Source organism: Raineyella antarctica (assembly GCF_900092135.1).
GTDB lineage: Bacteria > Actinomycetota > Actinomycetes > Propionibacteriales > Propionibacteriaceae > Raineyella > Raineyella antarctica.
The window spans coordinates 224,062-280,338 of record NZ_FMYF01000003.1; the positions used below are offsets into that span (position 1 = coordinate 224,062).

The window sequence follows — 56,277 nt, forward strand, 5'->3', positions numbered from 1 at the left end:
GAGAAGATCATCGCGTTGGTGCCGCCGCTGCCCATGCCGTACACGAAGAAGCCGACCAGGGCCCAGATCTTGATCTGGCCGGTGGGCGCGAGTGCCAGGATGGCGTACGCCACCATGGTGATCAGGGCGACCAGCAGGTAGCCGTTGCGCTTGCCCATCTTGCGGGTGATCGCGGGGGCGAAGCCGGCGACCAGTACGGTGCCGAGCGTCGAGGCGATCATCATGAAGATGAAGAAGCTGGCACCGCCCACGACGTAGCGGGCGTAGTACATCTGGACGGCCATCAGGGTGAACATGCCGGTCAGGGTGAAGATGGCTGCGAGGCAGAGGACCAGCAGCGGGGAGTTCTTGCCGACCATCTTGAAGGTGGTCGCCAGCGTCGGCCGCTCCGCGCTCGGCGGGATGACCTCCTTGGTGCCGCGGAAGCACAGGTAGTACAGCGTGATCGCGACCAGCGCCAGGACGATCGTGGTGATGGTGAACTTCAGCCGGATGCCGTCGGCGGTGGTGTCCTTGAACTGGGGGGACAGCACGATGGCGAGGATGACGCCGGTGAGCGACGAGGCGATCGCCCGGGCGCCGGAGAGGCGGGACCGGTCGATCGGGTCCTGGGTCATCGCCGCGGACAGCGAGCCGTAGGGGATGTTCACGAACGAGTAGGCGAGCTGGAAGAACGCGTCGAACAGGAAGACCCACACGACGGCGGCGGTGCCGCTGAGGCCTGCCGGGACGCTGAACAGGCCGACCAGGGCGATGGCGAGCGGGAGGCTGCCGAACATCACCCACGGGCGCAGGCGCCCGAAGCGGGTCTGCTTGCGGCCGACGGTGTTGCCGGCGACCAGGTCGGACACGCCGGCCCAGATCTTGGTGATGCCGTAGATGGTGCCGGCCACGCCGGCGGAGATGCCGGCGATCTCGGTGAGGTAGGCCATCAGGAACAGTGACGTCATCATGAACGCCACGTTGTTGGCCACGTCGCCGAGGGCGTACGAGATCACGCGCCCGCCCGACATCTGCTCGGACTGGACACTTGCTTTCTGTGGTGCGGGTGCACTCATTCGAGGTTCCTTTCCTGCCGCAGGGGTCACCGTCGGCCCCCCGTCCGGGACCCCCTGTGCGCGGTGCGCCGCCGGCGCGAATCGCACGCCTGACCAGGTGACTCCTCCATCTTCGGGCCGCCTCCGGCAACGGCCGCCCGCCTTGCCGCAAGTTTCCACAGGGGCAGGCCTTCGGGGGCGTTCGAGCCGACAAACTACGACAACAGGCGTGTCGGACTACCCCTCCGGGTGCTTTCCTACCCAGTCCTCGTAGCCGGCCACCGCCGTCGGGAGGGTGGGGAAGATGAAGTCCTCGCCCACCACCTCGAGGAACCCCGTCGACGCCAGGTCGTCGCGCATGTCCTGCTTGACCCGGGCGAGGGCCAGCTGCACCCCACGCTTCTGGAGCTCGTCCGCCAGGGTCTGCAGCACGTCCACCGCCGTGATGTCGACCTCGACGTTGGCCTCGGCATTGACCAACAGCCACCTGGCCGGCGGGGAGGAGACGTCGACGGCCTCGAGCGCCCGGCGGATGAAGTTGTCGGCGTTGGCGAAGAACAGCGGCGCGTCGTAGCGGTACACGACCAGCCCCGGGACCTGCACCGCGTCGGGATAGTCGTCCACGTCGTGCATGCCGGCCAGGCCGGGCACCCGGCCGAGGATCCCGTCGTGCGGTCGGGCCAGTCGGCGCAGCAGCTCCAGGATCGACAGGGCGATCGCAATGCCGATCCCCTGCAGGACACCGAAGGTGAGCACCCCGGCGGTGGTCAGCACCGCCAGCGCCAGCTCACTGCGGCGGAAACGCGCGATCCGCCGCCACTCCCGCACCTCGACCAGGCCCACGGCCGCGAAGACGACGACGGCGCCCAGCGCGGCGCGCGGGAACTGGGCCAGTGCCGGGCCGAAAGCGAAGACCGTCAGCAGGATGAAGCCCACCGCGACCAGGGAGTGCAGCTGGGTGCGGGTGCCCATCGTGTCGCCCAGTGCCGTACGGCTGCCGCTGCAGCTGACCGGGAAACCGCCGCTCAGCCCGGTGGTGAGGTTCGCCGCGCCCAGGGCCAGGAACTCCTGGTTGCTGTCGATCGGCTCGCCCCGGCGAGAGGCGAAGGAGCGGCCGGTGAGGACCACGTCGGAGTAGCCGACCACGGTGACCCCGAGGGCCGCTGCGAGCAGCGGCCCGAGCGGGATCCCGGTGAGGTCGGGCAGGCCGAGGTCGGGGAGTCCGCGCGGGATCTGCCCGACCAGTCGTACGCCACGGTCACCCAGGCCGAGGATCCAGGACGCCAGTGCGGCGAGCAGGACGAAGACCAGGGCCCCCGGCAACCGGGGGGCGAGCCGGCGCAGGACGAACAGCATCACCAGGCCGATCCCGCTGATCAGCAGGGTCGGAAGGTGCGCCTGGGACAGCTGCCGGAAGGTGGCGGCAACCTCGCCGTAGGGCGTCGCGGCCGACACGTCGAGCCCGGTGAGGGCCCCGAGTTGGCTGGTGACCATCAGCACCCCGATGCCCGTCATGTAGCCGACGAGGACCGGGCGGGACAGCAGGTCGGCCAGGAACCCGAGCCGGGCGACCCAGCCGACCAGGCAGATCAGCGCCGTCCCGAGCGCCAACGCGGCGGCCACGTCCCGGGACCGCCCGGGACCCAGCGCGCCGACCAGCCCGGCGACGCCGGCCGCGGTCATCAGTGCGGTGGTCGACTCCGGACCGACCGACAGCTGCCGGGAGGAGCCGAGCACCACGTACACGAGCAGGGGCCCGACCGTCGCCCACAGTCCCACCACCGGCGGCATGCCGGCCACGACCGCGTACGCCATCACCTGGGGCACCAGGTAGGCGGCGACCGTCACACCGCCGAGGACGTCACCGCGCAGCCAGCCCCGCTGGTAGTGCCGCAGGACCTGCACCCCCGGGAACAGGCCCCGGAGGAGTCCGCGGGACCCCCGCGGACCCGTCGACGTCGCCGGCTGGACCATGGGTCTGCTACTCCTCGGACTCCGCCTCCTCCAGCAGGCCCTCCCGGGCCGCCTCCGCCACGATCCGGCGGACGTTCTCGATGTCGCCGCAGTCCTGGTCGAGCAGCTTGCTGCGCCGGGTGAGCCAGGCCTGGCCCAGCTCGGCGCGCTCCTTCGCGGAGACGTCGGCGCGGGCGCCGTTGAGGATCGTCTGCTCCTCCTCGCCCAGGTGGTGGTTGATCGCCTCGGCCAGCTTCTCGACGGCGGAGTCGAACTTCTGGGTGTCGGTGCCCTTGGCCTCCAGCAGTGCGAGCAGGGCCTCGTTGCCGGCCGCGTGCTCGACGTGGCCGTGGTGCTCCTCGTGGCCGGTGATCGCGTCCTCGCGGCGCAGCCTCGGGTAGACCTCGGCCTCCTCCGCCTCGCCGTGGGCGATCAGCAGGTTGGCCAGGGTGGCGCGGGCGGTCGCACGGTCGGCCGTCGCGTCGCGCAGCTCGCGGAGCAGGGTCTCGAACATCCGGTGGTCGTCGATGATCAGGTCGACGACGTCGCCGGACACGGGGCGAGGGATCTCGAAGAGCGTCATGCCGGCCAGTATGCCCGGGACGGACCGTCAGTGACCGAGGATCGCGACCACGAAGTCGTCCTGCGCCGGGTCGAAGGGATGCAGCTCCCAGGTCGAGTGCAGCGAGTGCACCGCCAGCCCGGCCGCCTCGATGTCGGCCCGGAAGGTGTCGTACGGGTAGCCGCGCTGCAGCCCGAAGCCGATGATGGCGCGGCCGCGCGGGGCGAGCAGCCGGGAGAAGTTGGCCAGCGCGTCGCGCTGGGTCCCCTCGGCCATGAAGGTCACCACGTTGCCGGCGCAGACGATCACGTCGAACGGCTCGACGTCGGCGAACGCCGCCACGTCCGGGTCACTGACGTCACCGACGGCCCAGCGGGCGTTCGGCAGTTCGGCGTACGTACGGGCCGCCTCCTCGACCAGCACCGGGTCGACGTCGACGCCCAGCACGTCGTGACCGCGGCGGGCGAGTTCGCCGGCCACCCGGCCCGGTCCGCAGCCGGCGTCCAGGATCCGTGCACCCCGGGGCGCCATCGCGTCGACCGTCCGAACCTCGCCGAACAGGTCGTGGCCGGCCGCGGCCATCTGCTTGAACCGCTCGATGTACCACTGGGAGTGGCCGGGTCGGGTCTCGGTGATCAACTGCCACTGGCTCTTGGGACGCATGGACCCATTGTGCGCGGTCGGTCGTGGGCGGTCGGACGCAGGGCAGAAGCGCGCCGCCGCCCCTCGACCCCTCGCACGTTCGGCCCTAGAGTTATCAGGATCTCAGTGCTCGACCTGGATCTGAACGTTCGGTCTGAATAGCTATTCGGGAGGAAACGTCATGAGCAGTCACACCTATCGCGTCGTCGAGATGGTGGGCACCTCGCCCGACGGTGTCGACGCGGCCATCGCCAACGCGGTCGCCGCCGCGACCGCCCAGCTCGGCGAGGTCGGCTGGTACGAGGTGGTCCAGATCCGCGGCCACGTGGAGAACGGGACGGTCGCCCACCACCAGGTGACCCTCAAGATCGGGGCCCGCCTCCCGGAGTGAGGTCGGGCGTCGGGGAGTCGTGGCGGCGGGGAGGTCTGGCGGCCGGGCTCTCCTCTGCGGCGTCACTAGGTGCGCCGAATCTGTTCCACCAGCGATAGATTCGGCGCACCTAGCCGTCCCGCGGGCTTCCGCGGCCATCCCGTGTGGTTCCGCTGGCCGTCCCGTGTGGTTCAGCTGGCCGTGGTGTCCGAATGCCGGACCAACATAAGCAAAGTTGCCCTGAGCGATAACCGAGACTAATCTTTTGGGCGGCTGACAGGTCTTTCGCCAGGAGGATGGACAGATGAGCGTGAGCTTCGCCCCGCGTACGCGACGAATGCCCGGGCGCTGAGCGCGCCCCCACGCCCGCAGGCTGCCCCATGCCCGCACGCCCGGACTGCCCGCACGCCCGGACTGCCCGCAAGCCCGGACTGCCCCCGCACCCGCAGGTCAGCCCCCGCGCCCAGCGCACACCCACGAGCTGGCATCCTTCTGACCGTACACACCACAAAGGACACACCATGAACCTTCGCTTGCGCACCTTCGCCGCGGTCGTCGCCGCCCTGACCCTGTCCACCGTGGGGCTGGCCGGCTGCGGCAGCCAGCAGGAGACGCTGACCATCTCCGCCGACGCGACGCCGCACGCCGAGATCCTCAAGTACGTCCAGGACTCCGGGCAGCTGAAGAACACCAAGATCGAGATCAAGCCGATCTCCGGGCAGGTCGACCCGAACCAGCTGCTCGAGGCCGGCGACGTCGACGCGAACTTCTTCCAGCACAAGCCGTACCTCGACGACTGGCAGCGCGAGCACCAGACGAGTGACCTGGTCCCGGTGGCCTCCACGCACATCGAGCCGATGGCCCTGTACTCCAAGAAGGCCAAGGCCACCGCCGACATCCCGGCCGGTTCGACCATCGCCGTGCCGAAGGACCCGACCAACTACGCCCGCGCGCTCTACGTGCTGCAGGGTGCCGGGCTGCTGACGATGAAGGAGCAGGACTCCTCCAAGGCGAACCTGTCGACCATCACCGCCGCCGACATCGCCGCCAACCCGAAGAACCTGAAGTTCGTCGAGCTGGATCGCCCGCAGCTGCCGCGCACCCTCGACGACCCGCAGGTGACCGCCTCGGTGATCAACTCCAACTACGCGATCGAGGCCGGGCTCACCCCGACCAAGGACGGCCTGTGGATGGAGTCGGCCCAGAACAACCCGTACGCCAACATCCTGGTGACCACCACCAAGAAGCAGGCTGACCCGGGCATCAAGGAGCTGGCCGCTGCCCTGGAGTCCAAGCAGACCGCCGACTGGATCACCCAGAAGTACGGCGAGTCGATCGTCGCGGTCCACGCCCAGTGATCGAGTTCGACCACCTCGCCAAGACGTACACCTCGCAGAAGCACGGTGACGTCCAGGCGCTGACCGACGTGACGCTGAGCGTGCCCGACGGTGCCATCCAGGGCATCGTCGGGCCCTCGGGCGCCGGCAAGTCCACCCTGCTGCGCTGCCTCAACCTGCTCGAGCAGCCGACCGGCGGCCGGATCGTCCTGAACGGGGACGACCTGACCACCCTGTCGAGCGCGGACCTGCGGGCGGCGCGGCGCCGGATCGGCACGGTCTTCCAGCACTTCGAGCTGCTGCACTCGCGTACGGTCGCCGACAACATCGGCCTGCCGCTCGAGCTCGCCGGCACCGAGCGCAAGGAGCGCGAGGCCCGGATCGCCGAACTGGTCGAGCTGGTTGGCCTGCAGGGCCGGGAGCACTCCTTCCCCTCGCAGCTGTCCGGGGGCCAGCAGCAGCGCGTGGGCATCGCCCGGGCGCTCGCGGCCCGGCCCGACGTCCTGCTGTGCGACGAGCCGACCAGCGCGCTGGACCCGGCCACCACCTCGCAGATCCTGGACCTGCTGGTCCACGTCAACCGTTCGGTCGGGGTGACGATCGTGCTGATCACCCACGAGCTGGGCGTGGTGCGCCGGATCTGTACGCATGCCGCCTTGCTGGACCGGGGCCGGATCGTCGAGTCCGGCTCGGTGGTCGACCTGGTCACCGATGCCGGTTCGGCCCTGGGCCAGCTGATCGCACCGATCCCGGCCGCCCTCGCGGGCCGGCCCGGCGTCGCCCTGATCACCGCCCTGGACGAGGCCGCGGACCAGCCCTGGCTGAGCGAGCTGGCCCGGACCTTCGGACTGGACATCTCCGTCGTCGCCGGCGGGGTCGAGCAGATCGGCGAGCGCCACGTCGGCAAGCTGGCCGTCGACTTCGGCGCCGACGTCGACCGGGCCCGGATCGAGGCCTACTTCGCCGACCACCCGCAGGTACACCTGGCCTGGCTCGACCGGTTGCACGCGCCGGCCACCGACATCGAGGAGGAGCTGGCATGACCGAGAAGGTCACCTGGATCCAGGCGCTGCCCGAGCTCTGGACGGCCCTGCTGGAGACCGTCTACATGGTCGCCGTCTCCTTCGTCATCACCTTCCTCCTCGGGGTCGCCCTCGGGGTACTGCTGCACGTCACCGACCGCCGTGGGCTGCGACCGGCCCCCGCCGTGAACCAGGCCCTGGGCACCGTGGTCAACGTCGTCCGGTCGATGCCCTTCATCGTGCTGCTGATCCTCTTGCTGGGCCTGACCCGGCTCATCGTGGGCACCGCGATCGGCCCGACCGCCGCGATCGTGCCGCTGAGCATCGCCGGCATCCCGTTCTTCGCCCGGGTGGTGGAGAACGCCCTGAACGAGGTCCCGCGCGGCCGCGTCGAGGCGGCGACCGCGATGGGCGCCACGGACATGCAGGTGATCCGCAAGGTGCTGCTGCCCGAGGCCGCCAGCGGCATCATCGCGGGTTCCACGCTCACCCTGGTGATGCTGGTCGGCTCCTCCGCGATGGCCGGCGTGATCGGTGGCGGTGGCCTGGGCGACCTCGCCCTGGTGTACGGCTACCAGCGGTTCAACAACCAGGTGCTGCTGGCCTGCGTGATCGTGCTGATCGTCCTGGTCCAGGGGATCCAGATGTCCGGCGACGGCTGGGTGCGGGCGCGGGCACACAAGCGCTGAGGCGTACGCCGCTTCCGTCGGGGTAGTGAGCCCAATCCGCTGGCAGCAGGGTCCGAACGGTCGATACTGGAGACAGCGGAGCCTGATCTCCAGGAGGGCCGGACCATGAGCACCTTCCCACACCATTCCCTCCCGTCCCACCGCGCCGGGCCGGGGGTCGCCAGCATCGTCCTGGGTTTCCTCGCCCTCGCCGGAGTGGCCTGGAGCGCCCTGGTGACGCTCAACGAGGGCGTCGACCTGCCGGCCTGGGAACGCGTCCTGGGCGTCGCGCTCATCCCCATCGCGTTGGCCTTCGGCCTGTCCGTGGGCATCTACGCGGTCCGACGTCGCGAGCACGGTCGGGGGGCGGGAGAGATCGGGCTGGTGCTGGCAGCCCTCGCCATCGTCGCCCTGGTCCTGGTGGTCACGGTCATCGGCTACTGAGGGGTGCCGCGCACAGTAGGGGCGGCTAGGCTCGGGACCACCGACCCTGAGGAGACCCCATGGCCGAGAACCCCGCCCCGCTCGCCCTGGTGACCGGTGCCACCGGCTACATCGGTGGCCGGCTCGTCCCCGAGTTGCTCAAGGCCGGCATCCGGGTCCGTGCGATGGCCCGCCACCCCGAGAACCTGCGCGGCCGCAGCTGGGCCGACCGGGTCGACATCGTCCAGGCCGACGCCGGCTCCCCCGAGGACCTGCGCCGGGCGATGGAAGGCGTCGACGTCGCCTACTACCTGATCCACGCCCTCGGCACCGGGCGGCGCTTCGAGAGCACCGACCGGCGTACGGCGCTGGTCTTCGGCGCAGCGGCCCGGGAGTCCGGGGTGAAGCGGATCGTCTACCTCGGCGGGCTGCACCCCGACATCGAGGAACTCTCCCCGCACCTGGAGTCCCGCCGCGAAGTCGGGGACATCCTGCTGGCCTCCGGCGTCCCGACCACGGTGCTGCAGGCCGCGGTGATCCTGGGCTCCGGCAGCGCCTCGTTCGAGATGATGCGCCACCTCACCGAGCGCCTGCCGATCATGGTCACGCCCAAGTGGGTGACCAACCGGATCCAGCCGATCGCGATCCGCGACGTCCTGCGCTACCTGGTCGGATCGGCGTCGATGCCGCCGGATGTGAACCGTACGTTCGACATCGGCGGCCCGCAGGTCCTGACCTACGGCGAGATGATGCAGGGCTACGCCCGCGTGGCCGGGCTGGGGCGCCGGGTGATCATCCCGCTGCCGGTGCTCACCCCGTGGCTGGCCAGTCACTGGGTCGGCGTCGTCACCCCGGTCCCGGCCAAGCTGGCCAAGCCGCTGGTCGGCTCACTGATCCACGAGGTGGTCTGCCGCGAGGACGACATCAAGCAGTACGTGCCCGACCCGCCCGAGGGCCTGGTCGACTTCGAGGGGGCGGTCCGCCTCGCCCTGCGCCGGATCGCGGACAGCGACGTGACCACCACCTTCTCCTCCGCGCTCGGACCGACCGCCCCGAGCGACCCGCTGCCCGAGGACCCGGACTGGGCCGGCGGCCGGCTGCGGGTCGACGAGCGGTCCTCGATCGTCGCCGCGACCCCCGAGGTGCTGTGGACGGTGATCGAGGGCATCGGCGGCGACAACGGCTGGTACTCCTGGCGCCTCGGCTGGGTCGCCCGCGGCGTGATGGACCGGGTGTTCGGCGGACCCGGACTGCGCCGGGGGCGGCGCCACGGATCGGACCTGCTGGTCGGCGACGAGCTGGACTGGTGGCGGGTCGAGGCCATCGAGGAGGGCCACCTGCTGCGGCTGCGCGCCGAGATGCGACTGCCCGGCCTGGCCTGGCTCGAGCTCATCGCCGAGCAGGATGAGCAGGGGCGTACGGTCTTCCGGCAACGCGCCCTCTACCTGCCCAAGGGCCTGCCGGGTCTGGCCTACTGGTGGGCGGTCACACCTTTCCACGGGATCGTGTTCGGCGGTATGCAGCGCAACATCGCCGCCGCGGCCGTGGAGGCCCAGCGGTCGTTCGATGCCGGTCAGGGGCCGACCTGAGAGCGAGATGACTGCACTCACAGGCCGAACGCCCCACCGCGGGCGCAGCAACGGAGGACACTGAAAGCAGGAATCTCTTGCCGGAGGGCCGACCGATGTCCCAGCTCGCACACCCCACCCACGCGTCACGGAGCCACCGGCCCGGGACCATCAGCATCGCCATGGGCGTCCTGGCGCTGATCGGGTCCGCCTGGTCGATCTACCTGACCCTCGGCAGCGCCGGGCCCGAGCTGTCCAACGTCGTCCGGGGCATCGGGATGGCCCTGCTACCGATCGGACTTGTCGTCGGCGTCCCGACCGGCGTGATGGCCTTCCGCCGCGGGGGTGCCGACCGCGCAGTGGGACTCGCCGGTCTGGCGCTGGCCGCGCTGGCCCTCGGCGCATTCGTGGTGCTGCTCGCCACGACCGACTACTGACAGCGACGGGGTCGGCGCCGGTCAGAGACGGGCGTGCGAGTTCCGGGTGTGTCCCTCGATCAGCCGGGCGGCGGCTTGCGCATCACCTGAGGTGATCGCGTCGTAGATGCCGTGGTGCTCCGCACGCAGCTGCGCATCACCTCGCCCCAGGCCTCCAGATTCCTGCGTCATGACCCTCCCCATCTCGCTGGACCCATGGCACCAGCCCGTGCGCCTGGTCCGGGACTGCTCCGGCCCGCGCGCCGCCTGTACTGATTCCCAACGGCTCCCCTCGATCCACGCGTTCTCGTCACGGGAGTGCGTGGATCGAGGGGAGCGAGTGGGAATCAGTACAGGACATCCTCGGCACCTCAGCTCCCCTCTCGCGGCTCGCCGGATGTCACTCGCCGGCGCTCAGGTCGGGCACTCCCGCAGAACCGCCAGGAAAGGAATAGTGGGTGGACCGACCCACAGGGAAGGCTTTCGTTACCAGCCTGCACCCATCCATCCAACCCTGGCTAAGCAGTTAGACCAAACGGTTACCTTTCCGTTACTTTTCTGGCGATCCAAAAGGCCACCTCTTCTGTCACACTCAGGTTGGGGGGGAATCCTGTATCACTCCGTCCGTCTCGGGCCCTCGGGCCTGCGGCGGACGTTTGAGTAGCGCCCGCTCCAGTGCTCGGTGACCGGGGGCCAAAAGCTCGGCCGGCATCCATGACCGGCACTCTGGCTCGCCCGGGCGAGACCAGCGAGTCGGCCTGTATCGCTTTCGCCCCGCAAGCACCGCATCCGGGCCTCAGCCGGAGCGCAAGCCGGGCACCCGCCGAAGAATTCGGAGGCTGCAATGCTCAAGAGAGCGCGGATGGCCGTCCTGGCCATCGTTGTCACCATTCCCATGATCCTCGGCCTGACGACCGCCTATGCGGCACCTTCCGGTGGCGCGTCGTCGACCAAGACCACCATCGACGCCTACAAGAAGAAGGCCGAGAACGTCAAGAAGAAGGCCGAGGAACGGATCACCCAGCAGGACCGCGACAAGGCCATCGCCAAGGCCCTTCAGCGGGGCGAGCTCAACCCGCTGATGACCGCCGCGACCGGGACAGCGGCGGCTCTGGCGCCCGGTGCGGCGCCGCACTACTTCAGCCATCCCAACTACGCCAACAGCCCGCTGCCGACCCTGGCGCCGGGCACCGGCGCGTATGTGGGCAACCGCCTGCAGGACCGTGCCTTCGCGACGGACTACCCCGTGGGCGTGGGTCAGCTGGCACCGGTCTTCGTCGTGGTGGACACTCCATTGACCGGAGGCTTCCTAACGGAGTTCAAGGCCCGGAACCAGGCCACCAACGGCGGCAGCCCATTCCCCTCAGCGGGGAACGTGTTCCACGCGTATGTGCTCCGCCCGACCGGCACGGCGGGCCAGTACACCGTGGTCTTCGACTCCGGGCTGCTCACCGTCCCCGCGCCGACCACGGCCAGCACCAGCGAAGACACGTCGTATGGCGTGACCAACCTGACTGTCCAGGACGGTGACCGTCTGGCGTTCTACGGCCAGGGCATCCCTGTGGACACCGGCGCCGGCAACGACATCCTCCACTACCCGGCCCCGACCGCCCCGCTGCAGGACACCACCATTACGATGGGGTCCACCGACTACCCGGTCTACCCGGAGGCGCGCACGTACTCCTTCGGCGCCACGGTCGCCCCCGCGACCCTCACCGGTGGCATCAGGAAGTTCGTCGACACGCTCCCCCCCCCTGCCGACCGCCCAGCCGGACACCGCCACCTATCCCGGCTCGGACTACTACGAGATCGCACTGGTCGAGTACGAGCAGAAGCTGCACAGCGATTTGCCGCCCACCAAGCTGCGCGGGTATGTACAGCTCGCTACCAGCGTCGTCCCAGGGGACGGCGTCCCGCTGACCGGCCCTGGGGGTAAGGCCATCAATCTGCCGGACGGTGCCCAAGCCGTCGGCGTGACCGCTCCGAGCTATCTCGGCCCGGCAATCGGGGCGACCAAGGACAAGCCTGTCCGAATCCTGTTCCGGAACCTCCTGCCCACCGGCGCGGCGGGCAACCTGTTCATCCCGACCGATACCACCGTTATGGGTTCGGGCAAGACCGCCGACGGGCACACGATGACCGAGGCGGACCCGCAGAATCCTATGTGCAGCGACCCTGCGAAGGCGGACATGGTGGCCGCTGGTCACTGCTACGCGGAGAACCGGGCGACCCTGCACCTGCACGGTGGCGTCACGCCGTGGATCTCGGACGGGACCCCGCACCAGTGGATCACCCCGGCCGGTGAGACCACGGCCTATCCCAAGGGCGTCAGTGTCCAGAACGTGCCGGACATGCCCGATCCCGGCCCCGGTGCCCAGACGTTCTTCTACACCAACGCCCAGAGCGCGCGGCTGATGTTCTACCACGACCACGCCTGGGGCATCACCCGCCTCAACGTGTACGCCGGTGAGGCCGCGCCCTACATCATCACCGACAACACCGAGAAGGCGCTCGTCACCGCCGGGACCATCCCGGACGCCGCCTCGACCCTCAACCTTGTGGTCCAGGACAAGACGTTCGTGCCCTCGCCCGAGCAACTCGCTCAGCAGGACGAGACCTGGAACAGCGCCCGATGGGGCGACCTGGGCGACCTGTGGATGCCGCACGTGTACTCGCCCGCCCAGAACCCTGGGGACGCCTCCGGCGTCAATGCCTTCGGCCGCTGGGCGTACGGACCGTGGTTCCACCCGCCGACCAACAGCATCGACAACCCGCCGATGGACAATCCCTACTACGACTCCAACTGCAACCCGGACCTCGGCTGGTGTGAACCCAAGCAGATGCCGGGCACACCCTACCTCTCCATGGGCATGGAGTCCTTCATGGACACCCCCGTCGTCAACGGCACCGCCTACCCCACAGTGGAGCTGGACCCGAAGTCCTACCGGCTTCGGATCCTCAACGCGGCCAATGACCGGTTCTTCAACCTGTCCCTCTACAAGGCCGTGGATGCCAACGGCACCGTCTGCGACAAGGCGAACCCGACTCCGGTGGCTGAGTCGACCGGCGTCAACTGCACCGAGGTGAAGCTCGACCCTGCCGATCCTGGCCTTCAACCCTGATGGGGAGCCCATCGACGTGGTCAACCACTACGTCAACTTCGGTTGGGAGTACGTGCTCCACTGCCACATCCTCAGTCACGAGGAGATGGACATGATGCGCACCCAGGTGGTGGGCGTGAATCCGGTGGCTCCGACCTACGGGGGCGCCGTACGGTCCGGTACAGGGAAGAGTCAGATCTACACGGTCAGCTGGACCGACAAGTCCAAGAACGAGACCGCATTCGCCATCGAGCGTCGGGTCGCCGGAAGCACCGATCCGTGGACGCAGATCGCCATGGTCCAGACCGAAGTGCTGAACAAGGTCGGCTACACGAAGGGAACCGGTGCGGCCACCGGACCGGCGTCATACGTCGACCCGATCGGCAACACGAAGACGCTGTACGAGTACCAGGTGTACGCGGTCAACGTGGTCGGCGATGTGTGGGACTACTCCGACCCGGCGCTCAACAACATCCCGGCCGGCGGTGGCTTCCCGACGCTTACCCTGGACAGCCGCGGAACCGGTACCCAAACGGCCGAGCCCGTCGCTGCCCCGACCAACCTTACGGGCACCATCGCCGTCAAGAACAAGAAGACATCGACCGTAAAGCTCACCTGGACGGACAACGCCACCAATGAGACAGGGTTCCTCATCCAGCGCACCGACCTGAGGGACAACTCCGTGGTCAACGCCACGGTAGGCCCCAACACCACCACCTTCACCCAGGACGTGACCTCCGGCGTCGCCTACAGCTACCGCGTCCACGCCTTCAGTGCCACTGCCCAGTCAGACTGGTCGAACGCGCTGCGGCTGCCCTGACCTCCTCGTGAGGCCGTGACCCCCAGATGACACGGAGTGCCCGGAGCCCACAGGCTCCGGGCACTCCGTCGTTCCGGTCGGCTGGAGCGTCTTCCCCACGGGACGGCGATCACGACCCCGATCAGGTCACGGTACCCACCAGCCGCGCTCGCCCCAGCCGCCGTACGTCTCGCGGCGCTGCGCCCGGCGTGACCGCGACCCCAGGTAGCTGCCGACCACCGCCGCGCCGAGCTCGTCCAGCTCGGGCGCTACCACCCGGCCGTCCACCCGCCGCGCGATCGAGTCCACGAACCGTGCCAGCCCCGGGTCGTCCCCGAGCCGGAAGAACGTGACCTGCGCACCGAGCCGGCCGGAGGCGTCCAGCTCCTCGACCGTCGCGGCGATGGTCAGCGGGTGCGGCGGGTAGTCGAAGAACACCTCCGCATCGGGCAGCAGGTGGGCGGTCGGCTCCCCGTCGGTGACCACCAGCAGCACCGGCTGCGCATCGGGGTGCTGGCGGAAGAACTTGTTGGCGAGCAGCAGCCCGTGGTGCAGGTTGGTGCCCTTGGCCCAGTTCGAGTCGAGCCCGACCAGCTCCTCCATGTCCATCACCTGCGCGTGCCTGCCGAAGCCGACCAGCTGCAGGGCGTCCCCGCGGAAGCGGGTGCTGATCAGCTGGTGCAGGGCAAGCGCCGTCCGCTTCATCGGCACCCAGCGGCCCTCCATCATCATCGAGAAGCTGGTGTCGACCAGCAGCGCGACCGCCGCCCGGCTGTGCGCCTCGGTCTCGGTCACCTCCACGTCCTCCAGCTCCAGCCGCACCCCGCTCGCCGCCGACCCGCCCCCGGCAACGGTCCGCAGCACCGCATTGGTGACCGTACGGGTGACCGCCCAGGGCTCGGTGTCCCCGAACTCCCAGTCCAGGGAGGCCCCGGTCGGCTCGCCCAGCTGGCCGGCGCGGCGTACGTCACGCTGTCCGGCGCGGGCCGACAGCCGGGTCGCCACGTCGCGGAGCAGCTGCCTGCCGAGCTGGCGCATCGCCTTCGGGCTGAGCCGCAGGTCGCCGTCGGGGGTCCGGCGCAGGAACCCGGAGTCGCGCAGCGCGCGATCCAGCTCGGCCAGCGCCCGGGCATCGACGGCGGCCTCGGCACCGAGCTGGCGGGCCAGCGCATCGAGGTCGATGTCGTCCAGATTGGCGCCGTTGTGCGCCTGCGCCAGCTGGTCGGACAGCTCGTCGAGGTCGGCGAGGTCCTGCATGACGCCGGTCCCCTCCCCCAGGCCGAGGCCCTCCTGGCCCTCGAATCCCTCCGACCCGTCCCAGTCCTCCCCCGGCCGCAGGGACCGCAGGTTGTCGTCCATCCGGCCCAGTTGCTGCATGAGCTCGGCCGAGCCGAAGGCCTGCTGGGACAGCTCCATCAGTTCCTGGCGCTGTTCGGGGGTCATCGAGTTGAGCATCCGCTGCGCCGCCGCGCTGCGCCGGGCCAGCGAGTCGAGCAACTCGTCGATGTCCTGGGGGTTCTCGGGGAAGTACTGCCCGTGCTGGTCCATGAACTCCTGGAAGTCCTCGGGGGTGTCCTCCCCCAGCCGGTGCTTCTCCAGCAGGTCGTTGAGGTCACGGAGCATCTCCCCGACCCGCTGGCGGTCCTCGTCGGTCGCGCCCTCCAGGGCCTGCTTCATCCCCTCGAAGCGCTGGTCCAGCAGGTCGCGGCCGAGCAGGTCCTTGATCTGGTCGTACGCCTCGCGCGCCTCGCTGCTCTGCCAGTCGTACGAGGCCAGCTCCTGCACCGCCGCCGGCGTGGAGGGCGGCAGCTCGTCCAGGCGCATCTCCCGGAAGGCCCGGTCGGAGTCGTCCATCATCGCGTCGCGGGCCAGCTGCTTGCGCTCCTCGAGCACCGCCCGGTCGAGCAGCTCGCGGACCTGCTGCAGGGTGCCGTCGAGGCTGTGCTCCCGGACGAGCTCGCGGCGCTTGCGGGCGATCCGCCCGGCCAGCTCGTCCAGGCCGGTGCGGTCCCGGCCGCCGTGGCGCAGGAACTCCCGCATCGCCCGCTGCGGGGACGCGCCGCCCATGACGTCCTCGCCGATGGCCTCCAGGGCCTCGGCCAGGTCGACCGGCGGGGCGAGCGGGTCCCCGCCGGTGTAGCGGGTGTAGCGGCTCATCCGTACACTGCCTCCCCGCCGCCGGACTCCTTGCCGATCCGGCGGGCCAGGAACAGGCCCTCCAAGGCGAGTTCGATGGCGCTGGCCGCCTCACCCGGCGAGTGCGCCCCGAGGCGGCCGGTGATCTGGTCGTACAGCTCGGACTCCCCCAGCGACGGCAGGCCGGACAGGAACTCCTCGGCGGTCACCTGCGCACCGGTCGAGACCGTGTGGCCCTTCTCCATCGCGGAGACCAGCAGGCCCATGTCGATGCCGCGGAAGTGCTCCCGGACGGTCGCGGCCAGCGCGGTCCGCAGCAGGTGGGTGAGGATCTCGACCTCGCGGCCCTCCTCGCCGGACTCGAACTCGATCTTGCCGCGCAGCACGTCGACCACGGTGTCCAGGTCGATCACCCGGGCGACCGCCTCCGGCTCCCCTCGCCGCGTTGCCCGGTGCAGGGCGGAGGCTGCGACGGTCTCGACGCCGGCGATCGCGAAGCGGGCGCTCACCCCCGATCGCTGGTCGACCGCGCCGGACTCGCGCAGCGCCCGGGTGAAGCGGGCCATCACCTCCAGCACGTGGTCGGGCACCTCGGCGACCAGCCGCGCCTCCTGGCGCACCACGGCCATCTCGGACTCCAGGCTGGTCGGGTAGTGGGTCCGGATCTCGGCGCCGAAGCGGTCCTTCAGCGGGGTGATGATCCGGCCGCGGTTGGTGTAGTCCTCCGGGTTGGCGGATGCGACGACGAGCACGTCCAGCGGCAGGCGGAGCACGTAGCCGCGGATCTGGATGTCGCGCTCCTCCATCACGTTGAGCATCGCGACCTGGATCCGCTCGGCCAGGTCGGGCAGCTCGTTGATCGCGACGATGCCGCGGTGGCTGCGCGGGATGAGGCCGAAGTGGATCGTCTCCGGGTCGCCGAGGTGGCGGCCCTCGGCGACCTTCATCGGGTCGACGTCACCGATCAGGTCGGCGACCGAGGTGTCGGGGGTGGCGAGCTTCTCCGCGTACCGCTCGCTGCGGTGGCGCCACTCGATCGGCAGGTCGTCACCCTGCTCGGCGACCGCCCGGCGCGACTGCGGGGTGATCGGGTCGTACGGGTGCTCGCCGAGCTCGGCGCCGGTGATCACCGGGGTCCACTCGTCCAGCAGGCCGACGAGCGTACGCAGCAGCCGGGTCTTGCCCTGCCCGCGCTCGCCGAGCAGCACGATGTCGTGGCCGGCGATCAGCGCGCGCTCCAGCTGCGGGATGACCGTGTCCTGGAAGCCGTGCAGGCCGGCCCACGGATTCTCCCCGGCGCGCAGCATGGCCAGCAGGTTGTCCCGTACCTCCTCGCGGAGCGTACGGAGCCGGTGGCCGGAGGCGCGGAGCTGGCCGAGGGTACGAGGGGTGGGAACGTCCGATGAGGTGCTCGTCACACCACACACGCTAACCCCGGCGTACAACAGAGAAAAGGGCCCGGCCGAGGGACGGTGCCCGGAAGCCGGCCTAGGTCCTCCGCCCCTACTTCCGACCGGCGAGCGCGGGCCGGCTCACCCTTCACATCCCACGGTAGGCGTCACCCTCGAACACGCGGAAGACCGCGGCGATGTCCTCGGCACCGTTGCCCGCGTCCTCGGCCGCGGCGTACAGCCCACGCACCGCGTCGAGGACACCGAAGGTCCCGTCCCCGCCGGTCGCGTCCGCGGCCAGGTCGAGGTCCTTGCGCAGCCCGCGGAGCTGGAAGTTGGCCGGCTGGTAGTCGTCGGCCAGCATCAGGGCACCCTTGGCGTGGGCATAGACCGAGTCGGACTGGCCGCCGGAGATCGCCTCCAGGAAGAGCTTCTCGTCCAGGCCCAGGGCCCGCATCATGGCGAACGCCTGGCCGGTGCCGGCGGTGAGCAGGCCGATCCAGGTGTTGCAGACCAGCTTCAGCCGGGTGCCGTCGCCGAGGGCGGGGCCGGCGTGGACGCGCTTCTGGCTGACCAGGGCGAGCAGCGGCTCGACCTTGGCCAGCAGGTCGGCGTTGCCGGCGGTGAGCAGCACGAGCTTGCCCGTCTCGGCCGGGCCCTTGGTGCCCAGCATCATCGCCTCGACCAGGTCCAGGCCGTGCGAGGCGGCGACGGAGGCGACCTCTTCCGTACCGTCGGTGCCGATGGTCGACATCTGCACCCAGACCGCCCCCGGGGCGGCGTCGGCGGCCTCGGTGAGCACCTCGACGACCGCAGCGGCGTCGAACAGGGTCAGCAGCACGGTGTCCGCGCCGGCGACCGCCTCGGCGGGCGTCGCCGCGACGGTTGCGCCGAGCTCGGCGAGCGGCTCGGCGCGGGAGGCGGTCCGGTTCCAGACCGTGACGTCCACCCCCTGGCCGAGGAGGCGCTCGGTCAGTGCCCTGCCCATGATCCCGGTGCCGAGAATGACGACCTTGCCGTATGCGCTCATGCTGTCCTCCGTGGTTGTCGGTTGGGCACCACGTTACGACCCCGGCGAACGACCGTGCGGCGGACCCGGGAAGGGCCCGCCGCACGGGTTCTGCATCAGTACGGGTGCTGCGTCAGCACAGGCGCTGCATGATCCGCGTCCTGGGACGCGGAGTCGTACGATCAGGCGGCGCCGCCGGGACGGCCTGCGTGGCGGTGGCCACGGCCGCCGCGGGGTGCCTCGGATCCGGCGCTGCGCGGGGCGGCACCGGAGCGGACGGCTGCGACGGTGCGGGCCGAGGCGCCACCGCGGGCACCACCGGAACGCGAGCCGACGGCGGCGCGGGGGGCGCCCTCAGCCAGGGGACGGCGGCCACGGCCACCGGTCTGGGCGCCGCGGGCACCGCCCTGGCGTGAACGCGACGGCTGCTGCGGCTGGGAGACGGTCGGCTGCGCGAGGGCACGCGCTGCGTCCGGACTCAGCACGACGCGCTCACCGGGGGCGAGCGTGTTCAGCACCTCGCGCTCGGCGGCCTCGTGCACGGCGGGCTTGATGCCGGCCTTGCGCATCATCTGGCGGACCTCGTTGCGCTGCTCGGAGGTCACCAGGGTGACCACCGTGCCGGAGTTGCCGGCGCGGGCCGTACGACCCGAGCGGTGCAGGTAGGCCTTGTGCTCGATCGGCGGGTCGGCGTGCACGACCAGGGCGACGTCGTCGACGTGGATGCCGCGCGCGGCGATGTCGGTCGCGACCATCGTCTCGACCGTTCCGGACTCGAACGCGGCCAGGTTACGGGTACGGGCGTTCTGCGACAGGTTGCCGTGCAGGTCCACGGCCGGGATACCCCGGTCGATCAACTGCTTGGCCAGCTTCTTCGCGCCATGCTTCGTGCGGGTGAACATGATCGTACGACCCGGCGCGGAGGCGAGGTCGGCGAGCACCGTGTTGCGGGTGACGTTGTCGACGCGGAGCACGTAGTGGTCCATGGTCGAGATCGGCGACTGCGGGGAGTCGGCTTCATGGGTGACCGGGTCATGGAGGTAACGCTTGACCAGCACGTCGATGCCGTTGTCGAGGGTCGCGGAGAAGAGCAGCCGCTGGCCCTTGGCCGGCGTACGGTCCAGGATCTTGCGGACCATCGGCAGGAAGCCCATGTCGGCCATGTGGTCGGCCTCGTCGAGCACGGTGATCTCCACCTCGTCGAGGGAGATCGCGCCCTGGCCCATCAGGTCGAGCAGGCGGCCGGGGCAGGCGACGAGCACGTCGACGCCCTGGGCGAGGGCCTTGACCTGCGGGCCCTGGCCGACGCCACCGAAGATCGTCCGGCTCTTCAGGCCGGAAGCGGCCTCCAGCGGCTTGAGCGCCTCTTCGATCTGGGTCGCGAGCTCGCGGGTCGGTGCGAGGACCAGCGCGCGGGGGCGCTTCGGCCGAGCGGCACGCGGGGCCGCGGTCAGGCGCGCCACCAGCGGCAGCAGGAAGGCGTACGTCTTGCCGGAGCCGGTACGGCCACGGCCGAGCACGTCACGACCGGCGAGGGAATCCGGCAGCGTGGCCGCCTGGATGGGGGTGGGGTCGGTGATGTCGCGGCCGGCGAGGACGTCGGACAGGGAAGCGGGCACACCGAGGCGCACGAAAGCTGAAGTCAAGAATGGTTCCTTAGAAGGTGTCTTGCCGGGGTATGCATGACCCGCAGGGACAGACACGGCGCAGACTCGGGAGGGTTCCCGGCGCCAGGCGGCCCGGGGCAAGACACGGCGGGCCGACACCCCCACATTACGTGGCGCCGGGCCGGCGAACCAAAACCGCGTTCCTCTGGCGACCCGCCACGCCCGCCGAGATTAAGTACGGTTATAGTGTAGAAAACCGTTCGGAGGAGCCACCCATGTCCCAGTCCACCGCCTGCCAGTGCGGCCACGAGCACGACACCACCATCCCGTCGATCAACGTGCTCGACATCCCGCACGCCGTCCGTCACGGTGCCGTGATCGGCGCCATCACCCAGCTGTCCGAGGGCGGTGCCCTCGACGTGGTCGCCCCGCACAACCCGCTGCCGATGATGGCCCAGCTGGAGGACGTGGCCCCCGGCCAGTTCGCCCACAGCTACGTGACCGAGGGCCCCGAGCAGTGGACGGTGCGCTTCACCCGCAACTGAGACCAGCGGCGAACCGGCGACGGGCCATGCCTCCACTGTGGGGGCATGACCCGTCTGCTAGGAGCTGGTCGCGTCGCGGACCTCGCCGACCAGTTCCTCCAGCACGTCCTCGAACGCCACCACCGCCGCCTGCCCGGCGCGGGCGCCGGTGCCCTCGACCAGCGCCAGGTGCACGTTGTGCTGCTGCATGGTGCGCATCACCTGCTGCAGCTTCGCGTCGGCCGGGACGGTGATCAGGTCGTAGAGCAGCTCGCGCGGGACCGGTTCGCGGCGGCGCTCGGGCGGGATCGCCAGCAGGTCCTTCACGTGCAGGTAGCCGACCAGCGTCCCGTCGGCTGCGCGGCCGGGGAACCGGGAGAAGCCCGTCTCCGCGCACAACTGCTCGACCTCGGCGACGGTCGCGCCGGCGGACACCGTCTCCAACTGGTCGGCGGGGATGGCCACGTCGGCGGTGGTGAGGTGCTCGAAGCCCAGCGCACCGGTCAGCAGCTCGACCTGGTCGTCGTCCAGCAGCCCCTCCCGCCCCGACTCGGCCACGAACCCGGCCACCTCGCCGGAGGTGAACGCGGAGGAGACTTCGTCGCGCGGCTCGGCCCGGAAGACGTGGCGGACGACGAAGTTGGCCGAGTGGTTCATCAGCCAGATGAACGGGCGCAGCACCACCACGAAGACGTGCAGCACCGGACCCAGCAGCAGCGCGGCGGCGGCCGGACGGGCGATCGCCATGTTCTTGGGGACCATCTCGCCCAGCACCATGTGCAGCAGCGTGACGAACAGCAGCGCGATCACCAGGGCGACCGGGTGCACCAGCGCCTCGGGCAGCCCGAAGGCCTGGAACGGGACCTCCAGCAGCCCGGCGAGGGCCGGCTCGCCGACCGCGCCGATCACCAGCGAGCAGGCGGTGATGCCCAGCTGGGTGGCAGCCAGCGACGTCGAGACGTCCTCTATCCCCTTCAGTGCGAACCGGGCGGAGGCGGACCCGGCCGCCGCGCGGGGCTCGATCTGGTCCCGGCGCGCCGAGACCATGGCGAACTCCGCCGCGACGAAGAAGGCGTTCCCTGCCAGCAGCAGGACCAGGACCAGCAGGGCGATGCCGGTGCTCATCGGGCACCGCCCTCGTGCACCGCGCGGTGGCCGTCGGTCCGCCGGACCACTATCCGGTCGGCCCGATGGCCGTCCATCCGGACCACCTTCAGGATGATCTCGGTGCTGGTCGGCAAGTTGTCCTCGTCCCGGTGCAGGTGGTCGACGGCGGTCAGTCGTACGGTGTCCCCGGCCTTGGGCAGGCGGTCGAGCTTCTCGGTCACCAGCCCGCCAAGGGTGTCGGACTCCGCGCCCTCGGGGAGCTCCAGGTCCATGATGTCGCCGAGCTCGTCGGGCCTCAGCAGCCCGGACACCGAGATCCCGCCGTCCTGGCGGCGCAGGTAGGGGGCGACGGTCTCGTCGTGCTCGTCGTCGACGGCGCCGATGATCTCCTCGATCAGGTCCTCCAGCGTGACGATGCCGGCAGTGCCGCCGTACTCGTCGACGACGACGGCCATCTGCAGGCCCGGCCTGCGCAGCTCGCGCAGCAGCGGATCCAGGGTCATCGACTCGGACACGTACGTGGCGGGGACGGCGATCTCCCGGACGGTCCGGGTCGTCCGCTCCTCGTACGGCACTGCGAAGGCGTGCTTGAAGTGCACGATGCCGACGACATCGTCCACCGTCTCCCCTGCGACCGGGAAGCGGGAGTGGCCGGTGGCCGCGGCGGTGTCGATCAGCTCCTGGACCGTGTGCTCGTGCAGGAAGGTGACCTGCGGGCGCGGGCGCATCACGTCGGCGGCCGTACGCTCGCCGAACTCGATGGACCGGGCCACCAGTTCGGCCGTCTCCGGGGCCAGGGTGCCCTCGGCTCCGGAGCGGGAGACCAGCGCCTGCAGCTCCTCGGCGGTCCGGGCGTTGGCGATCTCCTCGGTGGGGGTGAAGCCGAGCAGCTTCAGCACCCCGTTGGCGGCGCCGTTCAGGATCCGTACGAGCCAGCCGAACAGTGCCATGAAGATCCGCTGCGGGTACACGACCAGCCGGGCGACCCGCATCGGCTCGGCGATCGCCCAGTTCTTGGGGACCAGCTCGCCGAAGACCATCTGCCCGAAGGTGACGAGCGCGAACGCCACCACCGTCGCGACCCCGATCGCTGCGTCCCGGGCCACCCCGGCCAGGTCCAGCACCTCGGCCAGCAAGAGGCCGAGCGAGGGCCCGATCAGGAAACCGGTCAGCAGGCTGCTGACGGTGATCCCCAGCTGGGCGCCAGAGAGGTTGGAGGACGTCTTCTTCAGGGCCCGCTCCAGGGCGCCGGCCCTGCCGTCCCCGGCCTCCTCGGCCGCGCGGACCTGGTGGCGGTTGACCGTCAGGAAGGCGAACTCCACCCCGACGAACAAGGCATTGGCGACGATCAGGACGAGGAGTACGGCGAGCAGGATCCAGGCGGTCAGCACGCCGTACTCCCAGGTATTCGAGGATTCACCGCACCCAAGTTACCGCCACCCTCCCTGTCCAGCCCACCTGTGCGCCACAGTGGGGTCATGAACGCTGTGGACACCGAATCCGGGACCGACACGTACGACGTCATCGTCATCGGCGGCGGTGCCGCCGGCGAGAACGCCGCCGACTACGCCATCCGCGGCAGCGACCGGACCGCCGCACTGGTCGAGGCCGAACTGCTGGGCGGTGAGTGCTCCTACTGGGCCTGCATCCCGAGCGAGACCCTGCTCCGCCCGCTCGACGTGGCCGAGACCGCCGCCAACCTGTCCGGGCTGTCCGTCCCCGTCCTCGACCGGCGCGCCCTGCTGGCCCGCCGCGACGAGTGGGTGCACGACTACGAGGACGCCAGCCAGGTGTCCTGGGCCACCGATGCGGGCATCGACACCGTCCGCGGCCGCGGCCGGCTGGTCGGCGAGCGGACCGTGGAGGTGACCTCCCCCGACGGGGACGTCCGCCGCCTGGTCGCCCGGCTGGCCGTCGTGCTCGCGACCGGCAGCGTGCCGGTCGTCCCGGACACGCTGGCGGCGGCCCGGCCCTGGACCACCCGGGACGCGACCGGGGTGGTCCAGGTCCCCGAGCGGCTGGCCATCATCGGCGGTGGTCCGGTCGCCTGCGAGGCCGCCCGCTGGATGACCGCCCTGGGTTCGTCGGTCACCATGGTCGTCCGCGGTGACCGGCTGCTGTCCAGGCTGGAGGACTTCGCCGGGGACGAGGTCGCCGACGGGCTGCGCTCGGAAGGGGTGACCCTGCGCCTGGGCACCTCGGTCACCTCGGCGGAGCGGCCAGAGGTCCATCCGGATCCCGGTATCGGCCGCCCGCACGGCGGTCCGGTCACCCTCGTGCTGGACGACGGCTCGGAGCTGGAGGTCGACGAGGTGCTGCTGGCGACCGGACGCCGGGCCGCCACCGACGGGCTGGGCCTGGAGGCCGTCGGACTCCGGCCCGACGACCTGGCCGGACGTACGCACGGCGGCCCACTGCCGGCGTGGCTGTCCACCGTCGGTGACATCAATGGCGAGGCGCTGCTCACCCACTGGGGCAAGCACCAGGGCCGCCGGGTCGGGGGCCGGATCGCGGCCCTGGCCGAGGGGCGCCCAGTCCCCGCGGAGCCGCCGGCACCGGTCCCTGCCGTGGTGTTCAGCTCCCCGCAGGTCGCCTCGGTCGGCCTGACCTCCCAGCAGGCGGAACAACAGGACCGCCGGGTGCGACTCCTGGACGTGGACTACACCTCCGCCGCGGGGGCCTCGCTGCTGCGCGACGACGCGGCCGGGCACGTCCGGCTGGTCGTCGACGAGGACAGCGAGGTGGTGCTGGGCGCCACCTTCGTGGGGCCCGACGTCGCCGAGCAACTGCACGCCGCCACGATCGCGGTCGCGGCGGGTCTGGACCTGGCCACGCTGCGTCTGGCGGTGCCGAGCTATCCGACAGCCAGCGAGGTGTGGCTGCGGCTGCTGGAGGACTGAGACGCTGGCCGGCTAGGGCAGGAGCGCACCGAGCAGCCGGCCGAGCTCGGCGCGGTCGGCCTCGGACAGGCCACCGAAGAACTCGCCGGCCACCTCGGCCCGCACCTCGCGGGAGCGCTCCTCGACCGCACGGCCACGGTCGGTCGGCTCGACCAGTTGGGCCCGCCGGTCCCCCGGGTCCGGCCCCCGGCTGACGAACCCCGCCTCCACCAGCGCGTCGATCACGTCGGTGACCGAGCGGGGGGTGACGTGCAGGCGCTCGGCCAGCCGGGCGGGACGTACGGCGCCCTCCTCGCACACGATGTGCAGCGCCCTGCCCTGGTGCGGCGGCAGCGGGCCGCCGCCGAGCCTGACCGCCTGGCGGAAGGCCCGCGTGGCGGAGTGCAGCAGGTCGGCGAGTTCCGCGGCGGTCGGGGCGGCATCGGGCATGCGGGAATACTACCAAGCCTTAGAGCGCTTGACTCATTGTGAAGTTACCTCACATACTTGTCGTGTCGAACCACCCCACCAGCTCAGGAGGTACCCCATGACCGACCTCCACATGGGTCCCCCGATGGGACGCCCGGCCCGGATCGATCCGGCCGACCGCGCCCAGCTCGCCGAGTCCCCCGTCGGCTTCTCCCGCGTCGCGGCGCTGTTCCGCCCGTACGGGCGCCAGCTGACGCTGGTCATCGTGATGATCGTCGCCACCTCGGTGGTCAGCCTCGCCCAGCCGTTCCTGGTCCGCGAGGTGATCGACGTCGCGATCCCCGGCCAGCGGGTCGGACTGCTCGTCACCCTGGTCGCCGCGATGATCGGGATCGCCGCTGCGGTCCAACTGATCGGCGTGCTGCAGACCTGGATCAGCTCCAGCGTGGGCCAGCACGTCATGCACGACCTGCGCACCAGCGTCTTCAACCACCTGCAGAAGCAGTCGCTCGGGTTCTTCACCCGGACCCGTGGCGGCGAGGTGCAGTCGCGGCTGGTCAACGACGTCGCCGGGATGCAGTCCGTGGTCACCACCACGGCAACCTCGATCGCCTCCAATGCCACGACGGCGGTGGCGACCACGATCGCCATGGTCGCCCTCAGCCCGCGGCTCTCGCTGCTCTCCCTGGTCGTGCTGCCGCCGGCCATCTGGCTGACCCGCCAGGTCGCCCTGATCCGGCGTGACATCACCGGCAAGCTGCAGCGGACCATGGCCGAGATGCACGGGCACGTGGAGGAGTCGCTGTCGATCAGCGGCGTACGACTGTCCAAGACGCTGGGGGCCACCGGGGCCGGGGCGGCGAAGTTCGAGGACATCTCCGAGCGGCTGATCGACCTGGAGCTGCGCTCCCAGCTGTCCGGGCGCTGGCGGATGGCCACGATGCAGATCATCTTCGCCGCGATCCCGGCAGTCATCTACCTGGTCGCCGGCCTGCCCGGCCTGGGCGAGCCGATGACGATCGGCACGCTGATCGCCTTCACCGGCCTGCAGTCGCAGATCTTCCGGCCGCTGATGGGGCTGATGAACGTGGGCTCGCAGTGGGTGTCCTCGATGGCCCTGTTCAGCCGGATCTTCGGCTACCTCGACCTCCGGCCCGAGGTCCCCGCCCCCGAGCACCCGGTCCGGATCGACCGGTCGCGGGTCGAGGGCCGGGTCCGCTTCGAGGACGTCGGCTTCCGCTACGCCGGCGCCGACCAGCCGACCCTGGCCGGGATCGACCTGGAGATCGCCCCCGGCAGCACGCTGGCCCTGGTCGGCGAGACCGGGTCGGGCAAGTCGACGCTGGCCTCGCTGGTCGCCCGGCTGAACGACCCGACCACCGGCCGGGTGACGATCGACGGGATCGACGTACGCGACCTGGCCGCCGCGGACCTGGCCGCCCTGGTCGGGGTGGTGTCGCAGGAGACCTACCTGGTCCACGACACGATCCGGGCGAACCTGCTGCTGGCCCGGCCCGGGGCGCCCGAGCAGGAGCTGTGGCAGGCGCTGGCCACGGCCCGGATCGCCGACCTGGTCGCCGGCCTGCCCGAGGGCCTGGACACGGTGGTGGGCGCCCGCGGCTTCCGCTTCTCCGGAGGTGAGCAGCAGCGGCTCGCGATCGCCCGTACGATCCTGCGCAACCCGCCGATCCTGGTCCTGGACGAGGCGACCAGTGCGCTGGACAACGAGACCGAACGCGAGGTGCAGGCCGGTCTGGACCGGCTGGCCAGCGGCCGTACCACGCTGACCATCGCGCACCGCCTCTCCACCATCAGGGACGCCGACCAGATCGCCGTCCTGGCCGACGGACGGGTGGTCGAGCAGGGCACCCACGACGAGCTGGTCGCCCGCGGCGGGGCGTACGCCGACCTGCTGGCACCGGCCCTGGTGCTGCCCGCCTGAGGCCCGGACACGACTGGATAACGGCCTCCGGTAGCCCCACCCGGTCGGACCCCTCGGCGGGACACTGGTGGCATGAGGGCTCGCCCGAACGTCGTGTTGCTCGTCATCGCGGTGCTGGTCGCCGCGCTCGCCACAACCGCCGCCGTCGTGGCCGCGAACCGCAAGCCCTCCCCACCCGACCTGGCGACACCCGAGGGAGTCGTGGAGGCGTACGTGGTCGCCGTGATAACTGCCGACCAGGCCACAGCGACGTCCTTCCTCGACCCCACCCTGAACTGCCAGTCGAACCTGCAGTACTTCAGCCAGCAGCAGGGCTCTTTCACGGTGGTGAGCAGCAGGACGTCCGGCTCGACGGCCTGGGTGGTCGCCGAGATCAGCATGGGCGGTGGTGGCCCCCTCCCCGACACCACGAACGCCCAACGGTTCACGTTCCAGCTGGTCTCCCGCGACGGCCACTGGCTGGTCACCGGCGACCCGTGGCCCGGCCTCGGATGCAAGGAGAACTGAATCCCATGAGCATCTTGTTCGGGCTGCTGCCGGCGCTGGTGGTCGTCGCGCTCCTGGCCCTCGTGATCGTCTGGGCGAACCGCCGGCACGCGGCCGGGGCCGGGGCCGGCGGGGACCCCCATCCGATCCGGCGGTTCTTCCAGTACCTGCTGCTGTTCGGCCTGCTGGTGGTCGCGGCGATCGGCACCAGCAACCTGCTGGCCCGCCTGTTCGGCTCGACCACCCGGGCGCCCGGTCCCAGCCCCTACCCGGGTGGACCGGATCCCGCCCTGCTGCTGGCCCAGGACCTCGCCTTCAGCATCGTCGGCATCCCACTGGTCGCCCTGATCGCGGCCTGGACCTGGCGCAGCCACCGGCGCGATCCGGAGGAGTCCCGCTCCGGCGTGTACGCGGTCCACGCCACCCTGATGGCGCTGGTCGCGCTACTCGTCTCCGCCCTGGCCCTCCAGGCCCTGGTCGGCGCCGCGGCGTACCGCCCGCACCTCGACGCCGACGCCGCCGGCCGGTTCATCGTCTGGGGGGCGATCTGGGTGGCGTACTGGCTGCTGGCCCGGAGGTCCCTGCCGGCCGTCCACCGGGGTCCGCACCTGGTGCTCGGCTCCATGGTGGGCCTGGTCCTGGTCACGCTGGGCTTCGTCCGGCTGGTCGGCACCTCCCTGGACATGCTGGTGCGCCCCGGCGAGGTGATCGGGATCGGCGGACAACTGGCCGGGGCCCTCGGACTGTTCCTGGCCGGCGCGCTGGTCTGGGTGCGCTACTGGGTGACCGCGACGGCGCGCGAGCCTCGTACGCCACTGTGGCTGCTGCACGTGCTGGTGCTGGGCGTCGGTGGTGGACTGGTGCTGGCCCTGCTCGGTGCCAGCCTGCTGCTGTGGGACACCCTGGTCTGGTTCGTCGGGGACCCCGGGCAGACGACCGCCCGGCTGCACTTCGCCGGCGCCACCAGCCAGTTCGCGGCCGTGCTGGCCGGGGCGCTGGTCTGGTGGTACCACCGCAGCGCGTTGGCGCACGGCGGCACGACCGGCCGCACCGAGGTGCAGCGGGTCTACGAGTACCTCGTCTCGGCGATCGGCCTGGGCGCGACCGCGGCCGGGGTGGGGACGGTCCTGGTGGCGCTGATCGAGTCGGTGACCCCCGGGGTCGACGTCGGCATGTCGGTGCGCAACACCCTGCTCTCCGCGGTCACCCTGCTGGTGGTCGGCATCCCGGTCTGGCTGACGTTCTGGCTCGCCATCCGCCGCAAGGTCGCGGCCGATCCGCCGGCGGAGGTCGCCTCGCGCACCCGGCGGATCTACCTGGCTCTGCTGTTCGGGCTGGCCGGGGTCGCGGCCGCGATCGCCCTGATCATCGTGGCGATCGGACTGATGCAGGACGTGGTCGTGTCCCAGGTCTCCGGGGCGACCCTCCGGTCGATGCGCTACGGCCTCGGCGTGCTGGTCGCGGCGGCCGCGGTGTCGACCTACCACGGCACGGTGTGGCGCGAGGATCGTACGATCGCCCCGGTCCCACCGGTCCCGGCGGAGGCCGCCCCCCGCTGGATCATCCTGGTCGGCCCCGCGGCCCCCGACCTGGTCCGCGACGTGGAGCAGGCCACCGGGGCCCATGTGGAGCTGTGGAGCACCGCCGGCGAGGTGGGCCACTGGGACCGGGAGGCACTCGTCGCGGCGCTGGCCGAGCACACCGGCCCCTCCGCCCTGGTGCTGGCCCAGGACGGCCCGCCGCAGGTGCTCGACGTCAGCATGGCCGGACGCCCCCTCGACTAGCGCCCGGTACGACCGCCTGCGGCGATCGCTAGCCCAGGTCGGCCAGGTAGTCCTCGGCCCACTGCCAGCGGACCTTCGCCACGTCGGCCCGGGCCCGGAACGCCCGGGCCTTCATGGCCCGGATCCGGTCCGCCTGCTCCGGGCGGACCCGCAGCCGCTCGCGGATCAGCGGGGTCTCCCCCGCGGCCAGCGCCAGGCTGTGCGCCTCGGCGTCCCGGTACAGCTCGAACTGCTCGTCGCGGTAGGCGACCAGCACCGTACGGACCTGGTCGTCGTCGATCATGTCGAAGAAGACCGCCTGCAGCAGGAACGGGTCACGCTCCCCCGGCAGCGGGTGCACGGTCGCGATCCAGGACTCCAGCTCGGCACGCCCAGCAGCGGTCAGGCGGTAGACCACGCGTCGCTGCGCCTCCCCGCGGATGCCCTCCTCGGCGTCGACCAGGCCCTCGGACTCCAGGGTGGCCAGTAGCGGGTAGATCTGGCTGTGCTTGGCCGACCAGAGCCACCCCATCGACGCGTCGAAGAACCGCTTCAGGTCGTAGCCGGTCATCGGGGTGGCCTCGAGGACACCCAGGACGGCATGCTTCAGCGACATGCAGCCATCCTAGGAAGGTTCAGCGGTCCTGGCGCCGGGCCGCGGGGACGGCACCCCGCCACATGTCGATGAAGTCCGGCTCGGCGGTGTCGAAGTGGCGCGGGACCCAGGTGCCGTCGTCGGGGATCAGCCGTACGCCGTAGGAGTACTCCCAGGTCATGTCCTCGGGACCCTTGAAGTAGAGGAAGATCGCGGTGGACTGCGGGTGCCGGCCCGGCCCCATCGTGATGTGCACGCCGTTGGCCTCCAGGAAGCGCCAGCTGCGCATCACGTCGTCGATCGAGCCGACCTGGAAGTTCACGTGCCCCAGTCCGGTGCTGTCCTTGAAGATGGCCAGCTTGTGGTGCACCGGGTCGATCCGGGTCAGGACGGCGTTCTCGCCGATCCAGTCGGAGACCTTGATGTTGAAGTGCCGGGTCCAGAAGTCGTGCGCCTCCATCACGTCCGGCGCCTCGATCCCGAGGTGGCCGAACTCGGTGATGCCGGCGGGCCGGGCCCAGCGCACCGGCCGGGCCTCGACGTGCACCTGGCCGATCACCAGCTCGATCCGGTTGTCGCCCGGGGAGAGGAAGGAGATGAAGTCCTGGACGCGGCGGGCCCGGGCCTCCTCGGGGGTGCCGCGGGTGACCTCGACGCCGTCGGCCTGCAGCTGGGCGGCGGCGGCCTCCAGCTCGGCCGGCCCGGCGAGGACGAAGGCGCTGGCCAGCGAGCCGACATGGTCGCCCTCGACGAAGGCCAGGCAGTGGTGGCGGTTGTCGGCGCGGAACATCGCCGTGTCGCCCTCGTGCCGGACGAGTTCGAGGCCGACGATGTCCTGGGCGAAGTCGAGCTGGGCGCGCATGTCGGCAGTGCCGACGCGGACGTAGGCGAGGTCGATGAGGTTGATCATGACGTGCTCCTGGTCGGGTGGGAGGGGCGTGGGTCAGCCGTGCTGGGCACTGAGGTGGGACCAGATCCGGCCGAGGAGCTCGGTGCTGGTCGTACGCCAGGCCTCCTGCTCCTCGATCGAGAGGGGTTCGGGGGTGCCGGCGGAGGCCGCGACGGCGTTGAGCCGGGCGGAGGCCTCGAGCACCCACATCCGGGCCACCGCCTCGCCCGGCGTGGCGCCGGTGGTGATGGCCCCGTTGCCGCGCATCACCAGCGCATCGGCGCGGCCGAGCGTTGCGGCGAGGCGGCCGGCGCGCTCGGGATCGCGGACCAGACGGGGGTCGGTGAAGACCGGGACGACGTCGCCGACGAAGCTGCCCTGCCCGTGCAGCGGGCGGATCGGGACCCCGGCCGCGGTGATCGCGGTGACCGTCTCCGGCTGGGCCCGGCAGACGGCGTCGACCTCGGGTCGGGCCCGCAGGATGGCAAGGTGGATCCAGGCCTCCTTGGGGATCCCGGCGGGCAGTTCGGTGGCGTCCAGCGGGACGACCGGGAAGTCGTCGTCGGGGCGCACCGAGCCGAGCGGAACCGCCGGGGTGATCGCCACCCGGCCGGCGTCGAGGCGGACCGACACGTGCCCGAAGGCGGTGACCAGGCCCTCGGCGGCGAGGGCGTGGGCGGCGGTGGCCAGAGCAGGGCGTACGTCCATGTCGAGGAGCGTAGGCAGGGCTGTTCAGTTATGTCAAGAGCTACATAGTTAGCAGGTGTTGGCCGTCACTCCTGCCATCCGCCGGTCAGCCGGGCTGCCACCCGCAGGTCCTCGGCCCAGGAGATCGACACCTCGCAGTGCCGGATCATCCCGCTGAAGACCACCGACTTCATCATCTGCATCCGGTCGTGCTCCTCCATCGGCCGGGCCTTCATCCGCTCCCGGATCAACTCGGTCTCGCCCTCGATCAGGGAGCGCTGGTGCTCGCGCAGGTCGGCGATCCGGTCCCTCATGGCCGAGACATACTCGTCCAGCACGCCGTCGACCGCATGGTTGTCGAGGACGTCCATGAACAGCGCCTGAAGCAGCATCGGGTCACGGGCCGGCGGCAGGCGGTGCACGGAGCCGACCCATTCGCGCAGTTCGGCCCGGCCCGCCTCGGTGATGGTGTACCGGGTCGAGTGGCGACGCCCGTGCACCTCGTCCTCACTGAACACCACACCCTCGTCCGCCATCGCGTTCAGCAGCGGGTAGATCTGGCTCAGCTTGGCACTCCACACCCAGTTGGCACTGGTCTCGAAGAAGGACCCGAGTTCGTAGCCCGTCATCGGCTGGGCGTCCAGCACGCCGAGGATGGCATAGCGCAGCGACATGAATCGCCCCTTCGTCAGTTCTGGGTGATAGGCCCTATTGATACGACTGTGACCTGTAAGTCTTGACATACCCTAGCCGCCCCAACAGGATGTGACCATGGTCACAGCGAAGAGATCACTCAGGTTCGGGAGGCATCCATGACCTCCCCCACGACCGGCAGGGCCCTCCAGGGCGCGATCGGCGTCCTCGCCCTGGTCGCCGTCCTGGAGCTGCTGAGCCGGATCGGGGTGATTGCACCGACCCTGCTGCCGCCGCCTTCCCAGGTGCTCGCCGACCTCGCCACCCTGCTCGGCTCCCCCGCCTTCCTCGGCGACGTCGCCTCGACGCTGTTCGGCTGGGCGATCGGCCTGTCCCTGGCCTCGCTGATCGGCGTCACGGCAGGGCTGGTGCTCGGCTCCTCCCGGTGGGCGTACGAGGCCAGCAGCGCGCTGATCGAGTTCCTCCGGCCGATCCCGGCGGTGGCCCTGGTGCCGCTGGCGATCCTGATGTTCGGCACCGGCACCACGATGAAGTTCATGCTGGTGACGTACGCCGCGCTGTGGCCGATCATGCTCAACACCCTGTACGGCGCCCGCGAACTCGACCCGGTCACCCGCGAGACCGCGAAGACGTTCCGGCTCACCTGGTGGCAGACGCTGACCAAGGTCTTCCTGCCGCATGCCGCACCGTTCGCGTTCACCGGCATCCGGATCTCGGCCGCGATCGCCCTGATCGTCACGGTCAGCGCCGAACTGCTGGCCGGCACCGCCTCGGGCATCGGCTCCTTCATCCTCCAGGTCCAGGCCGGCGGCGGCTCCACCTCGCAGGTCTTCGCCGGAACGCTGGTCGCCGGAGTCCTCGGCGTCCTGGTGAACGCCGCCCTGCGGGGCGTGGAATCCGTCATCTTCGCCTGGCGCAAGGAACAGAACTGATGAGCGTCAACACCACGACCGCCCCGGTCACCCCCGGTACCCAGCCGCACGCGGTCCGCCGCGGGCTGTCGATCGCGACCCGCTGGATCGTCCTGGTCGGCATCCTCGTCGTCTGGCAGGTCTCGACGATGCTGATGGACAACCCCTTCTTCCCCACCCCGGTGAAGATCGTGCAGAAGGCCGCCGTGCTCTGGCTGCCCGGCCCGGACGGCCTCCTGACCAGGAGCATGCGCCTAGACGTGCTGCCCAGTATCGCCCGGGCACTGACCGGCTTCGGCCTGGCCATCGTGGCCGGCGTCGCGCTCGGGACCGCGATCGCGCTGAGCCGCCGGCTCGAGGGCTTCCTGGACTGGATCCTGCAATTCATGCGGGCGGTGCCGCCGCCGACGCTGTTCCCGGTCTTCCTGATCCTGCTGGGCACCACCGACCAGATGCGGATCGCGCTGATCGCCTTCGGCTCGGTCTGGCCGATCCTGCTGAACACGATCGAGGGCGTCCGCGGCGTCCGGCCACTGACCATCGAGACCAGCCGGGTGTTCCGGATCAGCCCGGCCCGTCGCCTCTTCGAGGTGATCCTGCCCTCCGCGGGTCCGAAGATCCTCGCCGGTGTGCGTACCAGCCTCTCGCTCGCCCTGATCCTGATGGTGATCTCGGAGATGATCGCCTCCTCCAGCGGGATCGGCCACCAGTTGGTGCAGGCCCAGCGCAGCTTCGCGATCACGAACATGTGGGCCGGCATCCTGCTGCTGGCGATCCTGGGCTACCTGTTCAACCTGATCCTGACCCTGGTCGAGCGCCGCATCCTCGCCTGGCAGCGCGAGTCGGGACGGGAGACCTCATGACCGTCCAGCTCTCGCACCGGGGGCCCGCCGCCGAGCGGCCCGGCACCGACCCCACACCGCCCACCCCGCGACCCGAAGGCCCTGCGATGACCCTGCTCGACATCGACCACCTGACCCACACGTACGGCACCGGCCCGGGCGCCCACATGGCGCTGGCCGACATCACCTTCGACGTCAAGCAGGGCGAGTTCGTCTCGATCGTGGGCCCCTCGGGCTGCGGCAAGACCACCCTGCTGCGGACGATGGCCGGCCTGATGCCGCCCACCGGAGGCGACCTGCGCTTCCTGGACCAGCGAATCACCGACGTGCCGGAGGGCCTGGCGATGGTCTTCCAGGACTACCGGGGGTCGCTGTTCCCCTGGCTCACGGTCGAGAGCAACGTACGCTTCCCGCTCCAGCACCTCGGGCTCGACAAGGCCGAGGAGCAGCGGCGGGTCAGCGAGTCGCTGGAGGCCGTCGGCCTGGCCGGGAACGAGAAGAAGTACCCCGGCCAGCTCTCCGGCGGCATGCAGCAGCGCGTCGCGATCGCCCGCGCCCTCGCGTACCGGCCGAAGATCATGCTGATGGACGAGCCGTTCGCCTCCATCGATGCCCAGACCCGGGAGGACCTGGAGGACCTGGTCCTCAAGGTGCGCGAGCAGTTCGACATGACGATGCTCTTCGTCACCCACGACATCGACGAGAGCGTCTACCTCGCCGACCGCGTGGTGGTGCTGTCCAAGCCCTCCACCGTCGTGCAGACCATCCTCGACGTGCCGCTGGGCCGCCACCGCGACCAGATCACGACCAAGGAGGACCCGGTCTTCATCCAGATCCGTGGCGAGGTCGCCCGGATGATCCGCAACGCCCCGGCCGGCCACGAGCTGCTGGCCGAGCGACGCTCCGCCTGACGACCGAACCGCCTGAAGGACCCCAGCACCACCAGCACCACCCACCAGCAACACCAGCAGCACCCACCAGAAATGCTCCAACCGAAAGGAAGACGACGATGTCTCCTCGCTTCACCCTTCGCCGCATCGGCGCCGCCGTGGCCGCAGCGGCCATGACCGTGACGATCGCTGCCTGTGGCAACAGCTCCGACAAGGCGGCGGCGCCCGCCGGCGACGGCAAGCCCGAGACCACTGCCCTCACCATCGGCTTCACCCCGGTCGCCGACCAGGGCGCGCTGATCATCGCCGTGAACAAGGGCTACTTCACCGACGAGGGCCTGACCGTCACCCCGCGGGCCGCCCAGGGCGGTGCCGCAGCGGTCCCGGCGATGGTCGCCGGCGAGCTGCAGGGCGTCTTCGGCACCTACCCGTCCTTCCTGCTGGCCCAGCAGAACGCGACCGAGATGCGGATCGTCGGCCTGGGCGTCTCCGGCTCGGAGAACTTCGCCGGTGTCTTCGTCAACCCGAAGTCCGGGATCACCTCGATCAAGGACCTGGCCGGCAAGAAGCTGGCGGTCAACACGCTGAACAACACCGGCGACCTGACCATCAAGAGCGTCCTGCGCGAGAACGGCGTCGATCCGGCCCAGGTCAACTTCATGGAGCTGCCGTTCCCCGACATGGCGGGCGCGCTGGAGCGCGGCACCGTCGATGCGGTCTGGGCGGTCGAGCCGTTCCAGAGCAACCTGCTGGCGGCCGGCAACAAGAAGCTGTTCTCCAACTTCTCCGGCCGTACGGCGACCATCCCGTTGGCCGGGGTGGCGATGACCGCCGACTTCGTCAAGAAGAACCCGAACACCACCGCCGCGTTCGCCCGGGCCCTGGAGCGCGCCAACGCCGAACTGGCCAAGGACCCCAACAGCGTCCGCGCGGTCGTGCCGACCTACTCCAAGACGACCGCCGAGGTCGCCAACAAGATGCAGCTGCCGACCTGGCACGAGGGCTACCCGACGGTCGAGGGGCTCCAGCTGTGGAACACCGTGATGGTCGACGAGGGCGCGCTCCAGAAGCCGGTCGACCTGTCGAAGATGGTCTACGCACCGCCGGCCAAGTGATCGTCATCGCCTGAACCACCTGGCACGGACGGGCCCCGACCGCTGTACGCGGTCGGGGCCCGCCCCGTTCCCGGGGTCACAGCCCGACCCGCTCCGGCAGGTCGACCGGATGCCCGTACCGATGTGCGGTGATGCTCACCGCCTGTTCATGGACGTACGGCAGCAGCGCCACCCGACCGGCCTCGACCACCGGCCCGGCGTACACGGCGACGTCGATCGAGCCATCCAGCGCCTCGGCCAGGGCCGTCGGGTCGCCGCCGAGCAGCCGGACCCGCCCGTCGCGGCGGTGGCCGACGTGCCGGGCCCGGGCCAGGAAGTCGGCGTCCGACTCGACCAGCACCGGGATGCCGCGTTCGTGCAGGAACGCCTCGAGCGCCTGGGGCAGCTGCACCGCCGTCGACACCCGATGGCCCAGGCCGGGCGTCCGGCGGGCCTCCGGGTCGTCCTCTGGATACAGCGCCAGCGCAGCGGACAGTTCACGGACCAACGAGGACACCGGCCGCCCCTCCCCGAGCCGGATCAGCACCGGCGCCGGGAGGTAGCGCAGCACGTTGCGCTCCACGCCGAGTCCGGCCGGGTCGTGACCGATGCCGAACTCCTCGTCGAGGGCCTCCTGGTCCAGCCCCACGGCGACCTCGAGCCGGACGGACTCCTCCGCTGACAGGACCGTACGCCCCACCTCGAGTACCCGTCGCAGGATCGGTGCGGACGGCTCGGGCACCAACTGGTCGACGGCGGCCGGGACGACCTCACCGAAGCCGAACAGGTAGTTCGGGCCACCGGCCTTGTTGCCGGTGCCGACCGAGGAGCGCTTCCAGCCGCCGAAGGGCTGGCGGCCGACGATCGCGCCGGTGATGCCACGGTTGACGTACGCGTTGCCGGCGTGGACGCGCGCCAGCCAGTAGGCGATCTCGTCCGGGTCCAGGCTGTGCAGGCCGGCGGTCAGGCCGTAGTCGGTGCCGTTCTGCACCTCGACGGCGGTGACAAGGTCGGGGACGGTGACCACGCCGAGCACCGGCCCGAAGTACTCGACCAGGTGGAACTCACTGCCGGCGACGACGCCGGAGCGGATGCCCGGGGTCCACAGCCGGCCGTCGGGATCGAGGGCGCGGGGCCGGAGCACCCATTCCTGGCCGGGTTCGAGGGTGGTCAGGCCGCGCCGCAGCTTGTCGCCCAGGGCCGTGGTCAGCGGGCCGACCTGGCTGGACGGGTCGGTGGGCGGGCCCACGGTCAGGGAGCGCGTGGCGTCGATGAGTTGGTCGCGCAGCCGGGTGGAGCGGCCGGCGGCGCCGACGAGGATCACCAGCGAGGCGGCCGAGCACTTCTGCCCGGCGTGGCCGAACGCCGAGGTGACGACGTCCCGGACGGCCAGGTCGCGGTCAGCGGACGGCGTGACCACTATCGCGTTCTTCCCGGAGGTCTCGGCCATCAGCGGCAGGTCGGGTCGCCAGCTGCGGAACAGCTCGGCGGTGTCGGCGGACCCGGTCAGCACCACCCGGCCGACCCGCGGGTCGGAGACGAGCCGGCGTCCCAGCTCGGGGTCGTCGGGGACCACCAGGGCGAGCACGTCGCGGGGGACGCCGGCCCGCCAACAGGCCTCGGCCAGCAGGGCACCGCACCGACGGGCGGCGGTGGCGGGCTTGAAGATGACCGCCGAACCGGCCGCCAGCGCCGCGGCCACCCCGCCCAGCGGGATGGACAGCGGAAAGTTCCACGGCGGGGTGACCACTGTCAGGTCGACCGGCCGGAAGGTCCCGCCGACCAGCCCGTCCAGCTCGAGGGACCGGGCGGCGTAGTAGCGGGCGAAGTCGACGGCCTCGGAGACCTCCGGGTCGGACTGGTCGAGGGTCTTGCCGCACTCCGCGGCCGCCACCTCCAGCAGGTCGGCCCGGGAGGCCTCGAGCTGGGCGCCGATCCGGTGCACGATCGCGGCCCGCTCGGCGCGGGGCCGGGCGTGCCAGGCGGCGCCGGCCGCGGCGGTCCGGGCCAGTACCTCCTCGAGTGCCTGCGGGTCGGCGACCCGGGCGGCCTCGACCGCGCCCAGCCCCAGCCTGCTGGTCGGCACCCGGGACAGGATCGCCCGGCCCCAGGCCAGGTTCGCCGGCAGGGCGGTGTCGGTGTCCGGGGCGGGGACCACGTGGCCGACGGCGGTACGCGGCGCGGGGACGGCGACGTGTCGTCCCTGGGTACGGTCCTGGGTGCGGCGTGGCCCGACCGCGTCGGGCGTACCGGTGCCGGCCTGCTCGGCGAGCAGCCGGCCGGCCGCCGCCTCGAAGCGGGAGCGCTCCCGGGCCAGGCCGGCCTCGGGCGACGGGTCGACCAGCGAGGCCAGGAAGTTGTCGGCCGAGGAGTTCTCCTCCAGCCGGCGGACCAGGTAGGCGATCGCCACGTCGAACTCGCTGGGCCGGACGACCGGGACGTACAACCGCAGGCCACCGACCTCGGCGCGCACCACCTCGGCCTGGGCCGGCGCCATCCCGGCCAGCATCTCCACCTCGACCCGGTCCCGTACGCCGCGCAGCCCGGCCAGCTCCCAGGCTGCGGCCAGGGTGAACAGGTTGTGGCCGGCCACGCCGAGACGTATCGCGCGGGTGTTCTCCGGGGTGAGCGCGTGGTCGAGCAGCCGCAGGTAGTTCGCGTCGGTGGCCTCCTTGGAGTCGGTGGTCGCCGGCGGCCAGTCGTGCAGCAGGGCGTCGACGGTCTCCATCGCCAGGTTGGCGCCCTTGACCAGCCGGAGCCGGATCGGGGCACCGCCCCGGTCGACGCGGTCCCGGGCCCAGGCGGACAGCTCCTGCATCCGCGGCAGCGCGTCCGGCAGGTAGGCCTGCAGCACCACCCCGGCGGCCAGCCCCTGCAGTCCCGGCAGGTCCAGGAGCCGGCGAAAGACGGCCAGGGTGAGGTGGAGGTCGTGGTACTCCTCCATGTCCAGGTTGATGAAGACCGGTTCGGGCTGGGTGGCGGCGGACCGGTAGAGGGGTTCGAGCAGGCCGACGGCACGCTCGACCGCCTCGTCGAAGCCCCAGGGGTTGTGCGGCCCGAGCACGGCCGACACCTTCAGCGAGACGTAGTCGACGTCGGGGCGGAGCACCAGGCGGTGCACGTGCTCGAGCCGGCGGGCCGCCTCGGCATCCCCCAGCACGGCTTCGCCGAGCAGGTTCACGTTCAGCCGGACGCCGTCCCGGGACAGCCGGGCCAGCCCGGCGCCCAACCGGTCGTCGTCGGCGTCAAGGACCAGGTCGCCGACCAGCCGCCGCAGCACCCGGCGCGCGATCGGGACCACCACCTCGGGGGCCGCCGGGGCCAGCAGTCCGCCGGCGCGGACCAGTGGGCCCAGCCCGGCGGGCAGGGCAGGGGTCGTACGGGCCAGCCGGTGCAACTCGCGGGCGGCGGTCCGGGCGTCCTCGGGGCGTACGACGCCGTCGACGAAGCCGAGCAGGAAGGCAACCCCTGCCGGGTCCGCGGCGATCCGGGCCAGCAGGTCTGCCGACCGGCCCCGGGGCCGGCCCTCCGCGGCCCGCCACCAGCGCTCGGCGGTCGGGACGGCCGCCTCCAGTGCCTGCCGGAGCCCGTCGTCGGTGGGCTGGTCGATGCTGTCCGCCGCTGCCATGGTGGGCCTCCTGGTCGTTACCGCTCGTCACACCCGTGGCCGGTGCGGCCGCGGGATCGGGTGATCGCGTCGGCCGCCATGATCAGGCCGAGGTGGCTGAACGCCTGTGGGTAGTTGCCGGCCAGCCGGCCCCGGCTCGCGTCGTACTCCTCCGACAGCAGCCCGCCCGTGCGTCATGTGCCCATCGTGCCCCTCCCGGGCCGAAGACAACAGGGGACCGGGTCGGAACGCGATCCTGTCAGGCCACTGTGCCAGACTCGTTTGCTGTGATCAGGGCATGAGCACGCGCACCACCACCCGTCGGGTGGGAGGCCGGCGAACGAGTTCGCAAGCGGGTCTCGGCCCCTTCCTGACCGCCGTCCTGCTCGGCACGTTCACCTTCTTCGTCCTGCCGGCGGCCCCGGATCCGACCGTGCTGTCGGTGACCGACGTGGCCCGGCCGGTGTTCGCCGGGCTGGTGGTGGGGCTCACCTGGCGGGGAGGCAACGACTGGCTGCGGGTCACCGCCGCCGTGCTCGCGGGCGGCCTCGGCACCGAGGCGCTGGCCAGGGTCGGCGTGCTGCCCGGATCGGTCGCCCTGCTCGCGGTCCTGCTCGCGCCGCTGACGGCGTCCGTGGCCGCGGTGGCGATGGAGCGGTACGGCAGCCGGGCCACGCAGGCGGTGGCCGTGGCCGGGGTTCTCGGCTACGGGCTGTTCCTGTCCGGGGTGGTCGCACCGCGCGGACCGGCGGCCGCCGCGCGCCACGCCGCGCTCGCCGCTCCACCGGTCCCGGAGCACTACACCGCGGCGGGTGAGGTGTACCTGCGGATCGTCGACCTGATGAAGGATGGCCAGTTCTTCTATCCCGCGTACCGGAAGGCGATCATCGGCCTCGACGGGGTGGAGGCGTCCTCGATGCCGGACCCGTTCGACCTGGCTGCGCGGCACCCCTGGTCCCCCGGGACGGACGCCACGGCGCAGGCGACGTCGATGCCGACCCCGTTCGACTTCCGCGAACCCTTCCTGTTCCACCTGTGGAAGCTGCTGCCCGGCTCGACGCCGTACGCGCTGCTGGTCTGGTTCGTCGTCTTCGGCCTCGCCGCCGCGGTGTGTGCCTACCTGCTCGCTACCGCGGTCACCACCCCCGGCCCGGCACTGGTCGCGCCGATCGCCCTGGTGGCGTACCTGGACTCGTTCTGGTGGGCCGACGGTTCGCTGGCGTTCACCCTGACCGAGGTCTGGGCGGCCTTCTTCGCCGTCGCGGCGCTGATGTGCCTGGTCCGGCAGTGGCGGATCGCCGGCTTGGTGCTGCTGCTGATGGCCGTGGCCGGCCGGGAGTTCATGGTGCTGCTGGTCCCGGTCTGGCTGGCCAGGTGGTGGCTCGGCACGCCGCACCACCAGCGGCGGCGCACCTGGTGGGAGCCGGTGGTGGCCGTCGCCGGACCGGTCCTGCTGGTCGGCTCGGCCTGGCTGATGGCGCCCGCGACCGGCGGGCCGGGGGCGACGATGTCCCGCTGGCTGCACGGCGGCGTGGACCGGCTGCTCGCCGCCATGCAGTTCGGCTGGGACAGCACGCCGGCGCCCGCGGTCGTCTCGTCCGCGGTCGTCGCTCTGGCGCTGTTCGGCGCCCTGCTGACCCTGCCGCCCGCCCTGGGCCGGTCCCTGCCGCTGGCGGTGCTGCTGCCCCTGGGCTTCCTCACGCTGGTCGGCCCGGCAGCGGACGGCGCGCACTGGGGCGCGGCCTTCGTCCCGGTCCTCATCGCCCTGGCCCCGCTGGCCGCTGGTCGGTGGGTGCACCAGGCCGGCGGCCGGTCCTCCCGGACCCGGCGTACGGCTACGCGCCGGCCGGGACCCGGCTCCTGATCGCCGCAGAGGTCTGCGGGTCGAAGAAGTGCATCCGCGCGCTGTCGATGTGTACCGCGATCCGGTCCCCGACCCGCACCTTGCTGCGGGGGGAGAACGACGCGATCCAGCGCACGCCCTCGTGGCCCAGCAGCGTCGCCGACGCGCTCGCCTCGTCCTGGTTCTCCGCGGCCAGGGCGCGGGTGTGCTCGGTCTCGGCGGCCTTGGCGTCGAAGGTGAAGTGCACCTGCAGTTCGCTGCCGAGTGCCTCCACGAGCCGGACGGTGGCGGACACCTGGCGGCCGTCGTCCAGCCGCTCCAGGGCCGCGTCCTCCATGTCCTCGTGGCGTACGCCGACCACCACCTCGCGGTCGACCCAGTTCTCCAGCTCGCCCAGCTCGGCCACCCGGGCCGGGTCCACCGCGACCCGCTGGGAGCCGAAGTCGACCACCAGCCCGTCGCCGTCGCGGACCAGCCGGGCCAGGGCCATGTTCATCGGCGGGGAGCCGATGAAGCCGGCCACGAAGATGTTGGCCGGGTTCTCGTACATCTCCTGCGGTTCGGAGACCTGCTGCAGCAGGCCGTCCTTCATCAGGGCGATCCGGTCCCCCATCGTCATCGCCTCGACCTGGTCGTGGGTGACGTAGATGGTGGTGACGCCGAGCTCGAGCTGCAGGGCGGCGATCTCGGTGCGCATCTGGCCGCGCAGCTTGGCGTCCAGGTTGGACAGCGGCTCGTCCATCAGGAACACCTGCGGGCGACGGACGATGGCCCGTCCCATGGCGACCCGCTGGCGCTGGCCACCGGAGAGTTGCTTGGGCCGCCGGTCGAGGTAGTCGGTGAGGTCCAGCTTGGCCGCGGCCGCATCCACCAGCCGGGTGATCTCGTCCTTCGGGGTCTTGCGCAGCCGCAGCCCGTAGCCGATGTTGTCCCGCACGCTCATGTGCGGGTACAGCGCGTAGCTCTGGAAGACCATCGCGATGTCGCGGTCCTTGCTCGGGACGGTGTTCACCACCTTGTCCCCGATCAGGAGCCGGCCCGAGGAGATGTCCTCCAGGCCGGCGACCATCCGCAGCGCGGTGGACTTGCCGCAGCCCGAGGGGCCGACGAGCACCATGAACTCACCGTCCTGCACCTCCAGATCGAGGTCGTGCACGGCATGGAAGCCGTTGTCGTAGACCTTGTTGACCTTGTCGAACACCACACCAGCCATGGAGGCCTCACGAACCTTTCGGGACGACGGACGGAACGGTAACCATCAGCCCTTCACCGCCCCGGCGGTCAGGCCGCCGACGATGTAGCGCTGCAGGGTGTAGAAGAGGACCACCGTGGGGATGGCCGTGAGCAGGGTGCCGGCGGCGAACATGCCGAAGTTGGTGTTCGCCCGGTCGCCCTGGACCAGCCCGAAGAGGCCGACCGCCAGGGTCTTGGCGTCCTGGGCGGTCAGGAAGACGTTGGCCATCAGGAACTCGTTGATGGTCTGGATGAAGCTGAGCAGCCCGGTGACGGCGAGGATCGGCGTGACCAGCGGCAGGATCACCCCGAAGAAGACCTGGGTGTGGGTGGCCCCGTCGACCTTGGCCGACTCGTCCAGGTCCTTCGGGATGGTGTCGAAGAAGCCCTTCATCAGCCAGGTGTTGGCGCCTAGCGCACCGCCCATGTACAGCAGGATCAGGCCCCAGTAGGTGTTGAAGCCGATCCGGGGGTAGAGCTCGGTGATCGTGGTGAACATGATGTAGATCGTCACGATCGCCAGGAACTGCGGGAACATCTGCACCAGCAGCAGGAACATCAGCCCGGGCCGGCGTCCCTTGAAGCGGTAGCGGCTGAACGCGTACGCCGCCAGCGCCGACAGGAACACCGCGGCGAAGGCCGAGACCACCGCGATCACCACGGAGTTGAGGAACCAGCTGCGGAACTCGGTGCGGGTCAGCAGGTTGGAGAAGTTCTCCGTCGACAGGCGGGTGGGCACCAGCGAGGTCGAGGAGAGGGTGCCGAGCGGGTTGAACGCCGCCGAGACGACGAAGACGATCGGGAACAGCGAGAACAGGACCGCCGCGATCGCCACCAGGTGGCGCCAGCCGACGCGGGCGAACCAGGAGCCCTGTGCGCTGCCGAGGACGACCGGGGTCGTGGTGGTGTCAGCCATGTCAGTTGATCTCCTCGAGGACGGCGGTGCGCCGGAAGCCGATCACCGACACGGTCGCGACGATCAGGAAGATCACCAGCGAGACCGCGGCGGCGAAGCCGTACTGGGCACCGCCCGCGCCGAACGCGAGCCGGTAGGTGTAGCTGATCAGCAGGTCGGTGCCGCCGGCCGTGGGACTGTCCGGCGGGAACGGCCCGCCCTCGGTGGTCAGGCCGATCGCGTTGTAGTTGTTGAAGTTGAACGAGAAGCTCGCGATCAGCAACGGCGCCGTCGAGACCAGCAGCAGTGGCAGGGTGACCGTACGGAACGCCAGCCAGCGGGACGCCCCGTCCACGGCGGCGGCCTCGGTCAGGTCGCTGGGGATGGACTGCAGCGCACCGGTGGTGACCAGGAACATGTACGGGTAGCCCAGCCAGAACTGGATGGTGATCACCGCCAGCTTGGCCAGGGTGGCATCACCGAACCAGTTCAGGTCTGTCCCCAACAACTGGTTGACCAGGCCGAAGTCCTGGTTGAACATGTCGCGCCAGACCAGCAGCATCGCGAACGACGGCATGGCGTACGGCAGCACGATCAGCACGCGGTAGAACTTCAGCCCGCGTACGAGGGGGTTGTTGAGGGCCAGCGCGATCAGCAGGCCGACGGCGAAGGTCCCGAAGACCACCGCCAGGGCGAAGACGAAGTTCCAGATGATCATGCCGGTGAAGTGCTTGCCGAGCACCGGGTCGGCGAAGAGGCGCTGGAAGTTGCCCAGTCCGACGTTCACCCGCCAGCCCTGCGGCAGCCGGTCACCGGTGCTGGACACGAAGTAGCCGGTCTTGGGATCGGCCGTCCAGGTCTGGCCGGTGGCCTTGTCGGTGATGCAGTCGCACTGCGGGGCGTACGAGCGGGTCTTGCTCCCCTCGTACGCCCGCGACACGCCGGAGGCGCGAATGGCGCCGCGGGCGGTCGGTACCGAGAGGTTCTCGATGTCCTTGGCCCGGGCACTGGCCTGGCCGATGTCCAGGACGGTGTAGCCGGGCAGTTCGGTGACCTTGCCGGTGGTCCCGACCTGCGCGTCCGGGGCGGGGGTGAGCCCGTCGGCGGTGCCGATCTGGACCTGGCGGGTGGCCGGGTCGGTGAGCAGGAAGACGAGCTTGCCGTCCGGGGTGGGGCCCTTGGCCGCCACGGTCAGCACGTAGTCGATGCTGTCGGCGGTGCGCTGGACGCTGCTCGACTCGATCGAGACGATCGCGTCCTCCTTGGGGCCGCGATGCCCGTCGCCGAAGTTGGTGAAGGCGGTCGTGATGGTGAGCAGCACCGGGACGACCTGGAAGACCAGCAGGAAGGCCAGGCCCGGCAGCAGGTACTTGGGCGGGATCCGGTAGGGCTGGACGTAGACGGCGAGGACCAGCAGGGTCGAGGCGACCAGCACCCCGAACAGCACCCAGCGGCCGTCCGCTAGCAGGGGTCCGGCCAGCGCGACGGCGATCGCCAGCACCAGGCCGAGCCCGATGATCTTGGCCAGCAGCGCCAGCGGATTGGTGCCGGTGATGCCCCAGCCCTCGCGCTGCAGGACGGGCTTCCTGCGTTCCGGGGTGGCCGGGGTGGTCGGACGGTCAGGCACGTGAACTCCTCGCACAAGGAGGAACGTACGGTGCGGTCGACCGTGGGGTCGCCCGCACCGTACGCACCGGGTGGATCAGCCGATGGCCTGGCGTACGGCGTCGGCGGCGGACTTCAGGGTCGAAGCGACGTCGGCACCGCCGACGATGTTGGCCTGGGCCTTGCCGACCGGGTCGAACACCTTGCCCATCTCCGGGATCGACGGCATCGGGGCGCCGTCCTTGCCCGCGTCCAGGATCTTCTGGATGTCGGGATCGGTGGCCGAGACCTTGGTGAGCACTGCGGTCTGGGCCGGCGGGCGGGGCTCACCGTTGAACATGGCTGTCTGGACCGCGTCGGTCGAGGCGTAGTTGCTGACGAACTCGTTCGCCACCACCTTGTTCTTGCCCTTGCTGGCGACGTAGAAGGCGTTCACGCCGATGAACGGCTGGGCCGGCTTGCCGCCCTGGAAGGTCGGGATCGCGGAGATGTCGTACTTGATGCCCGCCTTCTTGATGTCGGCGATGGCCCACGGGCCGGAGACGAGGTAGGCCGTCTTGCCGGAGGTGAAGGTGCTGATCGCGTTCTTGTCGTCGATCGAGCGCTTGAGCGCGCCGTCACCCTTCTCGCCGAGCTTCTGGATCTTGGTCATCGCCGCAATGCTCTCGGGCGAGTCGATGATGACCTTCTTCGGGTCCGCCTGGCCCTGCGCGTCGGTGGCGAAGATGCCACCGCCGCCGGCGGTCAGCAGCGGCTGCATGTGGTAGACGTCGCCGTTCTGGCCGACCTGCTGGGCCATGATCTCGGTGGTCTTGCCGGAGGACTTCAGCGACTTGCCGTTGCTGACCATGTCCTCGACGGACGTCGGGGCGTTCGGGGCGAGGGCCGTGTTGCGGAACAGGACGAGGTTCTCGCGGCTGTACGGGGTGCCGTACACCTGGCCGTTGTAGGTCACCGCCTTGATGGTGCTCGGGTCGAAGGCGCTGGTGTTGCTGAGCTGGACCGGGTCGATGGCGCCGTTCTGGGCGAGGTTGCCGATCCAGTCGTGGGCGCCGATCAGGACGTCCGGCGCGTTGCCGGCCTGGGAGGCGGTGACGAACTGCGACTGGAGGTCCTTGGTGACGGCCTGGACCTCGATGGTCACGCCGTTTTCCTTGCCGAACTGCTCGGCGACGGGCTTGACCGCTTCGGCCTTCTTCTCGTCGGCCCAGATCAGCAGCTTCCCGCCCGAGGGCACGGCCGCCGTCGATGCCGCGGTCGTGGGCGAGGCGGCGGTGTTGCCCCCCCCTCCGGTACCGCAGGCGGACAAGACCATCGAACCGACGGCCAGGCCCACGAGGACATGGATCTTCTTCATTGAATTCCTTCCCCTGTTGCTCGGCCGACACATCGACCGATACACGTATGGCTTCAGCCAAGCATCAGACAGGGGCAGGGCGGGGCCGCGACACCCGCCGGGTCGGCAACTGGATGCCAAATTGCCTTCCTGGTTGACAGGCAGCACCGACGTGGATCCCGGGTTCCCGAGTCGGCTCGAGAACCCCTCTTGCATACCCCGATCCGTACGTGCTAGCGTTCTCCCCACGGAACGAAACCTGTGTTCCACAGGATTGTTACTCCGCGGAGGCAAGACCTGAGACGCACTCATGTGCGACTCAGGTCTTTTTTTGTTGTCCGGGAGCGGGTCAAGGAGGACTCAGATGGGAACCGTCAACTACGCGACACTCGCTCGCGACATCTTGGACAAGGTGGGTGGCGAGAGCAACGTCGCCTCGGCCACGCACTGCGCCACCCGCCTTCGACTGAAGCTGAAGGACGAGTCGAAGGCCGACAAGGCCGCGGTGGAGAAACTTCCCGGTGTCATCACCGTGATGCGCGCCGGCGGCCAGTTCCAGGTCGTGATCGGCAACAATGTCCCCAAGGTGTACGCCGAACTCGGCCTGATCAGCAAGCTCACCGGCGACGCCGCCCCCGAGGACACCGGCCCCAAGGGCAACATCCTCAACCAGTTCATCTCCCTGATCAGCGCAATCTTCCTGCCGGTGCTGTGGACCCTGGCCGGCGCCGGCCTGTTCAAGGCCTTCCTCGCGCTGGCCACGAACTTCTCCTGGCTCAACGCCGAGGGCACCACCTACACGATCCTCAACGCCGCCGCCGACGGCCTGTTCTACTTCCTGCCGCTGTTCCTGGCGGTGACCGCCTCGAAGCGGTTCAAGACCAACATGTTCACCTCGATGGCCATCGCAGCCGCCCTGGTGTACCCCGCGATCGTGGCGCTCGGCGCTGCGACCGGCCCGGTCACCTTCTTCGGCATGCCGGTGGTGATGATGAGCTACACCAGCTCGGTCATCCCGATCATCGTGGCCGTCTGGCTGCAGAGCTACCTGGAGCGTGGCCTGAACAAGGTCCTCCCCGACGCGATCCGCAACTTCACCACCCCGCTGCTGGTCCTCCTCGTGATGGTCCCGGTCGTCCTGATGACCGTCGGCCCGGTGACCACCTTCGCCGCCCAGGGCATCTCCTCCGGCGTCAACGCGATCTTCGGCTTCGCCCCCTGGCTGGCCGGCGCCATCATGGGTGGCTTCTGGCAGGTCTTCGTACTCTTCGGCCTGCACTGGGGCTTCGTCCCGATCATGATCAATGACCTGACCAACCAGGGCTACTCGCTGCTGTCCGGGCCGCTCGTCGCCGCCGTACTCGCCCAGGCCGCCGCCACCCTCGCCGTGGCCATCACGACCCGCAGCGCGAAGCGCCGCGAGGTCGCCGCCGCCTCTACCCTGTCCGGATTCCTGGCCGGCGTCACCGAGCCCGCGATCTACGGTGTCAACCTGCCGCTGAAGAAGCCCTTCTACTTCGGTATCGCCGGTGGCGCCGTCGGTGGCGCGATCGCTGCGGCCGGTGGCAGCGCTGCCAACGCCTTCGTCTTCCCGTCCCTGCTGGGCCTGCCCGCCTACATGAGTATCGGCAACTTCACCCTCCAGCTGATCGGCACCGGCGTCGCCATCGCCATCGCCTTCCTGCTGACCCTGTTCTTCGGCCCCCGTGAGCAGGCCGACGTCGAGGCCGAGTCCATCGACACCACCGAGATCCCGCAGGACATCCCCGGTCTCTCCCTCGCCCCGCACGTGATCACCCTCAGCACCCCGGTCGCCGGCACGGCGGTCCCGCTCGAAGGGGTCAAGGACAAGGTCTTCGCCTCCGGCGCGATGGGCAAGGGTCTGGGCATCGTCCCCAGCGACGGCCGCATCGTCTCGCCGGTCAGTGGCACCGTCGTGGTCGCGATGAAGACCGGCCATGCGTTCGGCCTGAAGACCGACGAGGGCGTCGAGGTCCTGGTCCACATCGGGATCGACACCGTGCAGATGAAGGGCGAAGGCTTCACCTCCGCCGTCGTCCGCGGCCAGCACGTGGAGCGCGGCGACCTGCTCGGCACCGTCGACCTGGCAGCCGTCGAGCGGGCCGGCTTCGACCCGACGGTGATCACCCTGGTCACGAACTCGGCCGACCTCGGCCAGATCGACCCCGCCACCCACGGCACGCTCGCCCTCGGTGACCCGGCCATGACCGTGCACCTGTCCCAGGGCGTCCTCACCAACGCCTGACCGCCAAGAACCAGGCCCCGCCCCGGCGATCCCGGGGCGGGGCCCATCCAAGAAGCCAAGAAGCGAAGGAGACGAGATGAGCAGCACCACCTTTCCCGAGGGATTCCTCTGGGGCGGAGCCACTGCGGCCAACCAGCTCGAGGGGGCGTACGACCGGGACGGCAAGGGCCTGTCGATCCAGGACGTGATGCCACGCGGCATCGTCGCCCCGCCCACCGAGCAGCCGACCGCCGACAACCTCAAGCTGGAGGCGATCGACTTCTACGACCGCTACGCCGAGGACATCGCCCTGTTCGCCGAGATGGGGTTCAAGACCTTCCGCTTCTCCATCGCCTGGAGCCGGATCTTCCCCTGCGGTGACGAGGAGAAGCCGAACGAGGCGGGCCTGGCGTTCTACGACCGGGTGCTCGACGAGCTGGAGAAGCACGGCATCGAGCCGCTGGTCACGATCAGCCACTACGAGACCCCGCTGCACCTGGCCAAGAAGTACGACGGCTGGAAGTCCCGGGAGCTGGTCGGCTTCTACCAGAACTACTGCCGGGCCCTGTTCGAGCGCTACGGGTCCCGGGTGAAGTACTGGCTGACCTTCAACGAGATCAACTCGATCCTGCACGCGCCCCTGATGTCGGGCGGCATCTGGACCCCCAAGGAGGAGCTCAGCGAGCAGGACCTGTACCAGGCCATCCACCACGAGCTGGTGGCGTCGGCCGCGGCCACGAAGCTGGCGCGCGAGCTGGCGCCGGAGGCCAGGATCGGCTGCATGCTGATCGCCATGCCGACCTACCCGCTCACCCCGGATCCGGCCGACGTGCTGGCCGCGAAGCAGGCCGAGCACGCGAACTACGCCTTCGGCGACGTGCACTGCCGCGGGGAGTACCCGGGCTACTTCCTGCGTACGCTGCGGGAGAAGGGCATCGAGCTGGACATCACCGACGAGGACCGCGAAGTACTGAAGAACACCGTCGACTTCGTCTCGTTCAGCTACTACATGAGCATCTGCGAGACCGCCGACCCCGCCAAGAAGACAAAGGGCGAGGGCAACCTCCTGGGCGGCGTGCCGAACCCCACCCTCGAGGCCTCCGAGTGGGGCTGGCAGATCGACCCCACCGGCCTGCGGATCCTGCTCAACGACTACTGGGAGCGCTGGCAGAAGCCGCTGTTCATCGTCGAGAACGGCCTGGGGGCCAAGGACCAACTGGTCGAGGTCGACGGCGAGAAGACGGTGCAGGACGACTACCGGATCGACTACCTGAACGACCACCTGGTCGCGGCCCGCGAGGCGATCGGGGACGGGGTCGACCTGCTCGGCTACACCACCTGGGGATGCATCGACCTGGTCAGCGCCTCCACCGCCCAGCTGAGCAAGCGCTACGGCTTCATCTACGTCGACAGGAACGACGACGGCACCGGTACGCTGGATCGGTACCGCAAGAAGTCCTTCGACTGGTACCGCGAGCTGATCGCCAGCAACGGCGCCACCCTGACCGACCCGAGTTGATCACACCCACCCGGTCCTGACCAGGACTGGCGGCGGTAGGGTGCCGAGGACGTCGCCCGACCGCCACGGAAGAGAGACCGACGTGGAGATCCTCCGTGTCTTCAACAACAACGTGGTGCTGTCCCGCAACGCGGCCGGCCAGGAGGTCATCCTGACCGGCCGCGGCCTGGGGTTCCAGGGCCGCCCCGGCGACCCGATAGACGAGTCGAAGGTGGCGCGTACGTTCATGCCCACCGATGGCCGGGACCCGGACAACTTCGGCGCGCTGATCGCCGACATCCCGCCCGAGCACATCACCCTGGCCGACGAGGCCCTGGACATCGCCCGCCGGGAGCTCAGCACGACCCTGCCCTCGCACGTGGTGGTCGCGCTGGCCGACCACCTGAGCTTCGCGATCAAGCGGGCGCACTCCGGGATCGGGATGGAGTACCCGCTGCGTTCGGAGGTCTCCCACCTCTACCCGCGCGAGCTGGCCGCCGCGACGAAGATCGTGGCGTACGTCAACAGTCGCCTGGACGAGCCGATCCCCCAGGACGAGGCCGTGGCGATCACGCTGCACCTGGTCAACGCCGGCTTCGCCTCCGGCGACCTGTCCGAGACCTATCGGATGACCGGCCTGTTCCGCCAGCTGTTCGAGGTGGTGGAGCAGGCGTACGGCCGCCCGTTCGACCGGGACTCGGTCAGTGCGGCCCGGTTCATCACGCACCTGCGCTACTTCTTCATCCGGATGCGCAAGGGCGAGCAGCTGTCCGAGGGGCACGACATCCTGGTCGCGGCTATCCAGGAGGCCTATCCCCAGGCGTACAGCTGCGCGCTGAAGCTCGCCGCCGTACTGGAGCTCAGGCTGGGTGACGCGATCACCGACAACGAGATCGTCTACCTGGCCATGCACGTGGCCCGGCTGTCCGCCGAGCCCGACCCGGCAACCTCCGATACGGGGGTGGATGTTCCTACTGGCGGTCCGATGCTGTGAGGACCGCATGAGTATCGACCTTTTCCCCGGCACCGGTCAGGGAGACCCCTGACCGGTGTGGTGAACTGGGAACTGCCTGAGGTGATGGGTAGCCGCCGTGCAGTGCCGCCGGGTGCTCGGTAACCCTGACCCGCTCCCCCGAGGCACGCTTGCCACCGGGCCCCCACCCGGCGGAGCAGGAAGTAGGAAGAATGCCCGTACAGGTCGTCGAGCAGCAGCACAGCACCCGCCCTTCCACCGATCCCCACGCCACCGATCCCCACGCCACCGGCTCCACCGCCGCCGACCGGCGTCGCTTCGCGGGAACCACCGTCGAACTGGCCCTGGGCGTGTCGATCGGAGCCTCCGTCGTCCTGGCCGCGGTCGGCGTCGCCGCCGCGATCCCGGCAGCGGTCGTGATCGGCGTCGTGATCGGCGTCGCCGCGGCGTTCATCATCGCCAGTCGCGCCTGAGCGCCCCCTCACGCCTGATCGCCGGCGTCGTGGCCGACCACAGCTGATCGGTCACGACGCCGGCGACCCACTGGCACGTCACGTCCCTACCCAGGGCAGATCCCTGGCTCAGGGGTGACCGAACTCCTCGGTCCCGGCCTCGGCGGCCGCGCCCTCCGGGACCAACGTGGGACGCAGCTTGGCCCAGGTCGCCATCACGGCGGCGATGACGACAAGGGCGATGCCCGCCCACAGGTTGGCGTTGACGCCGCCGGTCCTGTCGAGCGCGGGGTCGCCCCAGAAACCCATGAATACCAGGATCAGCCCGTAGATCCCGATCAGCAGGGCGATCATGTTGCGGATGTCGAACAGTCCGGCGGTGCGCTTGCGGTTTGCGTTCTCCTGCGGCGCGTCTTCACGTCGAGCGTTGTCACCGCGGGCATTCTCACGCGGCCTGTCTGCACTGGGCTTGTTTGCCATGGTTGCTCCTCAGTAAGCGATCTCAGAAGACGATGTTCAGCACGATGACCATGGCCAGCGCCAGCCCGGCGAGCGGAAGGGGCCGGGTCATCACCGGCATGTCCTTCAGCTTCGGATCATGGAAGTGCGACTTGGGCGTCTCGGAGTAGACGAAGCCCACCAGTTCCTCGGCCGGTCTGGGTTTCGTCACCAGCGAGACCAGGAAACTGATCACGATGTCCATCACGAAGCCTGCCGAGGCCGCCACGAAAGCCGTGCCCTGCCCCGAGAGGGTGAAGACGCCGTTCTGGGAGAGCAACCAGACGAAGACGGCCGTCGCGGTTCCCATGACCAGACCGATCCAAGCGGCGGTCGGCGTCATCCTCTTCCAGAACATGCCGAGGATGAAGGTGGCGAACAACGGCGCGTTGAAGAACCCGAACAACGTCTGCAGGTAGTCCATGATGTTCGAGAACTGGCTGGCGATCAGGGCGGTGAAGATCGCGATGACCACGGCGACCACGGTCGCGATGCGGCCGACGCCGACGTAGTAGTGGTCCTTGCGCTCCTTCTGGACGTACGTCTGCCAGATGTCCACCGAGAACACGGTGTTGAACGCCGAGACGTTCGCGGCCATGCCTGCCATGAAGGCGGCCAGTAGGCCGGCGATGGCCAGGCCCAGCAGGCCGTTCGGGAGGAGGTCACGCATCAGGTACAGCAGGGAGTCGTTGTACTTGACGCCGGTTCCCGAGGCTCCGCCGGGCACGGCCACCCCCAGTTTGGTCTGGGCGATCTCGTTCACCAGCACCGCGGCGAGCATGCCGGGCAGGATGGTGAGGAACGGCACGAACATCTTCGGGAAGGCGCCGATGATCGGCGTGCTGCGGGCGGCGGTCATCGACTCCGAGGCCATGGCCCGCTGGACCTCGACGAAGTTGGTGGTCCAGTAGCCGAAGGAGAGCACGAAGCCCAGGCCGAAGACGATGCCGATCACCGACAGCACCGGGTCATGGAAGCCGGACAGCGCCTGACCGGGCCAGGAGTGCAGCTGTTCGGCCGCCGGCGGGACCTTGGCGCTCGCAGGGGCGTTCGTAGCCGCGACCGTGATCTTCTCCTGCAGCCCCTTCCATCCGCCGACCTTGTGCAGGCCGATCAGGGACAGCGGCAGCAGCGACGCCACGATCACGAAGAACTGCAGCACCTCGTTGTAGATCGCCGCGGACAGGCCGCCCAGCGTGATGTACGTCAGCACGATGGCGGCGGCCACGATCAGCGTCACGATCTGCGACCAGCCCAGCAGCGCGTGGATGATGGAGCCCAGCAGGTAGAGGTTGATGCCGGCGATGAGCAGCTGGGCCAGCGCGAAGGAGATCGAGTTGACCAGGTGCGCACCCGTCCCGAACCGCTTGCGCATGAACTCGGGGACCGACCGGACCTTGGAACCGTAGTAGAAGGGCATCATCACGACGCCCAGGAACAGCATGGCCGGAATGGCGCCGATCCAGAAGTAGTGGACGGTCGGCATGCCCAGCTGGGCGCCGTTCGCCGACATTCCCATGATCTCGACGGCACCGAGGTTCGCCGAGATGAAGGCCAGACCGGTCACCCACGCGGGGAGGGAACGGCCGGACAGGAAGAAACCGATCGCATCGTTGGCCTGCTGTCTAGCCATCAGGCCGATGCCGAGCACTGCCACGAAGTAGATCACGATGATCGCGTAATCCACGAAGTGGGCTTGGATGAGCGTGTCCATCCTCGTTGATGTCCTCTCAGACCCGCGACGCACACCCGGATCCGCAGGACCACGAAAGGCGGATGTTCACGTCAACATTGTCGCTACTCGACGATGCTCGCAAAGCCTCCCCCACGGTGTCAATGACTTGCACGACCGTTATGTTTACGTCACCATTGGGGCAAGTGCGGGGCTCGCCGCCCGGGGAACCCCCCGGAACCTGCGGCCCGACGACTCGGCCCCGCTGCTGGGAGCCGACGATGCTGGGAGCCGGGCAATGACCGCCGCGATCCGGAGCTGGTCCGAGCAGGAAGGCGCCGAGCGGGCCACCGAACTGTTCGAGCGGACGTACGGCACGGCCCCCGACGGGGTCTGGGCCGCCCCCGGGCGGGTCAACCTGATCGGTGAGCACATCGACTACAACGGCGGCCCCTGCCTGCCGATCGCCCTGCCGCACCGCACGTACGTCGCACTGCGCCGCCGCCCCGACGACGTCGTCCGGCTGGCCTCCGCCGACGCCGCCCCGGCCTCGTGGGAGGGATCGCTGGGGGACGTACGTCCCGGCGGCGACTTCCCGTCCTGGGTGGCGTACGCGGCCGGCCCGGCCTGGGCCCTCAGCGCGGAGGAGGGCGCCCGGCTCGGAGGCTTCGAGGCGGCGATCGTCTCCTGCGTGCCGTGGGGGGCCGGGCTGTCGTCCTCGGCCGCGATCGAGTGCGCGATGGCGCTGGCCCTCGACGACGCTTTCGGCCTCGGCCTGGGCGGCAGTCCGGAGGGCCGGGCCCGGCTCGCCGCGGTGTGCGTACGGGCCGAGAACGAGGTGGCCGGCGCCCCGACCGGCGGGATGGACCAGGCCGCGGCGCTGCGCTCGACCGAGGGCCACGCGCTGCTGCTGGACACCCTCGACGGCTCGGTCACCCAGGTCCCGTTCGACCTGGACGGCGCCGGGCTGGCGCTGCTGGTGGTCGACACCCGGGCCAAGCACGCCCTGGGCGACGGCCAGTACGCCTCGCGGCGGGCCGTCTGCGAAGCGGTGGCCGAGCGCGAGGGCGTACCGACCCTCGGTGAGCTGGTGGACCCGCAGGCCGTGCTGGCCCGGCTCGACGACCCGGTCGAGCTGCGCCGGGTCCGGCACGTGGTGACCGAGATCGCCCGCGTCCGGGAGGCGGTCGGGCTGCTGGCCGAGGGCCGGTTCGAGGAGCTGGGCAGGGTGCTGGACGCCTCGCACGCCTCGCTGCGCGACGACTACGAGGTCAGCGTCGCCGAACTGGACGAGGCCGTGGAGGCCAGCCGGACCGAGGGCGCCCTGGGTGCCCGGATGACCGGCGGCGGCTTCGGCGGGTCGGCGATCGCCCTGGTCCCGCTGGACCGGGTCGAGCAGGTCGAGGAGGCGGTGACCGCCGCGTTCGTCGGGCGGCGCTGGATCCCGCCGCACTTCCTGGTGGCCCGCGCCGCCGCGCCCGGGGGCCGGGTCAGGAGCGGGGACCGATGAGCAGCGATGGACGCCGGCACGCGATCGAGAAGATGCGCCGGGCGGGAGTGCCGGACCTGGCGATCGAGGTGTTCGGCCGGTACTACGACCAGCTCGAGGCGGGCGACACCGGGCTGGTCCCGGAGGACTCGATCGAGCCGGTCCTCGACGTCACCGACCTCTCGCAGGTGCGGATCAGCCCCGACGAGCAGGCCGAGGCGCTGTCGCGTACGGTCCTGATCAAGCTGAACGGCGGCCTGGGCACCTCGATGGGGATGGACCGGGCCAAGTCGCTGCTGCCGGTCCGTGACGGACTGAGCTTCCTGGACATCATCGCCGGCCAGGTCCGGCACAGCCGGCGGGTCGCCGGGGTGCAGCTGCCGCTGCTGCTGATGGACAGCTTCCGTACCCGCGACGACAGCCTGGCCGCACTGGACGCCCACCCGGACCTGGCCGTGGCAGGGCTCGCGCCGGACTTCGTCCAGCACCAGGAGCCCAAGCTGCTGGTGGACTCCCTCGAGCCGGTCGAGTGGCCCGCCGATCCGTCCCTGGAGTGGTGCCCTCCCGGCCACGGCGACATCTACGTGGCGCTGCAGACGACCGGGCTGCTGGACGAGCTGATCGAGCGCGGCTTCCGGTACGCGAACACGTCCAACGCGGACAACCTCGGCGCGGCCCCGGACGGGCGGATAGCCGGATGGTTCGCGGCCAGTGGGGCCCCGTACGCCCCTGAGCTGTGTCGTCGCACGCCCGCCGACCGCAAGGGCGGCCATCTGGGCCGGCGGAAGTCGGACGGCCGGATCATCCTCCGGGACACCGCGCAGACGCCAGAGGAGGACATGCGCTGGTTCACCGACGAGACCCGCCATCCGTACTTCCACACCAACAACCTGTGGTTCGACCTGGTCGCGCTGCGCGATGCGCTCGCGGCGCGCGACGGCATCCCGGGCCTGCCGCTGATCCGCAACCGCAAGCACGTCGACCCGACTGACAAGGAGTCCCCGGAGGTCTACCAGGTCGAGTGCGCCCTCGGTGCCGTGGTCGAGCTGTTCGACGACCCGGCCCCGGTGCTGGTCGAACGCGACCGCTTCCTGCCGGTGAAGACCACCGACGACCTGTTGGTGCTGCGCTCCGATGCGTACGAGGTGGGCGAGGACTACCGGCTGCGGTTGGTGCCGGAGCGCGCGCCCCTGGTCGA

50 protein-coding genes (2 of these 50 cut by a window edge) are annotated in these 56,277 nt (G+C 70.3%); 26 read left to right on the forward strand and 24 right to left on the reverse strand.

The annotated features are described in order from the left end of the window. From GA0111570_RS05895 to GA0111570_RS05910, 4 genes are all read right to left on the reverse strand, one after another. Positions 1-1,058 carry the 5' portion of a cytidylate kinase family protein gene (locus GA0111570_RS05895; RefSeq protein WP_217634037.1) on the reverse strand. The gene continues 955 nt to the left of window position 1, outside the view, so only the first 1,058 of its 2,013 coding nucleotides appear in the window; it begins with the start codon at positions 1,056-1,058; its stop codon lies beyond the left edge, outside the window. Between the two features lie 216 nt (positions 1,059-1,274). Further along, on the reverse strand, positions 1,275-3,011 hold the full coding sequence (locus GA0111570_RS05900) for a SulP family inorganic anion transporter (RefSeq protein ID WP_092607758.1): 1,737 nt from the start codon (positions 3,009-3,011) through the stop codon (positions 1,275-1,277). A gap of 7 nt (positions 3,012-3,018) precedes the next feature. Then, complete coding sequence (locus GA0111570_RS05905) at positions 3,019-3,573, reverse strand: hemerythrin domain-containing protein (RefSeq protein WP_092607761.1); 555 nt, start codon at positions 3,571-3,573, stop codon at positions 3,019-3,021. Between the two features lie 27 nt (positions 3,574-3,600). Further along, positions 3,601-4,215 (reverse strand): class I SAM-dependent methyltransferase, encoded by a 615-nt coding sequence (locus tag GA0111570_RS05910; protein ID WP_092607764.1) that lies wholly within the window; start codon positions 4,213-4,215, stop codon positions 3,601-3,603. A 160-nt stretch (positions 4,216-4,375) separates the two neighbouring features. Here GA0111570_RS05910 and GA0111570_RS05915 point away from each other — a divergent pair, with 160 nt between their 5' ends. The 7 genes from GA0111570_RS05915 (at position 4,376) to GA0111570_RS05945 (ending at position 10,019) form a co-directional block, all read left to right on the forward strand. After that, complete coding sequence (locus GA0111570_RS05915; RefSeq protein WP_092607767.1) at positions 4,376-4,585, forward strand: dodecin; 210 nt, start codon at positions 4,376-4,378, stop codon at positions 4,583-4,585. A 500-nt stretch (positions 4,586-5,085) separates the two neighbouring features. After that, the gene (locus GA0111570_RS05920; RefSeq protein WP_092607770.1) at positions 5,086-5,922 is read left to right on the forward strand and encodes a MetQ/NlpA family ABC transporter substrate-binding protein; all 837 of its coding nucleotides are present in this window, start codon (positions 5,086-5,088) and stop codon (positions 5,920-5,922) included. Further along, positions 5,919-6,944 (forward strand): methionine ABC transporter ATP-binding protein, encoded by a 1,026-nt coding sequence (locus GA0111570_RS05925; protein WP_092607773.1) that lies wholly within the window; start codon positions 5,919-5,921, stop codon positions 6,942-6,944. Before GA0111570_RS05920 ends, GA0111570_RS05925 begins: the two co-directional genes overlap by 4 nt. Continuing rightward, the gene (locus GA0111570_RS05930) at positions 6,941-7,612 is read left to right on the forward strand and encodes a methionine ABC transporter permease (protein WP_092607776.1); all 672 of its coding nucleotides are present in this window, start codon (positions 6,941-6,943) and stop codon (positions 7,610-7,612) included. The genes GA0111570_RS05925 and GA0111570_RS05930 overlap by 4 nt, the downstream gene beginning before the upstream one ends. A gap of 105 nt (positions 7,613-7,717) precedes the next feature. After that, entirely contained in the window at positions 7,718-8,035 is a 318-nt protein-coding gene (locus GA0111570_RS05935; protein WP_092607778.1) for a hypothetical protein, read from the forward strand. Between the two features lie 59 nt (positions 8,036-8,094). Then, positions 8,095-9,603, forward strand: coding sequence for an SDR family oxidoreductase (locus tag GA0111570_RS05940; protein ID WP_092607781.1), 1,509 nt, complete (start codon positions 8,095-8,097; stop codon positions 9,601-9,603). Positions 9,604-9,698: 95 nt separating this feature from the next. Then, a complete protein-coding gene (locus tag GA0111570_RS05945; protein WP_092607784.1) occupies positions 9,699-10,019 on the forward strand; it encodes a hypothetical protein in 321 nt (106 codons plus the stop codon). Positions 10,020-10,040: 21 nt separating this feature from the next. On the opposite strand, the gene GA0111570_RS17295 is transcribed toward GA0111570_RS05945, so the two are convergent. Continuing rightward, positions 10,041-10,190, reverse strand: a complete 150-nt coding sequence (locus GA0111570_RS17295) for an FCD domain-containing protein (RefSeq protein WP_139283157.1) — start codon at positions 10,188-10,190, stop codon at positions 10,041-10,043. Between the two features lie 670 nt (positions 10,191-10,860). Between GA0111570_RS17295 and GA0111570_RS05950 the strand changes: the two genes are divergently transcribed. From GA0111570_RS05950 to GA0111570_RS05960, 3 genes are read left to right on the forward strand one after another with little or no spacing between them, the layout of a single operon-like run. Continuing rightward, entirely contained in the window at positions 10,861-11,934 is a 1,074-nt protein-coding gene (locus tag GA0111570_RS05950; protein WP_092607787.1) for a hypothetical protein, read from the forward strand. 37 nt (positions 11,935-11,971) lie between these two features. Then, on the forward strand, positions 11,972-13,120 hold the full coding sequence (locus GA0111570_RS05955; protein ID WP_092607790.1) for a hypothetical protein: 1,149 nt from the start codon (positions 11,972-11,974) through the stop codon (positions 13,118-13,120). 16 nt (positions 13,121-13,136) lie between these two features. Further along, positions 13,137-13,919 (forward strand): fibronectin type III domain-containing protein, encoded by a 783-nt coding sequence (locus tag GA0111570_RS05960; RefSeq protein WP_092607792.1) that lies wholly within the window; start codon positions 13,137-13,139, stop codon positions 13,917-13,919. A gap of 126 nt (positions 13,920-14,045) precedes the next feature. Here the strand turns inward: GA0111570_RS05960 and GA0111570_RS05965 are convergent, their stop codons facing one another. The 4 genes from GA0111570_RS05965 to GA0111570_RS05980 all read right to left on the reverse strand — a co-directional run bounded on the left by GA0111570_RS05965 (position 14,046) and on the right by GA0111570_RS05980 (position 20,080). Continuing rightward, complete coding sequence (locus GA0111570_RS05965; protein WP_092607795.1) at positions 14,046-16,055, reverse strand: vWA domain-containing protein; 2,010 nt, start codon at positions 16,053-16,055, stop codon at positions 14,046-14,048. Then, positions 16,052-17,452 (reverse strand): sigma 54-interacting transcriptional regulator, encoded by a 1,401-nt coding sequence (locus tag GA0111570_RS05970; RefSeq protein WP_092607798.1) that lies wholly within the window; start codon positions 17,450-17,452, stop codon positions 16,052-16,054. Before GA0111570_RS05970 ends, GA0111570_RS05965 begins: the two co-directional genes overlap by 4 nt. Before the next feature lie 121 nt (positions 17,453-17,573). After that, positions 17,574-18,455, reverse strand: a complete 882-nt coding sequence (locus GA0111570_RS05975; protein WP_217634038.1) for an NAD(P)-dependent oxidoreductase — start codon at positions 18,453-18,455, stop codon at positions 17,574-17,576. A gap of 161 nt (positions 18,456-18,616) precedes the next feature. Then, a complete protein-coding gene (locus tag GA0111570_RS05980) occupies positions 18,617-20,080 on the reverse strand; it encodes a DEAD/DEAH box helicase (protein ID WP_092607801.1) in 1,464 nt (487 codons plus the stop codon). 236 nt (positions 20,081-20,316) lie between these two features. Between GA0111570_RS05980 and GA0111570_RS05985 the strand changes: the two genes are divergently transcribed. Beyond that, positions 20,317-20,586 (forward strand): DUF2249 domain-containing protein, encoded by a 270-nt coding sequence (locus GA0111570_RS05985; protein WP_092607803.1) that lies wholly within the window; start codon positions 20,317-20,319, stop codon positions 20,584-20,586. 57 nt (positions 20,587-20,643) lie between these two features. Here GA0111570_RS05985 and GA0111570_RS05990 read toward each other — a convergent pair whose 3' ends face one another. Together GA0111570_RS05990 and GA0111570_RS05995 are read right to left on the reverse strand one after the other, a co-directional pair. Then, complete coding sequence (locus GA0111570_RS05990; RefSeq protein ID WP_092607806.1) at positions 20,644-21,690, reverse strand: hemolysin family protein; 1,047 nt, start codon at positions 21,688-21,690, stop codon at positions 20,644-20,646. Beyond that, positions 21,687-23,063: a hemolysin family protein gene (locus tag GA0111570_RS05995; RefSeq protein WP_092607809.1), complete on the reverse strand. Its 1,377-nt coding sequence runs from the start codon at positions 23,061-23,063 to the stop codon at positions 21,687-21,689. The genes GA0111570_RS05990 and GA0111570_RS05995 overlap by 4 nt, the downstream gene beginning before the upstream one ends. Positions 23,064-23,150: 87 nt before the next feature. On the opposite strand from GA0111570_RS05995, the gene GA0111570_RS06000 reads away from it, so the two are divergent. After that, positions 23,151-24,572 (forward strand): dihydrolipoyl dehydrogenase family protein, encoded by a 1,422-nt coding sequence (locus tag GA0111570_RS06000; RefSeq protein WP_092607812.1) that lies wholly within the window; start codon positions 23,151-23,153, stop codon positions 24,570-24,572. Between the two features lie 12 nt (positions 24,573-24,584). Here the strand turns inward: GA0111570_RS06000 and GA0111570_RS06005 are convergent, their stop codons facing one another. Next, the gene (locus tag GA0111570_RS06005) at positions 24,585-25,001 is read right to left on the reverse strand and encodes a MarR family winged helix-turn-helix transcriptional regulator (RefSeq protein WP_092607815.1); all 417 of its coding nucleotides are present in this window, start codon (positions 24,999-25,001) and stop codon (positions 24,585-24,587) included. 97 nt (positions 25,002-25,098) lie between these two features. Here GA0111570_RS06005 and GA0111570_RS06010 point away from each other — a divergent pair, with 97 nt between their 5' ends. The 3 genes from GA0111570_RS06010 to GA0111570_RS06020 all read left to right on the forward strand — a co-directional run bounded on the left by GA0111570_RS06010 (position 25,099) and on the right by GA0111570_RS06020 (position 29,192). After that, complete coding sequence (locus GA0111570_RS06010) at positions 25,099-26,922, forward strand: ABC transporter ATP-binding protein (protein WP_092607818.1); 1,824 nt, start codon at positions 25,099-25,101, stop codon at positions 26,920-26,922. Positions 26,923-26,994: 72 nt separating this feature from the next. Further along, the gene (locus GA0111570_RS06015) at positions 26,995-27,429 is read left to right on the forward strand and encodes a hypothetical protein (protein ID WP_139283158.1); all 435 of its coding nucleotides are present in this window, start codon (positions 26,995-26,997) and stop codon (positions 27,427-27,429) included. Positions 27,430-27,434: 5 nt separating this feature from the next. Beyond that, positions 27,435-29,192 carry a DUF5671 domain-containing protein gene (locus tag GA0111570_RS06020; RefSeq protein WP_092607822.1) on the forward strand — a complete coding sequence of 586 codons (1,758 nt, stop codon included), beginning with the start codon at positions 27,435-27,437 and terminating at the stop codon, positions 29,190-29,192. Between the two features lie 28 nt (positions 29,193-29,220). On the opposite strand, the gene GA0111570_RS06025 is transcribed toward GA0111570_RS06020, so the two are convergent. The 4 genes from GA0111570_RS06025 to GA0111570_RS06040 all read right to left on the reverse strand — a co-directional run bounded on the left by GA0111570_RS06025 (position 29,221) and on the right by GA0111570_RS06040 (position 32,016). Continuing rightward, entirely contained in the window at positions 29,221-29,787 is a 567-nt protein-coding gene (locus tag GA0111570_RS06025; protein ID WP_092607825.1) for a PadR family transcriptional regulator, read from the reverse strand. A gap of 19 nt (positions 29,788-29,806) precedes the next feature. Next, positions 29,807-30,676, reverse strand: a complete 870-nt coding sequence (locus GA0111570_RS06030) for a VOC family protein (protein ID WP_092607828.1) — start codon at positions 30,674-30,676, stop codon at positions 29,807-29,809. 33 nt (positions 30,677-30,709) lie between these two features. Beyond that, positions 30,710-31,363 carry a class II aldolase/adducin family protein gene (locus GA0111570_RS06035; protein ID WP_092607831.1) on the reverse strand — a complete coding sequence of 218 codons (654 nt, stop codon included), beginning with the start codon at positions 31,361-31,363 and terminating at the stop codon, positions 30,710-30,712. Positions 31,364-31,428: 65 nt separating this feature from the next. Continuing rightward, positions 31,429-32,016, reverse strand: coding sequence for a PadR family transcriptional regulator (locus GA0111570_RS06040; protein ID WP_175557349.1), 588 nt, complete (start codon positions 32,014-32,016; stop codon positions 31,429-31,431). A gap of 138 nt (positions 32,017-32,154) precedes the next feature. Between GA0111570_RS06040 and GA0111570_RS06045 the strand changes: the two genes are divergently transcribed. From GA0111570_RS06045 to GA0111570_RS06060, 4 genes are all read left to right on the forward strand, one after another. Further along, the gene (locus GA0111570_RS06045) at positions 32,155-32,928 is read left to right on the forward strand and encodes an ABC transporter permease (protein WP_217634039.1); all 774 of its coding nucleotides are present in this window, start codon (positions 32,155-32,157) and stop codon (positions 32,926-32,928) included. Continuing rightward, entirely contained in the window at positions 32,928-33,770 is an 843-nt protein-coding gene (locus GA0111570_RS06050) for an ABC transporter permease (protein WP_092607837.1), read from the forward strand. Before GA0111570_RS06045 ends, GA0111570_RS06050 begins: the two co-directional genes overlap by 1 nt. Continuing rightward, positions 33,767-34,660 (forward strand): ABC transporter ATP-binding protein, encoded by an 894-nt coding sequence (locus tag GA0111570_RS06055; RefSeq protein WP_092607840.1) that lies wholly within the window; start codon positions 33,767-33,769, stop codon positions 34,658-34,660. The genes GA0111570_RS06050 and GA0111570_RS06055 overlap by 4 nt, the downstream gene beginning before the upstream one ends. Positions 34,661-34,758: 98 nt before the next feature. Further along, a complete protein-coding gene (locus tag GA0111570_RS06060; protein WP_092607843.1) occupies positions 34,759-35,754 on the forward strand; it encodes an ABC transporter substrate-binding protein in 996 nt (331 codons plus the stop codon). Positions 35,755-35,830: 76 nt separating this feature from the next. Here GA0111570_RS06060 and GA0111570_RS06065 read toward each other — a convergent pair whose 3' ends face one another. Together GA0111570_RS06065 and GA0111570_RS18330 are read right to left on the reverse strand one after the other, a co-directional pair. Further along, positions 35,831-39,361, reverse strand: a complete 3,531-nt coding sequence (locus GA0111570_RS06065; RefSeq protein ID WP_092607846.1) for a proline dehydrogenase family protein — start codon at positions 39,359-39,361, stop codon at positions 35,831-35,833. Positions 39,362-39,378: 17 nt separating this feature from the next. Continuing rightward, positions 39,379-39,522 carry a glycoside hydrolase family 15 protein gene (locus GA0111570_RS18330; RefSeq protein ID WP_342689710.1) on the reverse strand — a complete coding sequence of 48 codons (144 nt, stop codon included), beginning with the start codon at positions 39,520-39,522 and terminating at the stop codon, positions 39,379-39,381. A 116-nt stretch (positions 39,523-39,638) separates the two neighbouring features. Between GA0111570_RS18330 and GA0111570_RS06070 the strand changes: the two genes are divergently transcribed. Then, on the forward strand, positions 39,639-41,204 hold the full coding sequence (locus GA0111570_RS06070; RefSeq protein ID WP_092607849.1) for a hypothetical protein: 1,566 nt from the start codon (positions 39,639-39,641) through the stop codon (positions 41,202-41,204). Here GA0111570_RS06070 and GA0111570_RS06075 read toward each other — a convergent pair. From GA0111570_RS06075 to GA0111570_RS06090, 4 genes are all read right to left on the reverse strand, one after another. Beyond that, a complete protein-coding gene (locus tag GA0111570_RS06075) occupies positions 41,176-42,396 on the reverse strand; it encodes an ABC transporter ATP-binding protein (protein WP_092607852.1) in 1,221 nt (406 codons plus the stop codon). The genes GA0111570_RS06070 and GA0111570_RS06075 overlap by 29 nt on opposite strands. A gap of 45 nt (positions 42,397-42,441) precedes the next feature. Further along, entirely contained in the window at positions 42,442-43,332 is an 891-nt protein-coding gene (locus tag GA0111570_RS06080) for a sugar ABC transporter permease (RefSeq protein WP_092607855.1), read from the reverse strand. A gap of 1 nt (position 43,333) precedes the next feature. After that, the gene (locus GA0111570_RS06085; protein ID WP_092607858.1) at positions 43,334-44,938 is read right to left on the reverse strand and encodes an ABC transporter permease subunit; all 1,605 of its coding nucleotides are present in this window, start codon (positions 44,936-44,938) and stop codon (positions 43,334-43,336) included. 75 nt (positions 44,939-45,013) lie between these two features. Continuing rightward, complete coding sequence (locus GA0111570_RS06090; protein ID WP_092607861.1) at positions 45,014-46,273, reverse strand: sugar ABC transporter substrate-binding protein; 1,260 nt, start codon at positions 46,271-46,273, stop codon at positions 45,014-45,016. Positions 46,274-46,616: 343 nt separating this feature from the next. Between GA0111570_RS06090 and GA0111570_RS06095 the strand changes: the two genes are divergently transcribed. From GA0111570_RS06095 to GA0111570_RS06110, 4 genes are all read left to right on the forward strand, one after another. Beyond that, the gene (locus GA0111570_RS06095) at positions 46,617-48,518 is read left to right on the forward strand and encodes a beta-glucoside-specific PTS transporter subunit IIABC (RefSeq protein WP_092607864.1); all 1,902 of its coding nucleotides are present in this window, start codon (positions 46,617-46,619) and stop codon (positions 48,516-48,518) included. A gap of 76 nt (positions 48,519-48,594) precedes the next feature. Further along, positions 48,595-50,016 carry a glycoside hydrolase family 1 protein gene (locus GA0111570_RS06100; protein WP_092607867.1) on the forward strand — a complete coding sequence of 474 codons (1,422 nt, stop codon included), beginning with the start codon at positions 48,595-48,597 and terminating at the stop codon, positions 50,014-50,016. An 82-nt stretch (positions 50,017-50,098) separates the two neighbouring features. Beyond that, positions 50,099-50,989, forward strand: a complete 891-nt coding sequence (locus tag GA0111570_RS06105) for a PRD domain-containing protein (protein WP_092607870.1) — start codon at positions 50,099-50,101, stop codon at positions 50,987-50,989. A gap of 191 nt (positions 50,990-51,180) precedes the next feature. Beyond that, the gene (locus GA0111570_RS06110) at positions 51,181-51,441 is read left to right on the forward strand and encodes a hypothetical protein (protein ID WP_092607873.1); all 261 of its coding nucleotides are present in this window, start codon (positions 51,181-51,183) and stop codon (positions 51,439-51,441) included. 108 nt (positions 51,442-51,549) lie between these two features. On the opposite strand, the gene GA0111570_RS06115 is transcribed toward GA0111570_RS06110, so the two are convergent. Beyond that, entirely contained in the window at positions 51,550-51,900 is a 351-nt protein-coding gene (locus tag GA0111570_RS06115) for a hypothetical protein (protein ID WP_245703037.1), read from the reverse strand. Between the two features lie 22 nt (positions 51,901-51,922). Further along, positions 51,923-53,632 carry a sodium:solute symporter family protein gene (locus tag GA0111570_RS06120; RefSeq protein ID WP_092607876.1) on the reverse strand — a complete coding sequence of 570 codons (1,710 nt, stop codon included), beginning with the start codon at positions 53,630-53,632 and terminating at the stop codon, positions 51,923-51,925. A gap of 256 nt (positions 53,633-53,888) precedes the next feature. Here GA0111570_RS06120 and galK point away from each other — a divergent pair, with 256 nt between their 5' ends. Beyond that, positions 53,889-55,100, forward strand: a complete 1,212-nt coding sequence (gene galK / locus GA0111570_RS06125; RefSeq protein WP_092607879.1) for a galactokinase — start codon at positions 53,889-53,891, stop codon at positions 55,098-55,100. Then, positions 55,097-56,277, forward strand: partial view of a UTP--glucose-1-phosphate uridylyltransferase gene (locus GA0111570_RS06130; protein WP_092607881.1) — the 5' portion only. Its footprint extends 277 nt past the window's final position; the window shows 1,181 of its 1,458 coding nt (coding positions 1-1,181); the start codon lies at positions 55,097-55,099; its stop codon lies off the right edge, out of view. Before galK ends, GA0111570_RS06130 begins: the two co-directional genes overlap by 4 nt.

What these genes read in the sequence shown, in the direction of transcription:
- GA0111570_RS06090 (WP_092607861.1), bottom strand. Translation starts at nt 46,273, where the DNA reads ATGAAGAAGATCCATGTCCTCGTGGGCCTGGCCGTCGGTTCGATGGTC.
- GA0111570_RS06000 (WP_092607812.1), top strand. Translation starts at nt 23,151, where the DNA reads ATGAACGCTGTGGACACCGAATCCGGGACCGACACGTACGACGTCATC.
- GA0111570_RS06095 (WP_092607864.1), top strand. Translation starts at nt 46,617, where the DNA reads ATGGGAACCGTCAACTACGCGACACTCGCTCGCGACATCTTGGACAAG.
- GA0111570_RS06080 (WP_092607855.1), bottom strand. Translation starts at nt 43,332, where the DNA reads ATGGCTGACACCACCACGACCCCGGTCGTCCTCGGCAGCGCACAGGGC.
- GA0111570_RS06035 (WP_092607831.1), bottom strand. Translation starts at nt 31,363, where the DNA reads ATGGACGTACGCCCTGCTCTGGCCACCGCCGCCCACGCCCTCGCCGCC.
- GA0111570_RS05950 (WP_092607787.1), top strand. Translation starts at nt 10,861, where the DNA reads ATGGCCGTCCTGGCCATCGTTGTCACCATTCCCATGATCCTCGGCCTG.
- GA0111570_RS05935 (WP_092607778.1), top strand. Translation starts at nt 7,718, where the DNA reads ATGAGCACCTTCCCACACCATTCCCTCCCGTCCCACCGCGCCGGGCCG.
- GA0111570_RS06060 (WP_092607843.1), top strand. Translation starts at nt 34,759, where the DNA reads ATGTCTCCTCGCTTCACCCTTCGCCGCATCGGCGCCGCCGTGGCCGCA.
- GA0111570_RS06100 (WP_092607867.1), top strand. Translation starts at nt 48,595, where the DNA reads ATGAGCAGCACCACCTTTCCCGAGGGATTCCTCTGGGGCGGAGCCACT.
- GA0111570_RS05900 (WP_092607758.1), bottom strand. Translation starts at nt 3,011, where the DNA reads ATGGTCCAGCCGGCGACGTCGACGGGTCCGCGGGGGTCCCGCGGACTC.
- GA0111570_RS06040 (WP_175557349.1), bottom strand. Translation starts at nt 32,016, where the DNA reads ATGTCGCTGCGCTATGCCATCCTCGGCGTGCTGGACGCCCAGCCGATG.
- GA0111570_RS05965 (WP_092607795.1), bottom strand. Translation starts at nt 16,055, where the DNA reads ATGAGCCGCTACACCCGCTACACCGGCGGGGACCCGCTCGCCCCGCCG.
- GA0111570_RS05985 (WP_092607803.1), top strand. Translation starts at nt 20,317, where the DNA reads ATGTCCCAGTCCACCGCCTGCCAGTGCGGCCACGAGCACGACACCACC.
- GA0111570_RS05975 (WP_217634038.1), bottom strand. Translation starts at nt 18,455, where the DNA reads ATGAGCGCATACGGCAAGGTCGTCATTCTCGGCACCGGGATCATGGGC.
- GA0111570_RS06030 (WP_092607828.1), bottom strand. Translation starts at nt 30,676, where the DNA reads ATGATCAACCTCATCGACCTCGCCTACGTCCGCGTCGGCACTGCCGAC.
- GA0111570_RS06015 (WP_139283158.1), top strand. Translation starts at nt 26,995, where the DNA reads ATGAGGGCTCGCCCGAACGTCGTGTTGCTCGTCATCGCGGTGCTGGTC.
- GA0111570_RS05910 (WP_092607764.1), bottom strand. Translation starts at nt 4,215, where the DNA reads ATGCGTCCCAAGAGCCAGTGGCAGTTGATCACCGAGACCCGACCCGGC.
- GA0111570_RS06070 (WP_092607849.1), top strand. Translation starts at nt 39,639, where the DNA reads ATGAGCACGCGCACCACCACCCGTCGGGTGGGAGGCCGGCGAACGAGT.
- GA0111570_RS06050 (WP_092607837.1), top strand. Translation starts at nt 32,928, where the DNA reads ATGAGCGTCAACACCACGACCGCCCCGGTCACCCCCGGTACCCAGCCG.
- GA0111570_RS06115 (WP_245703037.1), bottom strand. Translation starts at nt 51,900, where the DNA reads ATGGCAAACAAGCCCAGTGCAGACAGGCCGCGTGAGAATGCCCGCGGT.
- GA0111570_RS05990 (WP_092607806.1), bottom strand. Translation starts at nt 21,690, where the DNA reads ATGAGCACCGGCATCGCCCTGCTGGTCCTGGTCCTGCTGCTGGCAGGG.
- GA0111570_RS06020 (WP_092607822.1), top strand. Translation starts at nt 27,435, where the DNA reads ATGAGCATCTTGTTCGGGCTGCTGCCGGCGCTGGTGGTCGTCGCGCTC.
- GA0111570_RS06065 (WP_092607846.1), bottom strand. Translation starts at nt 39,361, where the DNA reads ATGGCAGCGGCGGACAGCATCGACCAGCCCACCGACGACGGGCTCCGG.
- GA0111570_RS06120 (WP_092607876.1), bottom strand. Translation starts at nt 53,632, where the DNA reads ATGGACACGCTCATCCAAGCCCACTTCGTGGATTACGCGATCATCGTG.
- GA0111570_RS06055 (WP_092607840.1), top strand. Translation starts at nt 33,767, where the DNA reads ATGACCGTCCAGCTCTCGCACCGGGGGCCCGCCGCCGAGCGGCCCGGC.
- GA0111570_RS05945 (WP_092607784.1), top strand. Translation starts at nt 9,699, where the DNA reads ATGTCCCAGCTCGCACACCCCACCCACGCGTCACGGAGCCACCGGCCC.
- GA0111570_RS06025 (WP_092607825.1), bottom strand. Translation starts at nt 29,787, where the DNA reads ATGTCGCTGAAGCATGCCGTCCTGGGTGTCCTCGAGGCCACCCCGATG.
- GA0111570_RS06010 (WP_092607818.1), top strand. Translation starts at nt 25,099, where the DNA reads ATGACCGACCTCCACATGGGTCCCCCGATGGGACGCCCGGCCCGGATC.
- galK (WP_092607879.1), top strand. Translation starts at nt 53,889, where the DNA reads ATGACCGCCGCGATCCGGAGCTGGTCCGAGCAGGAAGGCGCCGAGCGG.
- GA0111570_RS06005 (WP_092607815.1), bottom strand. Translation starts at nt 25,001, where the DNA reads ATGCCCGATGCCGCCCCGACCGCCGCGGAACTCGCCGACCTGCTGCAC.
- GA0111570_RS05930 (WP_092607776.1), top strand. Translation starts at nt 6,941, where the DNA reads ATGACCGAGAAGGTCACCTGGATCCAGGCGCTGCCCGAGCTCTGGACG.
- GA0111570_RS05940 (WP_092607781.1), top strand. Translation starts at nt 8,095, where the DNA reads ATGGCCGAGAACCCCGCCCCGCTCGCCCTGGTGACCGGTGCCACCGGC.
- GA0111570_RS05905 (WP_092607761.1), bottom strand. Translation starts at nt 3,573, where the DNA reads ATGACGCTCTTCGAGATCCCTCGCCCCGTGTCCGGCGACGTCGTCGAC.
- GA0111570_RS17295 (WP_139283157.1), bottom strand. Translation starts at nt 10,190, where the DNA reads ATGACGCAGGAATCTGGAGGCCTGGGGCGAGGTGATGCGCAGCTGCGT.
- GA0111570_RS05915 (WP_092607767.1), top strand. Translation starts at nt 4,376, where the DNA reads ATGAGCAGTCACACCTATCGCGTCGTCGAGATGGTGGGCACCTCGCCC.
- GA0111570_RS06045 (WP_217634039.1), top strand. Translation starts at nt 32,155, where the DNA reads ATGACCTCCCCCACGACCGGCAGGGCCCTCCAGGGCGCGATCGGCGTC.
- GA0111570_RS05920 (WP_092607770.1), top strand. Translation starts at nt 5,086, where the DNA reads ATGAACCTTCGCTTGCGCACCTTCGCCGCGGTCGTCGCCGCCCTGACC.
- GA0111570_RS06075 (WP_092607852.1), bottom strand. Translation starts at nt 42,396, where the DNA reads ATGGCTGGTGTGGTGTTCGACAAGGTCAACAAGGTCTACGACAACGGC.
- GA0111570_RS06110 (WP_092607873.1), top strand. Translation starts at nt 51,181, where the DNA reads ATGCCCGTACAGGTCGTCGAGCAGCAGCACAGCACCCGCCCTTCCACC.